At 60.1% G+C, this 54002-nt stretch carries 60 protein-coding genes and 2 tRNA genes (2 of these 62 running past the window's edge); 28 read left to right on the forward strand and 34 right to left on the reverse strand.

The window, feature by feature from the left end; translation table 11 throughout:
* Positions 1–364 carry the 3' portion of an ABC transporter ATP-binding protein gene (locus tag I6E56_RS04930; protein WP_197136430.1) on the forward strand. 335 nt of this gene lie to the left of the window's left edge, so 364 of the gene's 699 nt are visible here — the last part of the coding sequence; its start codon lies beyond the left edge, outside the window; the stop codon is at positions 362–364.
* Positions 361–1668 (forward strand): ABC transporter permease, encoded by a 1308-nt coding sequence (locus tag I6E56_RS04935; RefSeq protein ID WP_197136431.1) that lies wholly within the window; start codon positions 361–363, stop codon positions 1666–1668. Before I6E56_RS04930 ends, I6E56_RS04935 begins: the two co-directional genes overlap by 4 nt.
* A gap of 124 nt (positions 1669–1792) precedes the next feature.
* Here the strand turns inward: I6E56_RS04935 and I6E56_RS04940 are convergent, their stop codons facing one another.
* Positions 1793–2956: a hypothetical protein gene (locus tag I6E56_RS04940; RefSeq protein WP_197136432.1), complete on the reverse strand. Its 1164-nt coding sequence runs from the start codon at positions 2954–2956 to the stop codon at positions 1793–1795.
* On the opposite strand from I6E56_RS04940, the gene I6E56_RS04945 reads away from it, so the two are divergent.
* Positions 2955–3116, forward strand: coding sequence for a hypothetical protein (locus I6E56_RS04945; protein ID WP_197136433.1), 162 nt, complete (start codon positions 2955–2957; stop codon positions 3114–3116). The two genes, I6E56_RS04940 and I6E56_RS04945, sit on opposite strands and share 2 nt — an antisense overlap.
* A gap of 13 nt (positions 3117–3129) precedes the next feature.
* Here the strand turns inward: I6E56_RS04945 and I6E56_RS04950 are convergent.
* The 5 genes from I6E56_RS04950 to I6E56_RS04970 form a co-directional block, all read right to left on the reverse strand.
* A tRNA-Arg gene (locus I6E56_RS04950) sits at positions 3130–3201 on the reverse strand.
* Between the two features lie 60 nt (positions 3202–3261).
* Positions 3262–3657, reverse strand: a complete 396-nt coding sequence (locus I6E56_RS04955) for a hypothetical protein (RefSeq protein WP_197136434.1) — start codon at positions 3655–3657, stop codon at positions 3262–3264.
* A gap of 67 nt (positions 3658–3724) precedes the next feature.
* Positions 3725–4735 (reverse strand): CHAP domain-containing protein, encoded by a 1011-nt coding sequence (locus I6E56_RS04960; RefSeq protein ID WP_197136435.1) that lies wholly within the window; start codon positions 4733–4735, stop codon positions 3725–3727.
* Between the two features lie 80 nt (positions 4736–4815).
* Positions 4816–5313, reverse strand: coding sequence for an HNH endonuclease (locus I6E56_RS04965; RefSeq protein ID WP_197136437.1), 498 nt, complete (start codon positions 5311–5313; stop codon positions 4816–4818).
* Positions 5314–5661: 348 nt separating this feature from the next.
* Positions 5662–6363, reverse strand: a complete 702-nt coding sequence (locus I6E56_RS04970) for a metal-dependent transcriptional regulator (protein WP_197136438.1) — start codon at positions 6361–6363, stop codon at positions 5662–5664.
* Positions 6364–6403: 40 nt separating this feature from the next.
* Here I6E56_RS04970 and serC point away from each other — a divergent pair, with 40 nt between their 5' ends.
* Positions 6404–7516 (forward strand): phosphoserine transaminase, encoded by a 1113-nt coding sequence (gene serC / locus I6E56_RS04975; RefSeq protein WP_197136439.1) that lies wholly within the window; start codon positions 6404–6406, stop codon positions 7514–7516.
* A 9-nt stretch (positions 7517–7525) separates the two neighbouring features.
* Entirely contained in the window at positions 7526–7771 is a 246-nt protein-coding gene (locus tag I6E56_RS04980) for a DUF2530 domain-containing protein (protein ID WP_197136440.1), read from the forward strand.
* Here I6E56_RS04980 and I6E56_RS04985 read toward each other — a convergent pair.
* Together I6E56_RS04985 and I6E56_RS04990 are read right to left on the reverse strand one after the other, a co-directional pair.
* Positions 7768–8433, reverse strand: coding sequence for a DUF3027 domain-containing protein (locus I6E56_RS04985; protein ID WP_197136441.1), 666 nt, complete (start codon positions 8431–8433; stop codon positions 7768–7770). The genes I6E56_RS04980 and I6E56_RS04985 overlap by 4 nt on opposite strands.
* Positions 8426–8809 carry a cold-shock protein gene (locus I6E56_RS04990; RefSeq protein ID WP_197123460.1) on the reverse strand — a complete coding sequence of 128 codons (384 nt, stop codon included), beginning with the start codon at positions 8807–8809 and terminating at the stop codon, positions 8426–8428. Before I6E56_RS04990 ends, I6E56_RS04985 begins: the two co-directional genes overlap by 8 nt.
* A gap of 64 nt (positions 8810–8873) precedes the next feature.
* Here I6E56_RS04990 and I6E56_RS04995 point away from each other — a divergent pair, with 64 nt between their 5' ends.
* From I6E56_RS04995 to I6E56_RS05005, 3 genes are read left to right on the forward strand one after another with little or no spacing between them, the layout of a single operon-like run.
* On the forward strand, positions 8874–9140 hold the full coding sequence (locus I6E56_RS04995) for a hypothetical protein (protein WP_307842775.1): 267 nt from the start codon (positions 8874–8876) through the stop codon (positions 9138–9140).
* Positions 9127–10983, forward strand: a complete 1857-nt coding sequence (locus I6E56_RS05000; protein WP_197136442.1) for a helicase-associated domain-containing protein — start codon at positions 9127–9129, stop codon at positions 10981–10983. Before I6E56_RS04995 ends, I6E56_RS05000 begins: the two co-directional genes overlap by 14 nt.
* A gap of 24 nt (positions 10984–11007) precedes the next feature.
* On the forward strand, positions 11008–12657 hold the full coding sequence (locus I6E56_RS05005; RefSeq protein WP_197136444.1) for a DNA repair helicase XPB: 1650 nt from the start codon (positions 11008–11010) through the stop codon (positions 12655–12657).
* On the opposite strand, the gene I6E56_RS05010 is transcribed toward I6E56_RS05005, so the two are convergent.
* Positions 12654–12806 carry a hypothetical protein gene (locus tag I6E56_RS05010; RefSeq protein ID WP_197136445.1) on the reverse strand — a complete coding sequence of 51 codons (153 nt, stop codon included), beginning with the start codon at positions 12804–12806 and terminating at the stop codon, positions 12654–12656. The genes I6E56_RS05005 and I6E56_RS05010 overlap by 4 nt on opposite strands.
* 223 nt (positions 12807–13029) lie before the next feature.
* On the opposite strand from I6E56_RS05010, the gene I6E56_RS05015 reads away from it, so the two are divergent.
* Complete coding sequence (locus tag I6E56_RS05015; RefSeq protein WP_197136446.1) at positions 13030–13593, forward strand: hypothetical protein; 564 nt, start codon at positions 13030–13032, stop codon at positions 13591–13593.
* A gap of 10 nt (positions 13594–13603) precedes the next feature.
* Here I6E56_RS05015 and I6E56_RS05020 read toward each other — a convergent pair whose 3' ends face one another.
* Complete coding sequence (locus I6E56_RS05020) at positions 13604–13876, reverse strand: hypothetical protein (protein WP_197136447.1); 273 nt, start codon at positions 13874–13876, stop codon at positions 13604–13606.
* 143 nt (positions 13877–14019) lie between these two features.
* Here I6E56_RS05020 and I6E56_RS05025 point away from each other — a divergent pair, with 143 nt between their 5' ends.
* The 3 genes from I6E56_RS05025 (at position 14020) to I6E56_RS05035 (ending at position 16858) form a co-directional block, all read left to right on the forward strand.
* Complete coding sequence (locus I6E56_RS05025) at positions 14020–14712, forward strand: response regulator transcription factor (protein ID WP_197109572.1); 693 nt, start codon at positions 14020–14022, stop codon at positions 14710–14712.
* A gap of 94 nt (positions 14713–14806) precedes the next feature.
* Positions 14807–16528 carry a HAMP domain-containing sensor histidine kinase gene (locus I6E56_RS05030; RefSeq protein ID WP_197136448.1) on the forward strand — a complete coding sequence of 574 codons (1722 nt, stop codon included), beginning with the start codon at positions 14807–14809 and terminating at the stop codon, positions 16526–16528.
* Between the two features lie 39 nt (positions 16529–16567).
* Positions 16568–16858 carry a WXG100 family type VII secretion target gene (locus I6E56_RS05035; RefSeq protein ID WP_197136449.1) on the forward strand — a complete coding sequence of 97 codons (291 nt, stop codon included), beginning with the start codon at positions 16568–16570 and terminating at the stop codon, positions 16856–16858.
* Between the two features lie 206 nt (positions 16859–17064).
* Here I6E56_RS05035 and groL read toward each other — a convergent pair whose 3' ends face one another.
* The 3 genes from groL to I6E56_RS05050 all read right to left on the reverse strand — a co-directional run bounded on the left by groL (position 17065) and on the right by I6E56_RS05050 (position 19786).
* Positions 17065–18693, reverse strand: coding sequence for a chaperonin GroEL (groL, locus tag I6E56_RS05040; RefSeq protein ID WP_197123442.1), 1629 nt, complete (start codon positions 18691–18693; stop codon positions 17065–17067).
* Positions 18694–18889: 196 nt separating this feature from the next.
* Positions 18890–19486 (reverse strand): LytR C-terminal domain-containing protein, encoded by a 597-nt coding sequence (locus I6E56_RS05045; RefSeq protein WP_197136450.1) that lies wholly within the window; start codon positions 19484–19486, stop codon positions 18890–18892.
* A gap of 3 nt (positions 19487–19489) precedes the next feature.
* Positions 19490–19786, reverse strand: coding sequence for a DUF3263 domain-containing protein (locus tag I6E56_RS05050; RefSeq protein ID WP_197136451.1), 297 nt, complete (start codon positions 19784–19786; stop codon positions 19490–19492).
* Between the two features lie 134 nt (positions 19787–19920).
* On the opposite strand from I6E56_RS05050, the gene I6E56_RS05055 reads away from it, so the two are divergent.
* A complete protein-coding gene (locus tag I6E56_RS05055) occupies positions 19921–21027 on the forward strand; it encodes a hemin ABC transporter substrate-binding protein (protein WP_197136453.1) in 1107 nt (368 codons plus the stop codon).
* Between the two features lie 9 nt (positions 21028–21036).
* On the opposite strand, the gene I6E56_RS05060 is transcribed toward I6E56_RS05055, so the two are convergent.
* Entirely contained in the window at positions 21037–21879 is an 843-nt protein-coding gene (locus tag I6E56_RS05060) for an HtaA domain-containing protein (RefSeq protein ID WP_197136455.1), read from the reverse strand.
* Complete coding sequence (locus tag I6E56_RS05065; RefSeq protein ID WP_307842776.1) at positions 21879–22337, reverse strand: GNAT family N-acetyltransferase; 459 nt, start codon at positions 22335–22337, stop codon at positions 21879–21881. The genes I6E56_RS05060 and I6E56_RS05065 overlap by 1 nt, the downstream gene beginning before the upstream one ends.
* Before the next feature lie 53 nt (positions 22338–22390).
* Between I6E56_RS05065 and msrB the strand changes: the two genes are divergently transcribed.
* Positions 22391–22789: a peptide-methionine (R)-S-oxide reductase MsrB gene (gene msrB / locus I6E56_RS05070; protein WP_197136457.1), complete on the forward strand. Its 399-nt coding sequence runs from the start codon at positions 22391–22393 to the stop codon at positions 22787–22789.
* Here the strand turns inward: msrB and I6E56_RS05075 are convergent.
* Positions 22786–23757 (reverse strand): DMT family transporter, encoded by a 972-nt coding sequence (locus tag I6E56_RS05075; protein ID WP_197136459.1) that lies wholly within the window; start codon positions 23755–23757, stop codon positions 22786–22788. The genes msrB and I6E56_RS05075 overlap by 4 nt on opposite strands.
* 36 nt (positions 23758–23793) lie before the next feature.
* Between I6E56_RS05075 and I6E56_RS05080 the strand changes: the two genes are divergently transcribed.
* Together I6E56_RS05080 and dapC are read left to right on the forward strand one after the other, a co-directional pair.
* Positions 23794–23867 (forward strand) — tRNA-Thr (locus I6E56_RS05080).
* Between the two features lie 313 nt (positions 23868–24180).
* Positions 24181–25296: a succinyldiaminopimelate transaminase gene (gene dapC, locus I6E56_RS05085; protein ID WP_307842777.1), complete on the forward strand. Its 1116-nt coding sequence runs from the start codon at positions 24181–24183 to the stop codon at positions 25294–25296.
* A 73-nt stretch (positions 25297–25369) separates the two neighbouring features.
* On the opposite strand, the gene I6E56_RS05090 is transcribed toward dapC, so the two are convergent.
* Positions 25370–26410, reverse strand: a complete 1041-nt coding sequence (locus tag I6E56_RS05090; protein ID WP_197136461.1) for a zinc-binding dehydrogenase — start codon at positions 26408–26410, stop codon at positions 25370–25372.
* A 118-nt stretch (positions 26411–26528) separates the two neighbouring features.
* Complete coding sequence (locus I6E56_RS05095) at positions 26529–27569, reverse strand: alcohol dehydrogenase catalytic domain-containing protein (RefSeq protein ID WP_197136463.1); 1041 nt, start codon at positions 27567–27569, stop codon at positions 26529–26531.
* Between the two features lie 102 nt (positions 27570–27671).
* Between I6E56_RS05095 and I6E56_RS05100 the strand changes: the two genes are divergently transcribed.
* Positions 27672–28271 carry a YdeI family protein gene (locus tag I6E56_RS05100; protein ID WP_197136465.1) on the forward strand — a complete coding sequence of 200 codons (600 nt, stop codon included), beginning with the start codon at positions 27672–27674 and terminating at the stop codon, positions 28269–28271.
* A 28-nt stretch (positions 28272–28299) separates the two neighbouring features.
* On the opposite strand, the gene I6E56_RS05105 is transcribed toward I6E56_RS05100, so the two are convergent.
* The 4 genes from I6E56_RS05105 to I6E56_RS05120 all read right to left on the reverse strand — a co-directional run bounded on the left by I6E56_RS05105 (position 28300) and on the right by I6E56_RS05120 (position 31145).
* The gene (locus I6E56_RS05105) at positions 28300–29505 is read right to left on the reverse strand and encodes a DUF6596 domain-containing protein (RefSeq protein ID WP_307842778.1); all 1206 of its coding nucleotides are present in this window, start codon (positions 29503–29505) and stop codon (positions 28300–28302) included.
* A 55-nt stretch (positions 29506–29560) separates the two neighbouring features.
* A complete protein-coding gene (locus tag I6E56_RS05110) occupies positions 29561–29908 on the reverse strand; it encodes a YciI family protein (protein ID WP_197136468.1) in 348 nt (115 codons plus the stop codon).
* A 10-nt stretch (positions 29909–29918) separates the two neighbouring features.
* Positions 29919–30338, reverse strand: coding sequence for a DUF1761 domain-containing protein (locus tag I6E56_RS05115; RefSeq protein ID WP_197136470.1), 420 nt, complete (start codon positions 30336–30338; stop codon positions 29919–29921).
* 159 nt (positions 30339–30497) lie between these two features.
* Entirely contained in the window at positions 30498–31145 is a 648-nt protein-coding gene (locus I6E56_RS05120; RefSeq protein ID WP_197136471.1) for a fasciclin domain-containing protein, read from the reverse strand.
* A 205-nt stretch (positions 31146–31350) separates the two neighbouring features.
* Between I6E56_RS05120 and I6E56_RS05125 the strand changes: the two genes are divergently transcribed.
* Entirely contained in the window at positions 31351–31632 is a 282-nt protein-coding gene (locus I6E56_RS05125) for a hypothetical protein (protein ID WP_197136473.1), read from the forward strand.
* Between the two features lie 99 nt (positions 31633–31731).
* Positions 31732–33537 (forward strand): cytochrome c biogenesis protein DipZ, encoded by a 1806-nt coding sequence (locus I6E56_RS05130; protein WP_197136474.1) that lies wholly within the window; start codon positions 31732–31734, stop codon positions 33535–33537.
* 75 nt (positions 33538–33612) lie between these two features.
* Here the strand turns inward: I6E56_RS05130 and I6E56_RS05135 are convergent, their stop codons facing one another.
* Positions 33613–34596, reverse strand: coding sequence for a thioredoxin domain-containing protein (locus I6E56_RS05135; RefSeq protein ID WP_307842780.1), 984 nt, complete (start codon positions 34594–34596; stop codon positions 33613–33615).
* A gap of 189 nt (positions 34597–34785) precedes the next feature.
* Here I6E56_RS05135 and I6E56_RS05140 point away from each other — a divergent pair, with 189 nt between their 5' ends.
* Together I6E56_RS05140 and I6E56_RS05145 are read left to right on the forward strand one after the other, a co-directional pair.
* On the forward strand, positions 34786–35886 hold the full coding sequence (locus I6E56_RS05140; protein ID WP_197136475.1) for an ABC transporter ATP-binding protein: 1101 nt from the start codon (positions 34786–34788) through the stop codon (positions 35884–35886).
* An 82-nt stretch (positions 35887–35968) separates the two neighbouring features.
* Positions 35969–37279: a DUF4032 domain-containing protein gene (locus tag I6E56_RS05145; RefSeq protein ID WP_197136476.1), complete on the forward strand. Its 1311-nt coding sequence runs from the start codon at positions 35969–35971 to the stop codon at positions 37277–37279.
* A 17-nt stretch (positions 37280–37296) separates the two neighbouring features.
* Here the strand turns inward: I6E56_RS05145 and I6E56_RS05150 are convergent, their stop codons facing one another.
* Positions 37297–37779 carry an Lrp/AsnC family transcriptional regulator gene (locus I6E56_RS05150; protein WP_197136477.1) on the reverse strand — a complete coding sequence of 161 codons (483 nt, stop codon included), beginning with the start codon at positions 37777–37779 and terminating at the stop codon, positions 37297–37299.
* Between the two features lie 99 nt (positions 37780–37878).
* Here I6E56_RS05150 and I6E56_RS05155 point away from each other — a divergent pair, with 99 nt between their 5' ends.
* Entirely contained in the window at positions 37879–39063 is a 1185-nt protein-coding gene (locus I6E56_RS05155) for a PLP-dependent aspartate aminotransferase family protein (protein ID WP_197136478.1), read from the forward strand.
* 87 nt (positions 39064–39150) lie between these two features.
* Here the strand turns inward: I6E56_RS05155 and rlmB are convergent, their stop codons facing one another.
* The 3 genes from rlmB to I6E56_RS05170 form a co-directional block, all read right to left on the reverse strand.
* Positions 39151–40185, reverse strand: coding sequence for a 23S rRNA (guanosine(2251)-2'-O)-methyltransferase RlmB (gene rlmB, locus I6E56_RS05160; protein ID WP_197136479.1), 1035 nt, complete (start codon positions 40183–40185; stop codon positions 39151–39153).
* 31 nt (positions 40186–40216) lie between these two features.
* A complete protein-coding gene (gene cysS / locus I6E56_RS05165) occupies positions 40217–41647 on the reverse strand; it encodes a cysteine--tRNA ligase (RefSeq protein WP_197136481.1) in 1431 nt (476 codons plus the stop codon).
* A gap of 83 nt (positions 41648–41730) precedes the next feature.
* Positions 41731–42591 (reverse strand): 3-hydroxyacyl-CoA dehydrogenase, encoded by an 861-nt coding sequence (locus I6E56_RS05170; RefSeq protein ID WP_197136482.1) that lies wholly within the window; start codon positions 42589–42591, stop codon positions 41731–41733.
* Positions 42592–42884: 293 nt separating this feature from the next.
* On the opposite strand from I6E56_RS05170, the gene I6E56_RS05175 reads away from it, so the two are divergent.
* Positions 42885–43805 carry a sugar-binding transcriptional regulator gene (locus I6E56_RS05175; RefSeq protein WP_197136484.1) on the forward strand — a complete coding sequence of 307 codons (921 nt, stop codon included), beginning with the start codon at positions 42885–42887 and terminating at the stop codon, positions 43803–43805.
* Positions 43806–43812: 7 nt separating this feature from the next.
* Here the strand turns inward: I6E56_RS05175 and I6E56_RS05180 are convergent, their stop codons facing one another.
* Genes I6E56_RS05180 through I6E56_RS05190 form a run of 3 tightly spaced genes read right to left on the reverse strand, consistent with a single transcriptional unit; the run spans position 43813 to position 45834 of the window.
* Positions 43813–44583: an IclR family transcriptional regulator gene (locus I6E56_RS05180; protein ID WP_197136485.1), complete on the reverse strand. Its 771-nt coding sequence runs from the start codon at positions 44581–44583 to the stop codon at positions 43813–43815.
* Positions 44584–44637: 54 nt separating this feature from the next.
* Complete coding sequence (locus I6E56_RS05185) at positions 44638–45069, reverse strand: RbsD/FucU domain-containing protein (protein ID WP_197136486.1); 432 nt, start codon at positions 45067–45069, stop codon at positions 44638–44640.
* Between the two features lie 3 nt (positions 45070–45072).
* Positions 45073–45834, reverse strand: a complete 762-nt coding sequence (locus I6E56_RS05190) for an SDR family NAD(P)-dependent oxidoreductase (protein WP_197136487.1) — start codon at positions 45832–45834, stop codon at positions 45073–45075.
* 225 nt (positions 45835–46059) lie between these two features.
* Between I6E56_RS05190 and I6E56_RS05195 the strand changes: the two genes are divergently transcribed.
* The 3 genes from I6E56_RS05195 to I6E56_RS05205 are packed head-to-tail and all read left to right on the forward strand — an operon-like array spanning position 46060 to position 49200.
* Complete coding sequence (locus tag I6E56_RS05195) at positions 46060–47346, forward strand: ABC transporter substrate-binding protein (RefSeq protein WP_197136488.1); 1287 nt, start codon at positions 46060–46062, stop codon at positions 47344–47346.
* Positions 47347–47377: 31 nt separating this feature from the next.
* A complete protein-coding gene (locus I6E56_RS05200) occupies positions 47378–48283 on the forward strand; it encodes a carbohydrate ABC transporter permease (RefSeq protein WP_197136489.1) in 906 nt (301 codons plus the stop codon).
* A complete protein-coding gene (locus tag I6E56_RS05205) occupies positions 48280–49200 on the forward strand; it encodes a carbohydrate ABC transporter permease (RefSeq protein ID WP_197136490.1) in 921 nt (306 codons plus the stop codon). The genes I6E56_RS05200 and I6E56_RS05205 overlap by 4 nt, the downstream gene beginning before the upstream one ends.
* Before the next feature lie 54 nt (positions 49201–49254).
* Here the strand turns inward: I6E56_RS05205 and ispD are convergent, their stop codons facing one another.
* Positions 49255–50439 (reverse strand): 2-C-methyl-D-erythritol 4-phosphate cytidylyltransferase, encoded by a 1185-nt coding sequence (ispD, locus tag I6E56_RS05210; RefSeq protein WP_197136493.1) that lies wholly within the window; start codon positions 50437–50439, stop codon positions 49255–49257.
* A 79-nt stretch (positions 50440–50518) separates the two neighbouring features.
* Positions 50519–51001 carry a CarD family transcriptional regulator gene (locus tag I6E56_RS05215; RefSeq protein ID WP_129072070.1) on the reverse strand — a complete coding sequence of 161 codons (483 nt, stop codon included), beginning with the start codon at positions 50999–51001 and terminating at the stop codon, positions 50519–50521.
* Positions 51002–51102: 101 nt separating this feature from the next.
* Here I6E56_RS05215 and I6E56_RS05220 point away from each other — a divergent pair, with 101 nt between their 5' ends.
* Entirely contained in the window at positions 51103–51612 is a 510-nt protein-coding gene (locus tag I6E56_RS05220; RefSeq protein ID WP_197136495.1) for a hypothetical protein, read from the forward strand.
* A 119-nt stretch (positions 51613–51731) separates the two neighbouring features.
* Here the strand turns inward: I6E56_RS05220 and I6E56_RS05225 are convergent, their stop codons facing one another.
* Both I6E56_RS05225 and I6E56_RS05230 read right to left on the reverse strand, forming a co-directional pair.
* A complete protein-coding gene (locus I6E56_RS05225; RefSeq protein WP_197136497.1) occupies positions 51732–52412 on the reverse strand; it encodes a response regulator transcription factor in 681 nt (226 codons plus the stop codon).
* A complete protein-coding gene (locus I6E56_RS05230) occupies positions 52409–53563 on the reverse strand; it encodes a cell wall metabolism sensor histidine kinase WalK (RefSeq protein ID WP_197136499.1) in 1155 nt (384 codons plus the stop codon). The genes I6E56_RS05225 and I6E56_RS05230 overlap by 4 nt, the downstream gene beginning before the upstream one ends.
* A 167-nt stretch (positions 53564–53730) precedes the next feature.
* Here I6E56_RS05230 and phoU point away from each other — a divergent pair, with 167 nt between their 5' ends.
* A protein-coding gene (gene phoU / locus I6E56_RS05235) for a phosphate signaling complex protein PhoU (protein ID WP_197123348.1) crosses the window boundary here: on the forward strand, positions 53731–54002 show its start. It continues 382 nt past the right edge of the window; 272 of the gene's 654 nt are visible here — the first part of the coding sequence; its start codon is at positions 53731–53733; its stop codon lies off the right edge, out of view.

A 54002-nucleotide genomic window follows, 5' to 3' on the forward strand; every position in this document is an offset into this window, starting at 1 on the left:
GAAGATTGCCGGGGTGCGCCGCAGCGAGCGGAAGGCACGCGCGCACGCCGCTCTTGAGCAATTGGAAATGGATGACAAAGCGTCGAACAAGGCCGTCAACCTGTCGGGCGGTCAGAAGCAGCGTTCGGTGATCGCCCGCGCGCTCGTCAACAACCCGCGCATCATTTTCGCGGATGAACCCACCGGAAACTTGGACACCGCGACGGGAGGCAATGTCGAAGACATTCTCTTCGCACTCAACCGCGACAAGGGCATCACCCTGATTGTCGTCACCCATGATGACGAGTTGGCTGCCCGCTGTGACCGCCGCATTTATATTCGCGACGGACTCCTCGTCAACGACACCACGGAGGTGGCCGCATGAACGTTCTCGACCTGATCGGCACCGCCGCATCCAATACCTTCCGCTCGAAGACTCGCACCGTTCTGACGATCCTCGCGATCTTCGTGGGTGCTTTCACTCTCACCATCACCAACGGGCTCGGCACAGGCATCAACCGCTATATCGATGACACGGTGACCGCAATCGGCGCAGAAGACGTTATGACCGTGTCAGTAAGCCAAGACGCCAACGCCGGCTTCGCCGATAGCACTGGGCCCGCCGAATACGACCCCGATGCGATTGCCAGCGATGGCTTTAACCGTCCTGGCTCCACCGTGGTGGCTCTCACCCCCGACGATCTAGAGACGCTCGCTAGCATTGACGGCGTCCTCGATGTTGAGGCGACCAAGTCGATTTCTCCTGACTGGATCCAGTCGGACGACGGCCCCCAATACCTGACCTCCGTGGGCGGACTCGTTGATGGCCAGACAGTGCAGCTCGCTGCTGGTGCGGCCCCGTCTGCCGATTCGGATGCCTTCGAACTGAACGTGCCCATCTCCTATGTGGAATCGCTCGGCTTCGCTGACGCTGACGCCGCTGTGGGCGAGACCCTCACGATTGCAATTACGGATGCGGAGCGCACTCAGCACCTCGTCGACGCCACCATCGTGGGCGTAGCCGAAGAGAGCATCGCCGCCACTGGTGCCGGTGGACTGGTCGTGAACGATGCGCTGACTGACGAGCTGTACTCGACGCAGAACATCGGGATCTCGCTCGACGAGCAGGAGCGTTACGCCCAGGCGAGCATCCGCTTCGATGCTGCCGCAACGGATGCCGATGTCACGGCGCTCAAGGACCGCCTTACCGATGCGGGCTTCACGGGAACGACCGTCGCTGACCAACTCGGTACCATCAAGACCGTCATCGACGCGATCGTGCTCGTATTGAACGCCTTCGCCATCATCGCCTTGTTGGCAGCGAGCTTCGGCATCGTGAACACCCTCTTCATGTCGGTGCAGGAACGCACCCGCGAAATCGGTCTCATGAAAGCCATGGGAATGGGCGGCGGCAAGATCTTCGGGCTCTTCAGCCTCGAAGCTGTCATCATCGGCTTCCTCGGGAGCGCGATCGGTGTCGGCATCGGGATGCTCGTCGGCACAGGCATCAGTTCGGTGCTTGCCGGGGCACTCCTCGCCGACCTCCCGGGTCTCACGCTCATCGCCTTCGACCCGCTCTCGGTCACCGTCATCATCCTGGTCGTCATGGCGATCGCGTTCCTCGCGGGCACCCTGCCCGCCGCTCGCGCTGCCAAGGCTGATCCCGTGGAGTCGCTGCGGTACGAATAGCCACTCAGCTCGTCGCTAGATAGAGGGATGGGACTGCTGCTCACGCGGCAGTCCCATTGTCAGGTGGATCAGCACGCAGCTCAGTTCCCCGGGCCACCGTCGGCGATGCTGAATTGAGAGCGCGTCACACGCTCCGTGACCGGTGGGGTGTCGCGCGCCGTGCTCGCGCTCGGCTCAGAAGTAACACACTACCGACGAGCACCAGAATGCCGGAGACAAGCGCAGCACCGCTGACGTCAGCGCCTGTTGCTGCTAATTGTGCCGCCGGAGGGGTAATCGCGGATGCGGCGTTAACGTCCGTTTCGCCCGGTTGCGACACCGGAGGAGTTGTCGAAGGGGTAGACGGCGACTCGGGTTCGACAGTCAATTCAAATTCGAACACCTGAGTGTTGGGCACGGAGCCTGCGAAACTCAGCGAGTACGTGCCCGCTGCGGCTGTCGCATCAGGATGTTGGTAGGTGAACGAGATCTGGCCGGCGGCATCGGCATCCACCGTACCCACAACCGATGGCGCCCCCTCAGAAGTAAGTGTCACCACGATGCCTGCCTCATCGGGCAGAAACCCGCTTGAGGTGATCGTGATGCCCGAGCTAATGAAAACGCTGCGAGTGATCGTTGTCTGGGCGACGAATACCGGCTCCGGCGTAAAAACGAACTGCACTCCATTGGCCGTGAAACTGCTGAGCTGTTCGGCGCCAGGTGCCGCGTTGTAGGCACTGACCGCGTCGATGAACCCGCCCACGAAAGTGGGATCCAGCGCCAGTTGCGCGTCGAAGTCTGCGAGAGAGCGCTGGGGATCACCCAGCACCCACGGGGTGATGCTGCCGATGGCGCTCGTTGCGATCCACTTCACTGACGGGTCGCTGAAGTCTTCGCTTGGCGACTGCGAGTAGAGGATGATCGGTGTTCCCGCGCCATTCTGGATGAAAATGCTCGCGTAAAACTGTGTGGGGGCAGTCGTCGTGAACGACGTTGTCGCAGCCAGCGCTACCAGGGAACTGCCCGTGTTCAGGGGCAGAGTCGGCGCAAAACCGTAGCTAGGCTGACCTCCCGAGGGTATTTCGAGGCCTGCGGTTGTGCTCACCAGAGCCCCCGCCGAAAAGTTTTGATTGCTCCACCCGTCGGTGCCGAAGGGGGTACCTTCCGCGATAGCGGAATCGACGACGTAGGTGGCTCCGGGCGTCGCTGCTGCCGCCGACGACGCAATCGCTAGCAACACGACGAACGCGATGCCAAGAGCAACGACTGCCATTCCGCCGCGCCGAACACTCGCCACAAAGGCCACCATGAGCCTTCCTTCCGATTCGGGTCACGCTGCACGCTCGCAACATTTTACGTCATCCGCGTTCTATCCGCCCCTGTGGGAACGTCACGGCACGACGCCCCAACTCGAACGCCACGCGCGGGCGTCCGACAAGGCCATGGTGACCCTGCGCTCGGGATTTTAGAGAGATGTGAAGGTGCCCCTGGAGGGATTCGAACCCCCAACCTGCTCCTTAGGACGGAGTTGCTCTTCCGTTGAGCTACAGAGGCTGGCGTTTCGAGTGTAGCGGAGAGCAGCACGAAGAACCCTCAGCCAGAGGGCCAGCGTTACTAGGTGGGCGCTGCCGCACCATCGACCGCGGCGGGCAGCGGATACTTCAGCGGCTGAAGGTCCGGCTCTAACCGCCGCGTGCGCCCCTCGGCGATGCGTTCGGACGAGTAGAAACGTTTGATGATGGACTTGTCGAGCAACTCCGGTGCGTCATCCACGTCATCTACCAGCGCAATGAGGTCGAACCAGGCACGAGTGAGCGTGACATGAAAAGCATCCGGCTTGCCCGCCCGCCCGGCCATGCTCGTGATGCCGACCACGAGACGTTCGAAGCCGTCGACAGCGCCATACGTACGCGCCAGCAACCACGCCACGCGAACGTGACGTTCGTGCGAAAACGCAGCAGGCGCGATGGTGTTGTTTTCGAACGTTGTCATGAGTTCGTCGTCAGTCATGATCGATTGCTCCACGGAGTCGTTCTTGCTGGTTTCAGGCTCACCAGCGCGCAGTCAAGCCAAACAGCTACTGGCCTGGCGGGTAAAGGAACGACTCGACCTCGCTGGCCGGGATCGTGCGCTGGCCATAAGAAAGGGCCACATAGTTGTATTCCTCAAGCAAAACTGAGCCATCGGCATTGACCTGCTTCACGTAGGCAACGTGGTTCTCCCAGCCGAACCACGCAACAGAACCGGCAACGGGAGTCGCACTCACGGTCCAACCGTGGGCCTGCCATGCAGACTGCCACTGGTAGGCATCGCCACCGCTTGGAGTGAGATCAGCCCAAGCCCAGCGGAATGGCGCAGCGAATGATCCGACGTCGCGGTTGAGCCGCCACGCAACGAAGTCTGTGCACTGGCGGTAGTAATAGTTCAACGGCGAAAGGCTTGTTCCCGCTGTCGGCCAAGGATAGTCATCGCCCAGCGCCTGAGCGCCTGATGCGGCGTAGAGCGCATTCGCGGATGCGATCGCGTCTTGCTGCTGAATCACTACCAAATCTTCGGGCGATGTCGCTTCGAACTGATCGCGTTCAAGCTCAGGGAAATCGAGCTCCGCGCTGACGGTAATCGACTGCACGCTCGCGGGCAAAGCATCAGCTACTGCTGCAACGGAAGCGAGGGTGCCTTCATCAGACACCAAGTCGCTCTGGCCATATGCCGGCAGACCTGTGACAACGAAAAGGCCACCGATGACTGCCATTGAGGCGACGGCGTGAAACGGGCTTTTGCGCACGCGCTTGAGTTTCGCCTTGACGGTGTGACTACTCGGCGGGGCAACAGGCGTGTAACGCACTGGGGCTGCTTCGTGTGCGACCGCCGCCGGCGCCACAGGAATCTGCGGAACCGCAATCTCCGAGGTGACAACAACTTCAGGCGAAATCGTCTCGTGCACAGCCGCTGCGACAACAGGTTTTCCTTGTGCCGCCTCACGTGCGGCGCGTGCCTCGCGCCGAGACATGAAGACCGGAGCATCGCTCGCGGAATCCGCCGGATTCACGCCGGAAACGTCCGGGCCATCAGTTGAGATACGGGACAATCGGGAACCTTTAAGTGGAGCGCATTCAAGAAGGACTAGGGAAATCCTTGAACGCAGGAATAATCACAACAGCATAACAGTTATGCCGCTGGAGCCAAATATTCTTCCCAATCTGGGAGTGCCCTTTCAATCCCCCGCACAAGCCATGCGCTGGTGTGGGGCGGGCGTGGCTTGATGAGCAGTCGCCAGTTCATCTCCGCGGGAGTGCGATCGCTCTTCTTGTTGTTGCACCGCAAGCAGCACGCCACCAAGTTCTCCCACGAATCTTCGCCACCGCGAGAGCGGGGCATGATGTGGTCGATGGTGTTCGCTGAAGCCCCGCAATAGCCACAACGGTGGCCGTCACGTCGCAACACTCCGCGGCGAGAGACAGGCAATCTTCGCGTGGAAGGAATGCGCACATAATTTCGCAGGATGATGACCGACGGTCGCTCCCACGATTCACTCGCGCTCCACACCGGATGATCCGGGTCGGCAGCGATAACCGTCGCTTTCTGATTCATCACGAGCACAACGGCTCGTTTGAAGGACACGACCGCGAGCGGCTCATAGCCGGCGTTCAGTACCAAAGTGCGCATTGTCATCCTCTCGAAAGAGCCTGCACGGCTTGCAGGCAATCGACTTCCCTGAAATTCAGCGAAAAGGAGGCAGAAACACAAAAAGGCACCGTCGAAAGACGATGCCTAGTGATTTAGCGCGCAAAAACTACTGCGCGCAATACTGCTGTGTCGTATGTAAAAGTGGGCACGCGCATCCACGGTTTGGATGCTGCACCTACTCAACATGCGATTCTCCGGTTCATTCGTGAACTCCAAGGGCTATAGGCTAACCCAGTTTTTCGGGCTCCTCGCACGCGGGCGCGCCGAATTGAATGACGAGATGGTTACGTCTCGGTTAACGCCGGATTCGAAAAATGAACCAGGATGCTATGCGCTTGGCTTCTCCACAAAGATGTGCACGGCAACCTCGTTCGGCAGCTCGAGACCTTCTCCGAAGCCTTCCACTGTTACCGCAACATACGAATCTGCGGCCGCGAACGTGGCTGTCTTGCCTGGCATAACACCAGCAGTAAACAGCTGCTGTAGAAGTTCAGGTTCGAACTGCACAGGTTCGCCCAGTCGACGGATAAGCCCGGTCACGGGGGCCGTTGTCTCCGCGACGAGGTCAACAATGTTCACCATTCCGTCACTGAAGGATGCCGAAGCAACTCCGCCGAGCTCTTCCAAGCCAGGAATCGGGTTGCCATAGGGCGACTCGGTGGGGTGATCAAGAATTTCGATGAGCTTGCGCTCAACTTGTTCGCTCATCACGTGCTCCCACCGGCATGCTTCGTCGTGGACGAGCGCCCAATCGAGACCAATGACATCGGCGAGCAGTCGCTCAGCGAGGCGGTGCTTACGCATCACATGCGTAGCGCGGCGCCGACCCTCCACTGTGAATTCGAGGTGGCGGTCGCCTTCGACGACGACGAGGCCGTCACGTTCCATGCGGCCGATGGTTTGTGAGACGGTCGGGCCAGAGTGGCCGAGCCGCTCAGAGATGCGGGCCCGCAACGGGACAATGTTCTCTTCTTCGAGATCAAGAATCGTGCGCAGGTACATCTCGGTGGTGTCAACGAGATCGGTCATGAAACCAGACTAGCCCGAACTGGCCAATAGAATTGGACGCATGCCGAGCCTGACGATTCCCACTGACCTCCTTCCCTCCGACGGACGATTCGGAGCTGGCCCTTCCAAAGTGCGCTCCGAACAGATCGAACATCTCGTTTCTGGCGCGCGAAACATTCTCGGCACGTCTCACCGCCAAGCGCCGGTTCGCGACCTCGTTGGCCGCGTACGTGCGGGCCTCGGAGAGCTTTTTCAGATTCCAGAGGGCTATGAAGTAGTACTCGGCAACGGAGGATCCACCGCGTTCTGGGATGCCGCAGCTTTCGCTCTCATTGAGCGCCGCAGCGCCCACCTCTCCTTTGGCGAGTTCGGTTCCAAGTTCGCCAAAGCGGCCGCAGCACCCCACATCGAATCGCCTCATGTCGTCACCGCCCCGGGCGGGTCGCTTGCTGAACTCGACGATATCGATGGCGCTGACGTCTTCGCGTACCCGCAAAACGAAACATCCACCGGTGTGATGGCGCCCGTGCGTCGATTCGATGACGCAAACGTGCTCACTGTTGTCGATGCCACCAGCGCTGCGGGTGGCGTGCAGTTCGATACCAACCAGGCTGACGTCTACTACTTTGCACCGCAGAAGAACTTTGCATCAGATGGCGGCCTGTGGATCGCCCTCTTCTCCCCCGCGGCAATCGAGCGCGTCGAGCGCATCGCCGCGTCGGGTCGCTACATCCCCGAGTTCTTGTCGCTCAAGAACGCGATCGACAACTCGCGTCTCAACCAGACGCTCAACACTCCCGCACTCAGCACCCTGCTGCTGCTCGAGAACCAGATCGACTGGATCAATGGCAACGGCGGGCTTGCGTGGGCGGATGCTCGCACCCGCGAATCTTCGTCAGTGCTCTACGACTGGGCTGCCGCCAGCGATGTCGCCACCCCGTTCGTCACCAACCCGGAGCACCGCTCGCAAGTCATCGCCACCATCGACTTCGACGATGCGATTGATGCCGCCGCGATCTCGAAGACGCTCCGCGCCAACGGAATCGTCGACACCGATCCGTACCGCAAACTGGGCCGCAACCAACTGCGCGTTGCTACCTTCGTTGCAATCGAGCCGGATGACATCCGCAAATTGGTTTCATCGATCGAGTATGTGATCGCCAACAGCCGCTAATCTGAGACCGTGCGTATCTGGTTGAAAGACTCGGAACGCCGGCCAGATCCTGAGCCGGTGCAGACCGACGACCGCAAAGCGATGCTCGTGGGCATGGTGTTGTGGATCATCGGTCTTGCACTGCTGCTGCTTTTTATCGAGCCGCTCAACGCGTCCGGCAACCTGTGGTGGCTTTGGACTGCCGTTGCCGGGCTCGTGCTTGGCCTTATTGGCCTTATCTACACGCACATGAGGCGCGCAAAGCGAACTCGCTAGTCTTCTTCGTCCGAATCGTCGTCATCATCGTCGTCTGACTCGTCGAGATCATCGTCGTCATCGAGTTCAGCGTCGTCTGAATCGTCGTCGTCTTCGTCCTCGTCATCGTCCGAATCGTCGAGGTCATCAACACTTACACCCTCGTGGTCGCCGCCACGAAACGCGCCAGTGTCGAAGTCATCATCGACATCGTCGTCATCTTCATCGTCATCCGATGCGTCGATGTCGACACCGTCGAGGTCTCCCCCATGCAATACGGAAGAGCCGAACTCATCGTCGCCCTCATCGTCGTCGTCGTCGTCGAGGTCATCGTCGTCGGAGGCTTCTTCTGCTGCAGCCTTTTCGGCATCCGCAGCTTCAGTAGCGGCTTGCGCAGCCTTGTACTCAGCGAGACGTTCCGACCACGGCACCCAGTCAGGCGAGAGCAGTGCACCCTCGGCCGGCATTAGTTCTGCTTCAAGCACCGTAGGTTCTTGGCCGTCAACGTGTGCCACGCTGACGGTCCAGTTCCAGCCAGGGTAGCCAGGCAGAGCCGAAGCGAAGAGAACCGAAACGGTTCCATCGCTTTCGATCTGCTCACCGACGAGCGCACCAATCGACGCATCAGTGGTGATCTCGAGGAGTGCACCTCGAGCAAGCTTCTCGTACTGGCTATTAGGCATCTAGTTCGTCCGCAACTTTACGTAGCATGGAGGCGATCTTGGCGCCGTGGGCTTTATCAGGGTAACGACCGCGCTTGAGACCAGAACCGATGCCGTCCATAAGCTTGACGAGATCTTCAATGATCACGGCCATATCGTCGGCAGGCTTGCGGTTTATCTTGGCCATGCTTGCAGGAGCATCCATGACGCGCACGGAGAGCGCCTGAGCACCCTTCTTGCCATCTGCAATGCCGAACTCGAGGCGTGTACCTGCCTTTATTCCAGTCGTGCCCGCAGGCAGCGCTGAGGCGTGCAAGAAGACCTCTTGGCCTTCATCACTCATGATGAAGCCAAAACCCTTCTCGTCGTCGTAAAACTTAACCTTGCCGGTAGGCATGGGCATGCTCCTTTGTAATCGTGACTCAAGCTTAGAACGTAAACGGGCGCGTATCCTTGTCAGCGTGACAAATCATTCAACTGAACGTGACCTTCGCATCGAGCGTGTGCTCGCCTACCTGGTCGCCATCTCGATCGCACTCGCTGTGCTTAGCTTTGTCGCCGTAGTCGTTGCGACCGCAGTGGGCCAAACCGTCTTCGATAACGGTGCGTGGCCCGTAGTGATCACTATGCCCTACTTTGCTTTGCCTTTGGGCGTGGTTTTCATCATCATTCTTCTTGTGTTGAATGGCCGTCGTCGGCAACGTGAATATCGGAATGGCCACAATTAGCGATGCGGCTCTTCTGCTCGCCGCTCAACTGCGGGCACTAGACGACGATCAACTTCTTGAGTTGCTGCGATCACGCACCGTGCGCGGCAACTCCGTCAGCGACTTCTTTGACCTTGCGGATGCCCTTCAGCAGTCCACGTCGGTGGAACGCGTGCTGCGCGATCTCGACCGCCCAACGCTCGCCACTCTCGCTGTGGTCGCCGACACTGCTTCTCTCACCGCGCAGGAAGTCGCCTCTGCCGTCGGGCCCTTCGGTGACGACGAGGTTGCCGTTCAGCGCCGGCTCGATCGACTCGTGAGCCTAGCGCTGCTCATTCACCGCGGCGGTCGCTACAGCGCCCCAGACGGCGTGACAGACCAGTTGGCAGGCTGGCCGTTCGATGGTCTGCCATCTACGGGCGAACTGCTCGACACTCCAGCACCATCCACTCTCACGTCGGTTGAACCTTCCGAGCGCGACAGTATCGACAGCATCGCCGCCGAAAACGCGTTCGCTACAACCAACGAAGTCACCGAGCTCATCAATCAGCTGCGCTCGAGCCCCGTGCGCGATTTGGCGCGCGGTGGAGTCTCGCTCCCCGACTCGAAGCGGTTGGCGGCAGCGATGTCGGTGCCGCTCGACAAAATTGCTGGACTCGTCGACATCGCCGAACGCGCTGGGCTCATCGCAACGACCAATGCCCAATGGATGTCAACCGCCGATGCCACCGAATGGATGGCGCGCGGCGCGGCTGAACGCTGGGTGCACTTAGCCGAGGCGTGGCATCAGGGAGTTCCCGATGACATCCGCACCATCTTGGCCGACAGAACTCAGAGCTTTTGGGGCAACGGCGTCGAAGATTATGTGCGCTGGTTGTTTCCCGCCGGGATCGATTCGATGCTCGAAAAAGTGCGCCGGTACGCTCGCGATGCCGGCCTATTGGGTGTCACCGCCAATCGTCTGCCGAGCAGCGCAGGCGTTGCGCTACTCACTCGCACTACGGCTGAAGCGACAGCAGCCATGGCCGCGGTGTTTCCGAATGAAGTACATCAGGTTTACGTGCAGCCCGACCTCAGCGTCATTTCGCCCGGACCGCTGGCACCGCAATTGGATGCCCGACTGCGCATAATCGCCGATGTAGAAACCCGCGCCTTGGCATCGACCTATCGGATCTCGCGGTCGAGCCTGCACCATGCCATGACCCTCGGTGAGACACTCGATGGTATTCGCAGCTTCCTGACCGAAATTTCGCTGACCGGTGTGCCCCAGCCCGTTCAGTATCTGTTGACCGAAGCTGCGGCTCGTCACGGGCTCGTGCGGGTTGGCCACGCTGGCGCCGCCGGTAGCTACGTGATTTCTCCCGACTCCGTTTTGTTGCAGTCGATCGCTGTTGATCCCAATTTTGGTGCCTTCGGCTTGCGCCTCGAGGGCGACCGGTTGGTCTCTCGCTTCGGAGTCGAACAGCTCTTTTGGGCGCTCAGCGATGCCCGTTACCCGGTTGCCGCCGAAGATGCCGCTGGCACAATCTTGTCGCTGCGGCGCGACCAAATCAGTGCTTCACACGTCGAAGAACCCCACGACGATGGCCCAGAGAAACTGCTGGCGAAACTTCGCAGTGGTCAGGGCGGCGCTACCGGCGACGAAGATCAGGCGTGGTTATCGCGACAGATTGAGGTCGCGATTCGCAACAAACTGCTGCTGTTCGTCACGGTAAAAATGCCGGATGGCCATCTCGTGCAGTACACACTCGAACCTTCCAGCGTGGCCGCTGGTCGTATGCGCGGCCTCGACCGTGCGGCAGATATTGAGCGAACGCTGCCGCTGAAGAGCATCGTTGGGGTGGAAGCCACCAACGAACGCTAAGCATCCGGGCGTAGTCTAGGTCGGATGAACACAGCACCCGACGGACCTCTTATCGTGCAGTCTGACCGCACGGTTCTACTTGAGGTCGCGCACCCTTTGGCAGAAGACGCGCGCCATGATCTGGCCGTCTTTGCCGAGTTGGAACGCGCCCCCGAGCACATTCATACCTACCGCATTACGCGATTGGGGCTGTGGAATGCGCGGGCCGCTGGTCATGATGCGCCGGCAATGCTGGAGACGCTCGAGAAGTATTCGAAGTTTCCCATCCCGCAGAGCGTCAGCGTTGATATTGCGGAGACGGTTGGCCGCTATGGCCGTCTAGTGATCAACCGTGACGATGACGGCGCGCTGACCCTCACTGCCACCGACCCGGCAGTGTTGCGCGAGATTACCCGCGCTAAGAAGGTAGCGAGTCTCTTGTTCGAGCGTCGCGGCGATCACACTTTTGTGGTTCAGCCGTGGGCGCGAGGGCAGCTCAAGCAAGAGTTGTTGAAGCTTGGCTGGCCAGCTGAAGATAATGCTGGCTACACGCCAGGCACGCCTCACGAGATCGCTCTGGATGCCGCGGGCTGGGGTTTGCGCGAGTACCAGCAGCACGCCATCGACAATTTCTTCGACCACGGTTCAGGCGTCGTCGTGCTGCCTTGTGGCGCCGGCAAGACCCTCGTGGGTCTCGGCGCGATGGCGCAAAGCAAGACCACAACCTTGATTTTGGTTACCAACACGGTTTCTGCCCGTCAGTGGCGAGCCGAAATCTTGAAGCGAACCACCCTCACTGAAGAAGAAGTGGGTGAGTATTCGGGCCAGGTGAAAGAGATTTTGCCGGTCACAATCGCCACCTACCAAATCCTGACGGCGAAGCGGAAGGGTGAGTATGCCCATCTTGCGTTGCTGGATGCGCTCGACTGGGGTCTTGTCATTTATGACGAGGTGCACTTGTTGCCTGCGCCCGTGTTCAAGCTCACCGCTGATCTTCAGGCACGCCGTCGCCTCGGCCTCACCGCGACTCTCGTGCGCGAAGATGGGCGCGAGGGCGACGTGTTCTCCCTCATCGGCCCCAAACGTTTCGACGCACCTTGGAAGGAGATTGAAGCTCAGGGCTTCATCTCCCCCGCCAGTTGCTTCGAGGTGCGCGTTGACCTGCCCGAGAGCGAGCGACTTGAGTACGCGGCATCCGCTGACGACGAACGCTACCGACTCGCAGCAACGGCGCCAGCCAAAACTGAAGTGGTGCGCGCACTAGCCAACAAGCACGCCGGCGAGCGCATTCTCGTCATCGGGCAATACCTCGACCAGATCGATGATCTCTCGGAACAGCTGGATGCTCCCAAGCTGACGGGTGCCACCTCCGTGCCGGAACGCGAGCGTTTGTATCAAGAGTTCCGCGACGGCGTCACGAAGGTGCTGATCGTGTCGAAGGTTGCGAACTTCTCAGTCGACCTGCCCGAAGCAACCGTTGCCATCCAAGTCAGTGGCTCGTTCGGCTCACGCCAAGAGGAAGCTCAGCGTCTTGGTCGCCTATTGCGCCCCAAGGAGAGCGGGCTGCCCGCCAACTTCTACACGCTCGTGGCACGCGACACTGTCGACCAAGACTTCGCCCAAAACCGTCAGCGCTTCTTGGCTGAGCAGGGCTACAGCTACACGATTTTGGATGCAGCAGACCTCACCGCTTAGGACAGTTCGGGTTGCTCGCCGCCCACCTGCGCACCGCAACGCCAGCACAGCGCCGGGAGCTCGCCCTCGACGAGAGCACCGCATTCCTCGCACACGCGGGGCAACCAACACGCGGCATCCCCCGCGACGGTGTCGGCTGTGTCATCCATCTCTCCAGTGTGCTCCCGGGCAACCCTGAAGTCGAGGCGCCAGGATGCCGCGTCGTACAGACCATTGAGTGCTACAACAGCGCCGATCGCACTGACTACGCTGGAACTCCGCCACGGAACCGGGCAAGGAGTTCTTTCGATGCCACAGTCGCCATCGTCGCCGTCACCAAAGTCGAGCCCATCCTGGCGGAGCTACTGCGAATCGATCGGCGACCGGTCAGGCATGTACCGTGCGCTGCTCGAGCACTGGACACCGACCTCCGCCCTCAATGTGGGCAGCTATCTCGATCTCTCCCCGTCGACGAGCATCCCCGCCGTCACCTATGTCGACACCGACCGCCGAGCCGCCGCGTTCTTCGCCGACACCGAGAGAGTTCGGGCCGAGTTAGACGGCGCCACTCTGCCGGGAGCCGCGGCTGAGATCACTTTCCTCACCGCCAATTTCCTGAAGCCGCTTGCGCTGGCCGACGCATCCTTCGACCTGATCATCGCCCTGTTCACCGGCCCCGCGTGGGATTCCTGCGCGCGGTATCTGGCGCCGAACGGGCTCTTCCTTGCTAACAGCAGCCATGGGGATGCGAGCCTTGCTGCGCTCGATCCCCGGCTGACTCTGGTGGGTGCCGTCCACCACCGCGAGGGGCGCTACAGAATCGACAGTAGCGATCTCGATCGCTATCTGATTCCCAAGAAACCAGAGCAGGCCGGCGCCGAGCTCATTCGTGCCAGCGGCCGAAGCATCGCGTACACCAAGCCCGCGTTCGCGTACCTCTTTCAGCTCACGGTGTAGGCGCGTTTTCTCAGACCGGTTCGCCCTCGAGGCGAGCACGACGTTTGATCATGAAGTCTTTCACCAGGCCGACCATCGAAAGGAGAACGAGAAAGGCGAAGCTCAAGGCCATCAGCCAGAGAGCGCCGAATCCGACGCTCAGTGGCCACATTGGGGTGACCCCATTGACGCTCCACCACGCAATATCGTGCGACCGTGCGAGGCTCGAGAGAATCGTGATGGCGGCGAGCACGAGGGCTCCAACGCCAAACGCGATGAGTGTTCCTACGATCAATCTCTTCATCAGTTGATTCCCCTTCGCCTGATCCCGATACGGCCACCCTATGCTTAAAATTAACAAATACTCAATGAACCAATTGGTGAACAACTTGCCGACACGCCCTGACCTATCAGGTCACGTTCAGGAAACACGCAGATACTAGGCACATGGCTGACGGACCGAAAATTCTCATTGTTGACGACGAACCGAACATTCGCGATCTGCTCACGACGAGCTTGCGCTTCGCGGGATTTGCGGTGCGCGCGGTAGGGAGCGGCGCCCAAACGATCTCGGCTGTTCTTGAAGAAGAGCCCGACTTGATCATCCTTGACGTGATGCTCCCCGACATGAACGGCTTCGGAGTAACCAAGCGTTTGCGCGCATCCGGCTACACCTCCCCCATCCTTTTCCTTACGGCGAAAGATGACACCGAAGACAAGATCACCGGCCTCACCGTCGGTGGAGACGACTACGTCACTAAGCCGTTTAGCCTCGACGAGATCGTCGCCCGCATCAAGGCGATTCTTCGCCGCACGATGCAGGATGACGAAGAAACGATCATCCGCGCTGGCGACCTCACCATGGACCAAGACACCCACGAGGTATCGATCGGCAGCGAGCAGATCGAGCTCAGCCCGACCGAGTTCAAGCTGCTGCGTTATCTGATGCTCAACCCCAACCGCGTGCTATCGAAGGCTCAAATCCTCGATCACGTCTGGGAATACGACTTCAACGGCGACGCCGGCATCGTGGAAAGCTACATTTCCTACCTGCGCCGCAAGCTCGATCAGCACACCGAAGAGCCGATCATTCAGACCAAGCGTGGATTCGGCTACATGCTGAAGGCAGCAAAGCCGTAACCACCCGTGATGGCCAGCCCGACATGTAATTTCTCATGTTCGGCTGGCCATACTCGTTCCCGATTCCCAGCCACGCAAGGTACCGTTCACTATCATGCAGGAGAACATCCCAGACGCTTGGAGCCGCATTTCTTTGCGCACCAAGGTCACCGGAGTCACGGTGCTTCTGCTCACCATGGGCCTCCTCGTCGCTGGTGTCGGCACCGCCGCAGTGCTGCGCGATTACCTGATCGAGCAAACTGACGACAAGATCACAGCCGCCGCTGACGGGCTCGATGGCCGCATCCAATACACGGGCACAACCAGCGACCCTCAGTGCAGCGTTTCTCGCCTGCCCAATGACCTCTATTTCGCGGTTCTCAACTACGACGGCAGCATGCGCTGCAATAGCCGGGAAGAGGATGCCTCGCGGCCTGTTCTCGACGGCCTCACCATCGCCGTAGCTAACTCCCAGACGGAGCCATTTACCCTCCCGAGCACCGCCATCGGAGGGCAATGGAGGGTCATCTCCTACCCTGCGATCAGCACCATCGGCCCCGACTTTGTGACGATCGTTATCGCTCGCGACCTGAGCGATTCCAATGCCATCGTTGCTCGTTACGCCGCCATCTTCTTGTTCTTTGGTCTCACTGTCGTCATTGTCGGTGGAGCGCTCACCCGCCTTTTGGTCACCTCGACGTTTGCGCCGCTGCGCGAAGTGGAAGCCACCGCAGCCCGCTTTGCCGACGGAGACTTCGACCAACGGCTGTCTGTTGCCACTCCCAACACGGAAGTGGGGCGCCTCAATCGTTCCCTCAACTCCATGCTGGGTCGAATCGACCGCGCCTTCGCCGACCGTGCTCGCACCATCGACCAAATGCGCCGCTTCGTGGGCGACGCCAGCCACGAACTTCGCACCCCGCTCGTCACCGTGCGCGGCTACGCCGAGCTATATCGCATGGGCGCCATCACCAAACCGGATGATGTCGCTCAAGCCATGGAGCGCATCGAAAAAGAAGCTATCCGCATGGGTGGTCTCGTGGAAGACCTACTCGAGTTGGCGCGTATCGACGGCAGCAAGCCGGTTCAGTTCACCGAAGTCGATCTCTTGCCACTGGCTAATGATGCGGCGATGGATGCCCGTGCCTCCACCGGCCGCGTCGTCACTGTGATCAACACCAACCCTCGCATCGACTCCGACGCGATCGTCAAGCCTGATCTCACAGCGAATGCCGACACGGACACAAAGGCAATCCCCCTTCCCGATAGTTCCCCCTCCGATACCAGCACGCCCTCTCGCGGTGTAGCTGCGCTCGCGACGGGCCCCATAGCGGCCGCAGGGGCCCGCCTCTCACGCCTTGCCTCTCGCAAGAAGTCTGCTGCTGTCGCCAAGGCAACCGCTCGCCTCACCCAAGCCATTGCTCCCGTGCCGAAGGATCTCAACGCCGTCGTCATGGCCGAAGAGAACAAGATTCGCCAGGTGCTCACCAACCTCGTCACGAACGCGCTGCGCTTCACGACCGATACTCCCGTCGAGATTGGCGTTGGCGTAGACCACGAGCGTCAACTTGCAGTGCTCTCGGTTATCGACCATGGCGAGGGCATCCCCGAACAGATTCGCGCGAAGGTCTTCGAACGCTTCTGGCGCGCCGACAGCTCACGCAACCGCGACACCGGTGGCAGCGGTCTGGGACTCGCTATCGTTGCGGCCATCGTCGCAGCCCACCACGGCACCGTACAGGCGCTTGAGACACCCGGCGGCGGCGCAACCTTCCGCGTTGAGCTTCCTCTCCTCCCCAGCACTCCCAGCCCCGCAGAGGGCACCGAAGAGGACTAGCCGCGGCAGCGACCGGATGCCAGAATCTACCGTCGAAGTATGACTCGATACCAAGTAGATAGCGAAGCCGTTCTCAGCGCCACCGGAGCGGTCCAGAATTCCATCAGCCGCATCCAAGCCGAAGTTGCTGGCCTCCACGGTCAGCTCACGAACCTGCAGGGCTCGTGGACAGGGCAGGCGGCGACGGCCTTTTCAACTGTCGTCACCGACTGGAAGGCCACGCAGCAGCGGGTAGAAGAGAACCTCGCTGCCATCAATTCAGCGCTCAGCCAAGCCGGACAACAGTATGCGGAGATTGAAGCCGCGAACGCTCGTCTCTTCTCCCGCTAGCAGCACGCCTCCGCACGCTGACAGCAAGCTCCGGCTCGTTCCGGGCACACCTCGGCACACCTCGGCTCACTGCGGCACCCCTCGGCACGCTGCGGGCGTTAGAGACTCCCCCACCCACAGAAACTCTCATTAACGACAGAATGGGCGCCTCCCGAAGGAGACGCCCATTCTGTCTAGTGCGGTGAAGCTGTGTAGAGCGGTGGGACTTAGAAGTCCATGCCGCCCGACGGGTCACCCATGGGTGCCGGGTTCTTCTCAGGCTTGTCAGCAACGACGGCTTCGGTCGTCAGGAAGAGTCCTGCGATCGACGATGCGTTGAGCAGAGCCGAGCGAGTCACCTTTACCGGGTCATTGATGCCTGCAGCGAGCATGTCGACGTATTCGCCGGTAGCTGCGTTGAGGCCGTGACCGATGGGGAGGTGACGAACCTTGTCAGCAACAACACCAGGCTCCATGCCTGCGTTGAGTGCGATCTGCTTGAGCGGTGCGTCGATAGCAACACGAACGATGTTCGCTCCGGTTGCTTCGTCGCCGACCAAGTCAGCCATTGCCTGGCTGTCGAAAGCGATCTTGCCAGCCTGAATCAGGGCTACGCCACCACCGGCGACGATTCCCTCTTCAACAGCTGCCTTGGCGTTGCGGACTGCGTCCTCAATGCGGTGCTTGCGCTCCTTGAGTTCAACCTCAGTTGCGGCACCAGCCTTGATAACTGCAACACCACCGGCGAGCTTGGCGAGACGCTCTTGGAGCTTCTCACGGTCGTAGTCGCTGTCAGTGTTGTCGATCTCGGCGCGGATCTGCTTGACGCGACCTGCGATCGCCTCTTCTTCACCAGCACCTTCGATGATCGTGGTCTCGTCCTTGGTGATAACGACCTTGCGGGCGCGACCGAGGAGTTCGAGAGTTGCGTTCTCGAGCTTGAGTCCAACTTCTTCGGAGATGACCTGACCACCGGTGAGGATGGCGATGTCAGCGAGCTGAGCCTTGCGACGGTCTCCGAAGCCAGGAGCCTTGACGGCAACCGACTTGAAGATGCCACGGATCTTGTTCACAACGAGAGTTGCGAGCGCTTCTCCGTCAACGTCTTCAGCAATGATGAGAAGCTGCTTGCCACTCTGGATTACCTTGTCGACGATGGGGAGCAGATCCTTGATGTTTGAGATCTTGCCGTTGACGATAAGAACGTAAGGGTCTTCGAAGACCGCTTCCTGGCGCTCTTGGTCAGTGACGAAGTATGCCGACAGGAATCCCTTGTCGAAGCGCATACCTTCGGTGAGCTCAAGCTCGGTGCCGAACGTGTTCGACTCCTCAACGGTGACAACACCTTCCTTGCCGACCTTGTCGATCGCCTCAGCGATAAGTGCACCGATCTCAGGGTCTCCAGCAGAAATGGATGCGGTAGCCGCGATCTCTTCCTTGGTTTCGATCTCCTTGGCGCTCGCAATGAGTGCCTCGATGACCGAGTTGGTTGCCTTTTCGATTCCGCGCTTGAGGCTGATGGGGTCTGCACCCGCAGCAACGTTACGGAGGCCTTCGCGAACGAGTGCCTGAGCAAGAACAACGGAAGTGGTCGTACCGTCTCCGGCAACGTCATCCGTCTTCTTTGCTACCTCTTTGACGAGTTCAGCACCGATCTTTTCGAAAGGATCGTCGAGCTCGATTTCTTTGGCGATGGATACACCGTCGTTCGTGATGGTGGGAGCGCCCCACTTCTTCTCAAGAACTACGTTGCGGCCACGTGGGCCGAGCGTGACCTTTACGGCGTCAGCGAGAATGTTCAGGCCGCGCTCAAGGCCGCGACGGGCCTCTTCGTTGAAAGCAATGATCTTTGCCATGTGTGTTTCTCGTCCCTCCCGGACGTCGTACAAGCGAATAAGTTGGCACTCGAACTACGCGAGTGCCAAGGTCAAAATTAGCACTCGACAGGGGCGAGTGCAAGATGGCCCAGCGCACTCGACAGGGGCGAGTGCAAGATGGCCCAGCGCACTCGACAGGGGCGAGTGCAAGTCGGCCCAGCGTGCGGGCTTCCGTTTATTCTGTGGACTCTTCTGTGGCTTCCGCTGCGGGGGCGAGGTAGTCGGTTCCGAGAACGATGGTGAGTTCTGCTGCGGGGAAGACGTCGGCTTCGACGAGGCGGATTTCACCGTGTTCGATGGCGGCGACGAGGCCGGAGGCTACGTCTTCGTCGTCGGGGTTGCTGTAGTAGATGTAAGTTTCTTCGATGTCGCGGGCGGAGGCGGGGGCTGCGCTTCCGGTTGGCCAGCCTTCTTCGGTGAGTGCGTCGAAAACGGTGGTTTGGAGTCCGCTTTCGGGGGTGCCGTTGAGAACGTCGATGGTGAGTTCTCGTTCGGGGTCGATTGTGGAGGGGTCTGTTAGTGGTGCGACAGTTTCGGTGGGTTCGGGGGTGGCGATCGATTCTTCTGGGGAAGCGAAGAAGGGGATGCCGAGGTCGTCTTCGAGGTATTGGCTGAGCGCGAAGAGTCCGACGAGCACGAGTATGCCGGTGGCGAGGAGTGCCCAAGCGAGACTGATCCAGCCGCGTCCGCGTCGTCGAGGGCCGCGGTGGGCTCCTACGCGGTCGATGTCGTCGGGTAGTTCGTCGAATCGGTCTTTCGGGTAACTCGCCATTGCTTAGTCTGTCGATTCTTCGTCGTGGTGGGGGCTGCGCACTGATCGGGTGTGCATCCGGTTGTCTCTGCTGCGGCGCAGTCGCGAGACCAACATGGGGTCATAGCGCACGGCTGCCGGAGAGTCGATTACCGCATTGAGCATTTGATAATAGCGCGCACTTGAGACCTGAAACTGGGAGCTGATGGCCTCTTCTTTGGCGCCGACGTGGCGTGTCCATTCGCGCTCGAAGTCGAGGATGGCGCTGTCGCGTTCGGACAGGCCGGTAGCGGGGCGCGTTGCGGCTTCGTTTTCTGACACGGCTATTCCCTCCACTGTGGTGGTAAGCCTAGGGTGTGAGGGCTGTGGCTCCCCCGAACGACTCGGCTTCGTGGACCAATTGGAGACAGTCGAGGTTAGGATTGCCTTAGTACCCGATATTCTGATTGGTTGTCATGCGCACTCGACTGTTCACTGCTGCGGCGGTGTTGTCTGGCGTTGTGCTTGCAGCGAGCGGATGTTCGGCCGCCACCATTGCCGAAACGCCGGCTGTGACGGTCACAGCTGATGTGGCTTCTCCGCTGTCGGCGCTGACGGTGTTGGACGATGCGAAGGATTACAGCGGGCTGGTGCGGGCGGCTCTTCCGTCATCCGGAATTCTGGCTACCGATGAGGCACCGGTTCAGTCGTTGCCAGTGACGGTGCTTTCGCATGATTTGGCCGGAGACGTGCCGGTCACGATGTTGTCGACTGATCGTGTGATTTCGATGGATATTTCGGGGTCGATTGCGGCGACGATTGCAGGGTTGGGAATGTTGGATTCGTTGGTTGCGCGCGACATTTCGACGACGTTTGATGAGGCATCCGATTTGCCGGTGATCACGTCGAATGCGCACACCGTGAACAGTGAGGCCATTTTGGCGTTGCGCCCTGACCTGGTGTTGACGGATGGCTCGATTGGTCCGATCGATGTGGTGTTGCAGTTGCGCGATGCGGGCATTCCGGTGGTGTTTGTGGACACGGATCCTTCTATCGAGGGCATTGCCGAGTTGGCGCGTCAGACGGCGGCCGCGCTGGGTGTTGCCGCCGCCGGTGATGCCTTGGCTGCAGAGCTGAGCGCCACAATTGAGGCGAAGATCGCTGAGATCGCTGAGATCGTGCCCTCGGGTGACCGACTGCGCATGATGTTTCTCTACCTGCGGGGCACCTCGGGCATTTATTATTTGTTCGGCCAAGAGTCGGGCTCTGATGTGCTGATCGATGCGCTCGGCGGAGTGGATGTCGCAGCCGAGATCGGCCTCGAAGGTATGCGCCCGATGACCGATGAGGCCATGGTCGCGGCGAATCCTGATCTCATCCTGGTGATGACTGGGGGTCTCGACAGTGTTGGCGGCGTGAGTGGATTGCTCGAAGCTCGCCCCGCGGTTGCCCTCACGGAGGCTGGCAAGAACCAGCGTTTTGTCGAGATGGATGACGGCGAGATTTTGAGTTTCGGCCCGCGTACGGTCACGGTGCTTGATGCACTCGCTCGGGCGATTTACGCGCCTACGTCAGGTTCGTAGAGCGGGCAGCTACATTGCTTCGACGCGGTTGCGCCGGCGGCGGCGTCCGAGAACCAACACGATGGCAATCGCTACGAGAATGGCGATGATGGCTCCGATGATGATCAGAGCGCTCAGAAGTGCTTGATTGACATCCTGCGGTTGCGGCATGCAGTCAGGGGTCGCGCTAAAGGTCACGGTGATGGGGTCGAACTCTTCGCCGGCGGGATAGGTGCCGAAGGCGTCGGAACCCGCTTCGGTGAGAACGACGGGCGCACTCTCGAGGGTTGCTGTGCCGTTGACGACTGTGATGCCCGACACGTCGATTGTGGCGAAATCGACGTCGCTCTCGTCTACCGGGAGACCCTCTTGCGTTGTGCCGAAGACGTCGAAGACGAGATTCGCTGTGGTGCTGCCGTCGAACACAATTTCTAGGCCGGTGAGGGTGGTGTCGAGGATGCCATCGTGGCCGGTAAGCCGAAGGCTTCCGTCGAATGAGAGAGTGCCACTGCCCGCGTCGAGCTGGCCGGATCCTGCCGTCCAGCCGAAGGCGGGCGTTTCGTAGGTGGCGCCGTCGCTCACCGTCCACTCGCCGTTGGCGATGGTGCCGCTGATGTACGACCGCAGCGACTCTTTGAGGCCCCACATGATGGCAGCATCCGTTACGTCGCACACAGTTCCGTCGGCGGCGATTGTCGTCTCCGAAGTGTCGGTCGCGGCCGGCGAATCGGTCGCAGCTGCCGTCTGGTCGCCACCGACAGTCAGCGTCTGTCCTGGCTCCGCGGCTCCACTCGTCATCGGCGTGAGCGCTATGAGAACCGCGGTGACAATGAGCGCGGCGGGGCCGAGTACGCAAACGTCGAGGCCGCGCACTAGCGACCTGCGCGGTACATCGACTGGTGCATGATGGTGGCTTCGTCGTAGAGCTCGCCGAAGGCTTCGAAGCCGAATTTTGTGTAGAGCGGCACGATGTATTCCTGCGCGTGCAGCAGCATCCCTTCGCCACCAAAGTCGGCGACGATGCGCTTCATGATGATTTGGGCGAGCCCTTCTCCGCGGTGGTCGTCGCGCACGACAACTCGGCCAATGACGCGGTGGCCATCGAGGTGTTCGGCGGTTTCGTTTAACAACACGCGGATGTACGCGACGACGTCATCACCGTCTGCGAGCCAATAGTGACGGGTGGCATCCTCTTGATCACGGTCATCAAGTTCGGTCTCGTCGACTTTTTGCTCAACAAAAAATACGTCAGTGCGCAGTTTCATGATCGAGTAGAGCTCGGATGTTGTTAATTCGCCCCAAGACTTGGCGATCACGGAATCAATAGGCACATCCCCGAGTTTAATGTACTGAGCAGAGAAAGCTCACGAACAGAGGAGACCACATGACGTACAAGGTGACTAAGACTGACGAGCAATGGCGCGAAGAGCTCGGAATCAAGTTCTCAGTGCTGCGTGAAGCCGGCACCGACCGTCCGTGGTCTGGCGCCCTTCTCGATGAGAAGCGTGCGGGAACCTACCGCTGTGGCGCCTGCAGCGCCGAGCTATTCAAGAGCGACACCAAGTTCGACTCCGGTTCGGGGTGGCCGAGCTTCTACGAAGCAATCAACCCGGATGCCGTTGAGCTGCGTGAAGACCGCTCGCTGGGAATGGTGCGCACCGAGGTTGTCTGTGCAACCTGTGGCTCACACCTCGGACACCTGTTTGACGACGCCCACCAGACGCCGACCGGTGACCGTTTCTGCTTGAACTCGAGCTCGCTGGAGTTTGACGAGCAGGACTAGTTCGACAGCAGCGTTTTCGGTGGTCGCTTGCCCGCGAGGGAAGCGATCGCCACCGCGATGAGGGTGAGTACCACGCCGATTATGGTGGTTGGTGCCACCCCATCGCTGTCTGTAGGCAAAAGAAGTTCAAGAGCGAGCGCTCCGAGCAGCTGCCCCGCGATCGAACCGAGTGCGAAGAACAGCACCCCGGTGATGGGCACGAGCACAGCGGCAACGATGATGAAGATCACGCCGATCGCTCCCCCGAGATACAGCGTCAGGTCGGTAGGGAACTCGTGCTGCCAGCCGCCGATGAAGCCAAACACGATTGCCGCGATGGCCAGCACCGAGGTGCCCGCAATGAAGTTGACGTAGGTCGCGGTGAGCGGCGAACGCGTCACATGCCGCACGTGACCGTTGATGGCTTGCTGCCATCCGATCCCGAAGCCGGCAATGAGCGGCAAGAAGACCAGCAGGAATGGTCCATCGAGGCGCAGGTCTGACAACCCCGAGAAAATGACCGCGCCCACAGCGAGGGCGGATGCCGCCACCCGCAGCGGAGTAACGGGGCGCTTCTGCAGACTGCCTATTCCCACCCGGTCGATGACCGCGGAACTGATCGTTTGACTCGCCACCACGGCGACCGTGAACAGCGCTACGCCGAGGGCTGTTGCTGCGAGCCCCTGAGTGAGCACGAAGAATGCGCCAAAGGTTCCGCCGGTGAGATACCACCAGGGCAAGCGCTTGCTTCTGACTTCGGTGCCCAGAGTGCGGAATCCAGCACGTGCGCTCGGCACAAAAGGAACGATCAGAGTAAGGATGACGAGCCCTGATCCGAACGAAATGAGCGCCGCGAGAGTCGAATCGTGAAGTTCTACCGCGAGCTCTCCATTGATGCGACTTTGGCCTGCAACAAGGGCTCCAGCGACGATTGCGGCGACAATTCCGGCGAGCGCGCGGCGGCGACTGCGTGGGTTGGTTGGGAGCATAGGTGAAGTCATGTCTAAAATAGGGCGTTGGCCCAAGCCTCCTTAGCTCAGCTGGCTAGAGCACCGCTCTTGTAAAGCGGGGGTCGTCGGTTCGAATCCGACAGGAGGCCCAGCAAAGATGTCGAGGGCAGTCGGGGTTGTTTTAACCCTAGCTGTCCTCGACATCGCTGTTTAACCAGCGACCGTCGGCGGGATGCCGCGCGTCGGCTACGTCGGATCGATCTTCCTCATGCTGAGGAGGACCCACACGGCTGATCGCTCCGCCGGTACGAATAACGCCGATAGCGCGTCTACGCCTATGTGTTTCATAGGAAGCTCTGGTTGGATAGGTGACATGGATGCCTTCTTCAGTTTCGCCGGAGCCCGCTCGCCCCTTTCCCGGGCAGTATCGACACTTTCGATTCGCCGCTCCGGAGTTGTCGCGTGACCGCCGCTGTGGGGTCTTCGGCTCCTGTGACTCCGTCACCGATGGAGGTATCGGCTGAGCTTCGTCGTCGTGCAGTTGCCCACCCGGGCGGGTTTGCCGACCTCGCGACCGCTTCCCCTGTTGACCCGACGCCGCAAGTTTTTGTTGATGCGCTGGCTTCAGCGGGCGGCGCACCTGGCTATCCCTTGACCATTGGTGTCGTCGAGCTGCGTGACGCGATGGTGAACTGGTTCGATCGCATCCGCGGTGTCACTCTCAATCGAGAGGGTGTGCTGCCCACGATCGGCTCTAAAGAGCTGTTGGGTTTACTGCCATTCTTGCTCGGCCTCGGCGCGGATGACGTCGTGGTACGCCCGGCGCTGGCCTATCCAGCCTATGAAGCGGGGGCGCTCGCCGTGGGCGCCAGCGTCGTCGCTGAGGACGATCCGGCCAAGTGGCCTGAAGCGACCAAGCTCATTTGGCTGAACTCCCCTCGCAACCCCGACGGCCAGACCCTGACCGTTGAGGAGTTGCGTCGTGCTGTCGCCCGAGCTCGTGAACTCGGTGCTGTAATCGTCGGCGACGAGTGCTACGCCGTTCTGAACGAACGCAACGGGGAGCGAATCCCTTCGATCCTCGACCCGAGAGTGGTCGGCGACGACATGAGCCAGGTTCTCGCCTGCTATTCGGTCAGCAAGCAGTCGAACATGGCTGGATACCGCGGTGGCATGGTGGCCGGAGACGAACAGCTCATCGGAAAAATCGCTTCGAAGCGCCGCAGCTTGGGGCTCATGGTTCCTGCGCCGGTGCAGCAGGTGCTCAGCGCAGTTCTCTCCGATGACGAACACGTTGTCGAGCAGCGCGACCTCTACACCTCCCGCCTTGAGCGTCTCCGCACTGCCGTCGAGGCAGCCGGGCTCGAGATTCACGGCTCGGAAAGCGGCCTGTACCTTTGGGCCACGCGAGGCGAAAGCGGAATTGATACCGCAATGGCGCTCGCCGACATCGGTGTGCTTGTCTCGCCCGGCGAGTTCTACGGTCCGAGCGGCACGCAATTCGTGCGCTTTGCCGTGACGGTTCGCGATGAGTACCTCGACCGGGCAATCAGCGCGCTCGAGTCATGGTCCCGCTGACGAGACCACAACTCCTGGGCCCGTTAGCGAAACCACAACCCGTGGTCCCGCTAACGGGAAACCAGCTCAGGGTCTAAAAGGCGACCATTACCTTGAGGCTCTCGCGGGAGTCCATGGCGGCGTATCCCAGCGCTACGTCGTCGATACCCACGACGCGATCGAAGACACGACCAGGAACGATCGAGCCGTCGAGCACGTCCTGGAGCGCGGATTCGATGTAGGCGCGCACTGGGGCAGGTCCACCCGTGAGCGTAATGTTGCGGCTGAAGAGTGAGCCCCAGCCAATCGGAGCCTCGGAATACTGGGGAACGCCGACCCGCGAGATGGTGCCGCCCACACGGACAGAGCCCAGAGCTTGCTGGTACGCCGGGAAGTGGCCAACCGCCTCGATGACGACGTGACTACCCTCGCCGCTGGTGAATTCGCGCACGCGGGCGACTCCTTCTTCTCCGCGCTCGGCCACGATCTCGTCCGCCCCGAACTCGACACCGAGGTCGGTGCGCGCCTGATGCCGCCCCATGAGGATGACCCGCTCGGCCCCGAGCTTCTTTGACGCCAATACGGCCGACAGCCCGACCGCTCCGTCGCCAATCACTGTCACTGTCTGCCCCGCACCAACGCGCCCCATGTGAGCGGCGTGGTATCCGGTGAGGTAAACATCGGACAGGGCGAGAAGTGACGGGATCAGTTCGCTGTTTTCATCGACGCCCGGTACCGCCACCAGACTGCCGTCTGCCTGCGGCACTCGTGCGTACTCCGCTTGGAAGCCACCAACCTCGGGCTTGTTGTAGAAGCCACCGTGGCGGCAGGAGGTGTGGAATCCTTCTTGGCAAAAGACGCATGTGTTGTCCTGGTAGGTGAACGTAGCGACGACAAGGTCGCCACGCTTCACCGAGGAGACCTCAGAGCCGATTTCCTCGACTACTCCGACCATCTCGTGGCCCATCGGAGCACCAATCGGGCCCGGCTTGCGCGTGTGATATGGGTGCAAGTCTGAGCCGCAGACACAGGCACGAACCACCCGAACAACGGCGTCTGTCGGAAGCTGGATCACCGGGTCCGCTACTGTCTCCACTCGGACATCGCCCGCGCCGTAAAGAAATGTTGCCTTCATAGGTTTTCCTCGCAATATAAGTCTGCGGCTGAAGTCGTTCTCCACGTGGATCCGTGAACGCGCGACCAGATGACGAAACAACCCTACACGGCACGATTTAGCCTTCGAGGCAGGGCGATTACGTCGGGTCGACCATCACCTTAAGAGCGGTGCGCTCATCCATCGCGGTGTAGCCATCGGGGGTCTGCTCGAGCTTCACGGTCTGGTCGAAAACGAGGCCGGGGTTGACTGTTCCGTCGAGCACGGCGGGCAACAGCTGCTCGATGTACGCGCGAGCGGGGGCCACTCCACCGACAAGGCCGACGTTCTTACCAAAGAGGCTGCCGCGGCCGACCGGGGCATCCTCGTACTGCGGAACGCCCACACGACTGATCACTCCGCCGGCACGGACAACGCCAAGGGCCTGCTCGTAGGCGGGCATGAAGCCGACAGCTTCGAGAACCGCGTGGCTTCCCGTGCCGCCGGTGAGTTCGCGCACCCGGGCGATGCCCTCTTCGCCTCGGTCGGCGACGACATCCGTGGCTCCGAAGTGGATGCCGAGGTCAGTACGCGCCTTGTGGCGGCCCATGAGGATGATGCGCTCGGCACCCATCTGCTTGGCGGAGAGCACAGCGAGGAGACCGACAGCGCCATCACCGATGACGGTAACGGTCTGGCCGGGAGCAATGCGAGCCTTGTAAGCCGCGTGCCAACCGGTGGCGTAGACATCAGAAAGCGTGAGGAGGCCTGCGTACTGTGACTCGTCGACGGTGCCGGGAACCTTCACGAGGGTGCCGTCGGCGAAGGGCACGCGCACAGCTTCGGCCTGGCCGCCGGTGATTCCACCGTTGCCCCAGTAGCCACCATGGATGCACGAGGTCTGAAGTCCTTCGAGGCAGAACTCGCAGGTTCCGTCAGAGTAGGCGAACGGCGCGATCACGAAGTCGCCGACCTTGAGCGTCGCAACGTCTTTGCCGAGCTCCTCAACAACGCCGATGAACTCGTGGCCGATGGGGCGAGCATCCGCATCCGCCGGCATCGAATGGAAGGGGTGCAGGTCGCTGCCGCAGACGCACGCGCGGGTGATGCGAACGACCGCGTCAGTGCTCTCGATGAGCTGAGGGTCAGGGGCAGTGATGACGCGGACATCGCCGGCGCCGTAAATGTAAGTAGCTCGCATGGGTCTATTCAACGCCCGATTCGTGCCCAGCAACGAATCAGCGTTTGCTCAGGCGGCGGGGGCTACCGGCCGACCGTCGGTGGCCTTGACTAACATCAGGTCATGGCCAGCTTTGCCGACAAACCCATCCTCGACGTCACCATCGCCGAGTGGACGGCCTTCCTCGAGAACGAGCCCTCGCCCGACGGCGTGCGCCTCAAGCTCCGAAAAAAGCTGTCGAAGGCACCGGGCATCACCTGGAGCGAAGCGCTCGACGTTGCCCTGTGCTTCGGATGGATCGACGGCCAGATGGCACGCCTCGACGACGACTACACGCTGCAGGCCTTCACTCCGCGCCGCAAGAACAGCCCCTGGTCACAAGTAAACCGCGACCATGTTGCCCGGCTCATCGAGGAGGGCCAGATGCGGCCAGGCGGTCTCGCCGAAGTTGAGCGCGCCAAAGCCGACGGCCGCTGGGATGCTGCGTACAGCCAGAAAAACATGACCACTCCCCCAGATTTGCTGGCCGCTCTCGACGCCAACCCTGCCTCTGCGGAGTTTCACGCCGGCCTCGCCAAGAGCGTGCGCTTTCAGATCTATGCGCGCCTCACCGGCATCAAGACTCCGGCGGTGCGCGCAGCCCGCATCCGGGATGTCGTGGAGAAGGGCGCGATCGGCGAGCACCACTACGCGCAGCCGACGCCTCCGGCGAAACGGCCGTAGCTGCGAGATGCGCGGGACTCCGCCGGCATTACCCGGGCAGCTGCGCGATACGCCGATCGAGATGCTGCTGCTCGGCGGCATTCGTGGCCAGTTCGCGCGCCCGGGCGAAGGCCGGAGCCGCGGCATCCGAATCGCCCGCACGCAACAGCAGCTCGGCTTTAGTTGCCCAATACAGGTAGTAGTTCTCTAGGCCGCTGATCTCGCTCAGTAAGCGCAACCCAGCATCAGGCCCATCCGCCATCGACACGGCGACGGCGCGATTGAGAGCGACGACGGGCGATCCACTTGTCATGGCCAGCAGTACGGCGTAGGCGGATGCGATAGCCGGCCAGTCAGTGTCAGCGGCAGTGCGCGCGGTGGCATGGTGGCGCGCAATGACCGCTTGCGTTTGGAACGGCCCCGGCTGCCGTCGTGCGAGGGCACTGTGCAAGAGCCCGTTGGCTTGCTCGATGAGTTCGCCATCCCAGCGGGTGCGATCCTGCTGCTCAAGAAGAATCAGTTCGTCGCCGCGAAAACGGGTGTCGTGGCGGGCCCGAGCGTAGAGTTCGAGCGCCAGAAGGCCTTCGACTTCGGGGTTGCCCGGCAGCAGATCGCGGGTGGTGATCGTGAGGCGAATCGCTTCTTCCACGAGGTCGACGCGACCACCGGTGGCGCTCCCCCGTGAGAGATAGCCTTCGTTGAAAATGAGGTAGAGAACCGTAAGCAGGGCATCCACTCGCAGTGTGAGGTCCTCCGGAATGCTGAGCGGGATACCCGCGTCACGAATCTTGCGCTTCGCCCGCACGATTCTTTGGGCGAGGGTCTGTTCGGGTAGTAAGAAAGCCGCGGCGATCTCGGCTGTGGTGAGGCCGCCGACGAGCCGAAGAGTCAAGGCCACTTGGGTGTCTCGCCCCAGCGCGGGGTGACAACAGAGCAGAAGCAACCGAACGTGTTCATCGCCCGAATAGTGGCCATCGTCAATCATGTCGGGCACCTCCTCGTCGTTGCTACTGGGACCACGATCACCGTTGTTGCGCTCGGCGGCCGCCACGAGATCCGGTGCCGCTCGTGCTAACCGGCGAGCTTCTGCAGCGTCTCGGCGTACGTGGTCGATGGCACGATTGCGCGCGACCGTATAGAGCCACGCAGCAGGGTTGTCAGGAACGCTGCCCCAGTTCAGCGCTTCGACAAGCGCATCCTGCACCGCATTATCGGCCACATCGAGGCCAAAACGGTGCGTAAGAAGAGCGAGCACGTGCCCACTCTCCTCACGCGCCAGGCGGGTGACCGCCGCTGAAATAGCGGTCACGCTACTGCGGAACCGCCGGACGAACCTCGATCGAGCCGGCCGGAATCGGAATGGCAGCCGCGAGCGCGAGCGCCTCATCCAAGTCCTTTGCTTCTACGAGATAAAAACCACCGAACTGCTCCTTCGTCTCGGCAAAGGGACCATCGGTGATCGTGTCGCCGGCACCGTAGGCCCGACGAATCGTGGTCGCCGTCTCGACGCCCTGAAGTTGGGCTGCGGTGACGAGGTGTCCGCCCGTGGCCAGCATTTCGTTGTACGCCATCCATGGGGCCATGTATTCCTCGAATCCGTCGCTACCGGGTTCTGGACCGTCGAAAGGTTCTGAGTTGATCAGGATCATGTACTGCATGTTTTTCTCCCTAAGCGATCTGTGACGTGTGGCCGAAAAGGCCGATAACAACGGACATGACGATGAGAACTGCAAGTTGATGACCCATATCGATCGCAAACAGCGTCGGGGACTTCTTCTCAAAAAGATACTCGACAGCGTTCCGCGACGCGGTAAAACCGAGCCAGCCAATGGATGCCACAGCCAGCGTCACGGTCAGAAACGAGCCACCAAACTGGTCGTGCGCGATCGCTGCCGCAAGCGCCAGCACTGTTGCCGTCATGGCCGTGGCCACGAGCGCCAGCAGATACGCCCACCCGGGAGTCTTCGCGCTCAGATCTATCCCGGCTCGCGCCGCCCACGGCTTGCCGAGAAGCGCTGGTGAAAACCAGGCCCACCCGACGAGCATCCCCGCAACGGTGGCGATTGCGATCGCCAGCACATTCAGCATCATCTTGTCCTTTCGGGGCCGGAATTTCCTGCCCTTCACTGACATGACGCAGGGCACGTGCCGAATCGACACGTGCCCTGAAAAAACTTTTGAAGAGTCTGGGGAACGCAAAAACGGGGACCCGCGCTATGCGCGGATCCCCGTGAGTTTTACTACAAATTATGCACCGGGGGTGAGGACACCATCGATGAGGTAAACGGTTGCGTTGGCCGTGTGAACGCCACCGCAGATGACGTTGGCACCGTTGACGGTGATGTTGTCGCCGCTACCAGCAACGGTGATGGTCTCGCCGTTGACAGTGGTGAGCTCGCCAGCAATGTCATCCGGAAGGATCTGGCCGGGGACAACGTGGTACGTGAGGATGCTCGTGAGCAGGTCAGCGTTCTCGGTCTGCATGAGAGCTTCTACGGTCTCAGCAGGAAGTGCTGCGAAAGCGTCGTCGACGGGAGCGAAGACGGTGAATTCTGAACCGTTGAGCGTGTCAACCAAGTTGACGTCAGCGTTGAGGCCACCCGATACGGCTGCGGTGAGCGTGGTGAGCAGCGGGTTGTTCGACGCGGCTACTGCTACCGGGTCCTGAGCCATTCCGACGATCGAGCCGCTTCCGTCTGGAACGGTCTCGGCGTAGGCGGCACAGCCGGCGCCGACGAGGTCTGTGGTGTAGTCCATCTCCATTGCCGACGAGCTCTCCTCGGGAGCGGGTGCTGCTGTGTCTTCCGTTGCGGCACTGGAACAACCGGCGAGGCCGACCATTGCTACTGCAGCGAAGGTGAGGGCGGCGAAGGTGTTGCGCTTAATGGATCGCATGTGAATCTCCTTGGTGAAAGTTGGTGGCCCCCGAATGGACCCGGCTTGCCGACTCTCTGCCGGCTTACACAGGACTATTCGGATCACCCCCGAAAACGGTTTGGAAGATTCTCAAAAGTTTTTTGAACCGCTTTCGCGCATAGGAAGGTACTGATTCTTCGCACGTAAGCTCAGAACGACTCCAGCAATCCGAAAGCAGTGCGATATGACCCGACGTTCCGCCGAGAAGAGTCGGCATCGAGCAACGCCCGCATCCGTTCTGGCAACTCTCGGCGGCGTGATCGTAAGTTGGATGCTGGGGGCGGTTGCCGTGCGGCTCGGGCTCGACTGGTCAGATACCTTCCCCTACTCCCCCGCCTCCGAGTGGCGCTACCTCGGCGTTGCTGTGCTCGCGCTCGCTATTGCGATCGGCGGGAGCATTGCTACGTGGCGCTTCTCTCGCCGCTTCCACCGGCATCCGCTTGCTGATCCCGAGCAGCGCCCCTAGAGGCGACGCAACCTCAGACCAACCAATTCGGGCAACGGTTCCGAACTGAGTGCAGCCGTCCGGGCTCCCGGGCGTCACACAGTTCTGTGGAGGAACCTCATGCTCAGTCTCGCCCTTATCGGCTTCCTAGGAGGCATCATCACGGGCATATCCCCGTGTATCTTGCCGGTTCTGCCGGTCATCTTCTTATCCGGTGGCGCCATGAGTGCCCGCGGCGAAGGGGAAACCAAGAAGCGTCGCTTTGCCCGCCGAACGATGCCCCTGGCATCCGACGCTGCGGCCATCAGCGCTACCGCGACCGCCGAGAAGGATGCCGCCCCCACAGTGTCGAAGTGGCGCCCCTACTTCGTGATTGCCGGCCTCGTCGTCGCGTTCAGTGTCTTCACGCTGATTGGCTCGCTCATCTTGGCGCTACTGAACTTGCCGCAGGACTTCCTGCGTTGGGCCGGAATCGTCGTTCTCATCCTGATCGGCCTTGGCTTGATCATCCCCGCTTTCCAGCACATTTTGGAGAAGCCCTTCTCGTGGATTCCGCAGAAGAACGTCGGAACTGACCGTGGCGGTTTCGTGCTCGGCCTGGCTCTCGGTGCCGTCTACGTGCCCTGCGCTGGACCAGTTCTTGCGGCCATCACGGTTGCCGGCTCGACTGGACGCATTGGGCCCGAGACCATCGTGCTCACCATCACTTTCGCTCTCGGAGCGGCTCTTCCGCTGCTCATCTTCGCTCTTGCTGGCCGCCGTGTCGCCGAGCGCGTCAAGACGTTCCGTAAGCACCAGCAGAAGATTCGCGTCACGGGTGGCGTACTGATGATCGCTCTCGCGATCGGCCTCGTTTTCAACCTTCCTCAGGCACTTCAGCGCCTCGTTCCCGACTACACGAGCGCCCTGCAGGACCAGTTCAGCAACTCTGAACAGATCGCAGAACAGCTCAACCTGGGTGGCCTCGTCAACGAACAGAACAAGGATCTCGACCAGTGCAGCAACGGAGGCACCGAGCTCGAGAGCTGCGGCATCGCTCCCGACATCCAGGGAATCCAAGAGTGGTTCAACACCGAGAACAACGAGGAAATCACTCTGGATGAGCTGCGCGGCGAGGTCGTTTTGATCGACTTCTGGGCGTACTCCTGCATCAACTGCCAGCGTGCGGTTCCGCACATCAACAGCTGGTACGACGCCTACAAGGATCTCGGTTTGAACGTCATCGGCGTCCACTCCCCCGAGTACGCCTTTGAGAAGGTTCCGGCCAACGTCAAGGCTGGCGCCGAGAACTACGCAATCGAATACCCGGTTGCTCTCGACAACAACCTCAGCACGTGGACCAACTACCGCAACCGTTTCTGGCCGGCGCACTACCTGATCGACGCGGAGGGCGTTGTTCGTCACATCAAGTTCGGTGAAGGTAGCTACCAGACCACCGAGAAGCTCATTCGTGAACTACTCGTGGATGCCAACCCTGACGTTCAGTTGCCGCCGGCAACCGAGGTCAGCGATGACACTCCCGAGGCGGGAACCACGACGCCTGAGACGTACCTCAGCCTCGGCAAGGTCGTGAACTACGGCGGCGACGAGAAGTACTCGTCGGGCACCAACACCTACAGCTTCCCGTCAGAGCTCGCCGACAACAGCTTCGCCCTTGAGGGCGACTGGGAGCTGACCTTCCAGAACGCGACACCACGCAACGGAGAGGGCAGCATCAAGCTGAACTACACCGCGAGTGAAGTTCGCATGGTGCTGGGTGGCGAAGGCACGATCACGGTCACTCTCGATGGCAAGACTCAAGTGATTGACGTCTCCGGAACACCGAACTCGTATTCGATCATCCCCAAGGGAGACTCGATCGAGACCGGCACACTGGAGGTCACGGTGAGTGAAGGCGTCGAAGCGTACTCGTATACCTTCGGCTAACCGCTCCTCCTCTGCATAACGAAATAGGCCCCCGATCCATCTGGATCGGGGGCCTATTTCGTGCGCTGAGGCTAGTTACGACTCGGGAGTCGCAGTGGGCGTTGGCGTTGAGGTCGAGCTCTCGTTGAAGGTTTCTCCCGTGAGCTGAACAACGAAAGCTTGGAAGGCAGCGAGGTCATCTACAGCGCCCTCGTACTTGACTCCGTTGACAAGCACGGTCGGAGTTCCGGTGACCGTTACGTCATCTGTGTTGGGGATGGGGTCAGAAAGAGCGCGAGCGCTCGAGTTGCTTACCCACGACTTGAAGCTCTCGTCGTTGATGCACTCCGCGATAACGTCCGTGTTTTCGACTCCCGCAACGTCAAGCAAATCGATGAGGTCGTCATCGGTGAGACCCGATGAACTTTCAGCAGGTTGCACTCCGTCAGAGAGCAAGAGCGAGTGGTAGCTGTAGAAGTCGTTCGGCGAAGTGTCGGCAACGCACGCAACGGCGTTTGCTGCACGCGACGAATAGCGTGACCCAAGCGACAGACGGTCAAGAATTGTGATGGGGTGGATTTCGAGCGTCGATGCTCCGTTGTCGACCAGACTCTCGATGTACGCACCATTGGTTTCTTCGAAAAGGCTGCAATAAGGGCACAGGTAGTCGACGTACATCTGGATGTCGAGAACGCCGGATTCCTCGTCACGATCATTCGCGATGGGGTCAGCGTCTGCTGCTTGAGCGTCGGATGTCGTCGCGATAAAGCCCTGATTGAGCTGGATGCCGTCGCTAGCAAAGTTCTGCGGGCCTGGGCCTGCTGGCTGGTTCGAGTTCACGAGAACGAGCGCAATTACCGCAACGATCGCGACGAGGGCGAGGCCAACGCCACCCTGAAGAAATAGCTTGGTGCGGCGATCTTTCTTCTTCTGTTCTTCACGCTGGATTCGGGACTTTTCCCGTGCCGCTTCGCGACGCTCATTCTTCGTGAGTCGGCTGTCGCCGGAATTGCCGTTGCTCAATCGAACCTCATCTGCCATGTGTTTCGCTGTGGAGGGCACCCAAAAATTACGGCGCACCGGTCGAATTCTAGGAGAAATCTCTGGGAATTGCCCAACTGAACCCTAAGACTGCGCCTATTTTGCGATCGGCCACGCGGTAACCTGACCCCCAAAAGAGTGCAATAATGACCCAACGCGGTTTCGACCGCCGTCCATCACAACGGATCGTCCGGCACGTACCTGCCGGTGAAGGAGAAAACTAGAACAATGGCGTCTGTAACCTTTGACAATGCAACACGTCTCTACCCGGGATCAACGATCCCCGCAGTAGACAAGCTGAATCTTCACGTAGAAGACGGCGAATTCCTCGTACTGGTCGGCCCTTCGGGTTGCGGTAAGTCCACCAGCCTTCGCATGCTCGCCGGCCTTGAAGAGGTCAACGATGGCAGCATCCTCATCGGCGACCGCGACGTCACCGATGTTCCCCCGAAAGACCGCGACATCGCCATGGTCTTCCAGAACTACGCTCTCTACCCGCACATGACGGTTGCCGAAAACATGGGCTTCGCGCTCAAGATCGCCGGCGTCAACAAAGAGGAGCGTGCAGCTCGCGTACTCGAAGCAGCGAAGCTTCTTGACCTTGAGCCTTACTTGAGCCGCAAGCCCAAGGCACTCTCGGGTGGTCAACGTCAGCGTGTTGCCATGGGTCGCGCTATCGTTCGCCAGCCTCAGGTCTTCCTCATGGATGAGCCGCTCTCGAACTTGGACGCCAAGCTTCGCGTGCAGACTCGTACGCAGATCGCTAGCCTGCAGCGTCGCCTCGGAGTCACCACGGTTTACGTGACTCACGACCAGACAGAAGCGCTCACCATGGGTGACCGCATCGCTGTGCTCAAGGATGGCATCCTCCAGCAGGTTGGTACTCCTCGCGACCTGTACGAAGCACCGCAGAACATCTTCGTTGCTGGCTTCATCGGCAGCCCCGCCATGAACCTCTTCAGCGTCGACATTGTCGATGGTGGCTTGCAGTTCGGCGATGCTGTTGTGCACGTTGACAGCGAAACGCTTGGCGAAACTACTGCGAAGACCGTCACCATTGGCATCCGTCCAGAAGACGTCATTGTTTCGACGACCGGCAGCGGTCTTCCTGTTGATGTCGACCTGGTCGAAGAGCTCGGTGCTGACGGTTACCTCTACGGTCACGCAGAAATCAAGGGCGAGCGTGTTGACATCGTTGCTCGCGTTGATGGCCGCTCGCACCCGAACGCTGGCGAGAAGGTCTTCTTGACCCCTGAGCCTCACCACGTGCACGTGTTCGACACCGAGTCGGGCCTGCGCCTCACCAAGAAGCCTGTAGTCGCAAGCTAACTTCCGCTTTACGATCGAGCCCGTCGACGTCGAACCCAGTTCGGATGTTTGGCGGGCTCGTTCTATTTTCAAGGACACGTGAATGACTGGTTCTGTCAACATCACCGCCGCCATCGTTGATCCTGCTTTGCTGGATCTGCCGTGGGAGCTGCCGCTCGAGCTGTGGCCCGATGATTCCATCGCAATCCTGCCCAAGGGCATTTCGCGACACCTTGTGCGCTTTGCCAATCTCAGCGGCTACATCGTGGCGATCAAGGAGACCTCAAGCGAGCTCGCCAAGCGTGAGTACGAAATGCTGCGCACCCTGCAAAAGCTCGACGTGCCGTGTGTTGACCCGCTCGCGATCATCACGAACCGCACGGCCGCCGATGGCGAAGAGCTGAAGTCAGTGCTGGTCACTCGGCACTTGCGCTTCTCGCTCCCCTATCGTGCCGTGTACTCGCAGAGCCTGCGCCCCGAGACTGCTCGTCGCCTCGTCGACGCTCTTGCCGTATTGCTCGTGCGTTTGCACATCGTTGGCTTCTTCTGGGGAGATGTGTCACTCTCCAACACACTGTTCCGTCGCGATGCCGGCGCTTTCGCTGCCTACCTTGTGGATGCCGAAACCGGCCAGCTCTACGACAAGCTCTCCAACGGTCAACGCGAGAACGATCTCGAGATCGGTCGCGTCAATATTGCGGGCGAACTGCTCGACCTGCAAGCTGGTGGACGCCTCGAAGAAGACATCGACCCTGTTGAGATCAGCAACGGCATCGTGGCCCAGTACCGCACGCTGTGGCAAGAGCTCACGGGCTCGGAGCGCTTTGACCATTCCGAACGGTGGCGCATCAACCAGCGCGTTGAGCGCCTCAACGCGCTCGGTTTCGACATCGAAGAACTCGCCATCAAAACTGAAGATTCGGGCACCCGCGTGCGCATCCAGCCCAAAGTGGTGGATGCCGGTCACCACTCACGACGCCTGCTGCGTTTGACCGGCCTCGACGCCCAAGAGAATCAAGCTCGCCGCCTGCTCAACGACATGGACTCGTACCGCGCAGCGTTCGACAAACAAGACATGGATGAAGAAATGCTCGCCCACGAGTGGGCTGCTCGCGTCTTCGAACCCGTCATCCGAGCGATTCCCAAAGAGATGCGCGGCAAGCTCGAGCCGGCGGAAGCGTTCCACCAGCTGCTCGATCACCGTCGCCAGCTCGCTCAAGATTCTGGCCACGACATCCCCCTCGCTGAGGCCGTGAGCAGCTATGTCGAGAACGTTCTGCAGTTCCGCCGCGACGAGGCGACGATGATCAACCCGCCAACGGGGGCTTTCACGATGCCCGTCACTATTCAGGGCGAACTCGCCGCTGCCGATCACGATGGAGAAGACGAAGAGGACTGGCGCCTCAAGGTCTAGCTACCCTGTGCGCTTCGCTACGACAGCAGTTGCTCGAGTCCCCGCCCGGTTACATGCTCGAAGACCAGGTTGGTTTCGGAGTGCGCAACGGCCGGATGACTTGCCAAGTAGGTGAGTACAAAGTCTCTGAGTTCTGCCGCACTGTGCGCCGCGACATGCAGCAGGTAGTCATCTCCGCCGCCGGTGTGGAAGAAAGCCAATACGCCTGGCCAGTTGGGTGCGGCACTGCGGAAGGCATCCACGTCTTCGCGCACGTGTTTGACGAGCTTGATCGAGATCAGAGCTTGCACGCTAATGCCCAGTTGAGCGACATCGATGTCGGCATGGAAGCCACGCAAATAGCCGTCATCGTGGAGTCGGCGAAGTCGCTGGGAAACAGTGGATTCGGAGACACCGGCCGCGCCGGCAAGTGCAGATCCTGACATGCGGGCGTTGGCGGCCAAACTGGCTAAAATCTTTTGATCTACTGCGTCAATCGGCAGACTGTACTTTTCGCTCACGGGGGCCTCCTGTGTCGCAGCTTATGCGGAAAACGTCACATTTTGTGAAGATTCTGCAGGAGAGTTGATTAGCGTCGAAGTTTCTGCTGTTATCTAGTAATGCTGCCTCACGACATCCATCTCGAAACTCTTGCTGTTCACGCGGGAATGGAGGGCGTGCAGGAATCTGGTCAACACGTCCCTTCCATTGACCTGTCTACCACCAATCCGCTGCCCAGCGTCGAAGTGGGAGGCGACTCCTACGAGAACCTCGCCACCGGAAACCCCATCATTGACGGCCACTCCGCGGTCTACCAACGACTCTGGCAGCCGGGTGTCGCTCGCTTCGAAGACAGCCTCGCCGCCCTCGAAGGTGCAGAAGCAGCGGTAGCCTACGCCAGCGGCATGGCAGCGCTCTCCGCCGTGCTGATTGCCATCGCCTCTGCGGGCCGTCCGCACGTCGTCGGCGTTCGTCCGCTCTACGGCGGAACAGACCACGTGCTCGATAACGGGCTCCTCGGCACAACAGTGACGTGGGCGGATGCGGACTCGATCGTCAACGCTATTCAGCCAAACACCGGCCTCATCATCATTGAGTCCCCCGCGAACCCCACCCTCGAACTTGTCGACATCAAAAAGGTCGTTGAAGCCGCTGGCACGGTTCCCGTTCTCGTGGACAACACCTTCGCGACTCCCGTTCTGCAGCGCCCCATTGAACTCGGCGCCGCAATGGTGCTTCACAGTGCCACCAAGTACTTGGGCGGCCACGGGGATGTCATGGGCGGTGTTATCGCAACGAGCGAAGAACATGCCAAGGCGCTGCGCAACGTCCGCGCTCTCACCGGTGGCGTTCTGCACCCGTTTGCGGCCTACCTGCTTCACCGTGGACTTCGCACCCTTCCGCTGCGCGTACGCGCCCAGCAGGAGACCGCTGGAGAGCTTGCCCGCCGACTCGACGGCCACCCCGCACTCGCTCGCGTGCTCTACCCCGGCCTTCCCGGCCAGGACCCGGCTGGACTCATCGGAACCCAGTCAGCCGGCGCCGGCTCGCTCATCGCACTCGACCTCGCTGGCGGCTATGACGCTGCAGCAAAGTTCACCGAGTCGGTGAAGCTCATCACTCACGCTGTGTCGCTCGGCGGTATCGACACTCTCGTGCAGCATCCAGCATCGCTCACCCACCGCCCGGTGGCGTCAGAAGCGAAGCCGGGCGCCGGCATTGTGCGCGTGTCGATCGGACTCGAGCATGTCGATGACCTCATGAATGACATCACGGCTGCGCTCGATGCAGTGAGCGCTAGCTAGCTGCTCGAGCAGCGCACGAAAAGAGCCGCTGGCCCCGAGGGGACAGCGGCTCTTTCGTGTGCGGTGCAGGAACGATCCTGCGGCGCACTACTTCTTTTTGCGGGCTGCGGAACGCAGCTTCGAGATTTCGTAGAGCGTGACGCTCGCGGCGATACCAGCGTTGAGCGACTCGGTCGAGGCACTGATCGGGATCGAGACGATGGCGTCACAGTTTTCGGTGACGAGTCGAGAGAGACCCTTGCCTTCGCTGCCGACAACGATCAGCACGGGCTCTTTCGCCAACGGCAAGGAGGGAAGCGACACGTCGCCATCCCCATCAAGACCGAGCACGAAGACGCCGCGCTTCTTGTATTCCTTGATCATCTGCGTGAGGTTGTTAGCCATGGCAACGGGCGTGCGGGCGGCAGCACCGGCCGAGGTCTTCCACGCGGATGCCGTCATCCCGACTGAACGACGCTGCGGCACGATTACTCCCTGGCCACCAAACGCGGCAACGGAGCGCACGATGGCGCCGAGGTTGCGCGGGTCAGTGATGCCGTCAAGAGCCACGAGCAGCGGAACCTGGCCACGCGCCTCTACCTTGTCGAGCAACTCCATGGGGTGCGCGTACTCGTACGGCGGCACCTTGAGCGCGAAGCCCTGGTGCACGGAGTCGAAACCGGCAAGGCGGTCGAGTTCTGGGCGCATCACTTCGAGCACGGCAATGCCACGCGCGGTTGCGAGCTTGAGGATCTCCTTGACGCGGTCATCGTATTCAATGCGCGCGGCCATGTAGAGAGTGTGGGCGGGGATCTTGGCGCGAAGCGCCTCGAGCACCGAGTTGCGGCCCGTGACCATCTCGGACTCATCGGCAGACTTAGCTACTCGTGACCGGCTGGGCTGGCTCGGACGCTGGCCACCCTCTGAAGGCTTGCCACCGTTGCGGCGAGTTCCACCGGCTGCTTCATAGCGTTCGGCCGCAGCCTTGCGCTTGCCTGCGGGGTGATACGGGCGGTCTTCTGCCTTCGGGGTGGGCTTGCGACCTTCGAGAGCCTGACGTCCCTGGCCTCCCGAGCCGACCTGGGGGCCCTTGCGGCCCTTGCGTACCGCTCCTGCGCGGGGTGTGTTACCTGGGTTTTTCACGAGTGTTGCTCCTGTCGGAAGCGCCGATCAGTCACGGCAAGCTCCAATGCGATCCGGTCGAGTCATCTTCTAGTGCGATGCCCGCCGCTGATAGTTCATCACGGATTCGGTCTGCAGCAGCAAAATCCTTTGCTGCGCGGGCCGTATTGCGATCCTCAATGAGCTGTTCAACCAGTACTGACAAAGCAGCAACGGCTGGCTCTGAACGCTCAGAACCCCATCGTGGATCAAGTGGGTTGATACCCAAAACCTGTGCCATAGCGATTACGTGAGACCGCGCGGTGGCAACCGCCGCAAGATCCCCGTCGTCGAGGGCAGCGTTGCCCGAACGAATCGTCTCGTGCACGACCGCGAGCGCCTGGGGCACTGCAAGGTCGTCATCCATGGCCTCGCCGAATGCCTCGGGCACCTCTATGGTGTTCGCGACGTCGAAGCGAGTATCTCGCAGTCGACGCGAGGCACGCTCAATGAACACCTCAAGGCGTTCAAAGGCTGCTTCCGCTTCAGCAAGTGACGTGTCAGTGTAGTCGATTGTGGAGCGGTAATGGGCCGCTCCCAACAAATAGCGCACCACAATGGGCCGAGCGGCATCCAAAAGGTCACGAGCAAACACCGAATTGCCGAGTGATTTCGACATCTTTTGGCCGTTGACGTTGACCATACCGTTATGCACCCAGTGACGAGCGAACTCATCGCCAGCAGCGGTCGACTGGGCAAGTTCGTTCTCGTGGTGCGGGAAGCGCAAATCAAGGCCACCACCATGGATGTCGAACGCACCACCCAAATACCGGCGAGACATGGCAGAGCACTCGATGTGCCAGCCCGGACGCCCGTTGCCCCACGGCGACGACCACGATGCTGACTCAGGTTCGGTTGGCTTGCTGCCCTTCCAGAGCGCGAAGTCGCGGGGGTCGCGCTTGGAGCGCGGGTCAGCGTCTACCGCGGCAACCATGTCGTCGAGCTTCTGCCGGGTGAGTTCACCGTAGGAGGGCCACGACTGCGTGTCGAAGTAGACATCGCCGGAGTCGTCGCTCGCGGCATACGCATGGCCGCGCTCGATGAGTTTCGCGATCAACTCGCGCATCTCACCGATGTTGCCCGTGGCGCGGGGTTCATAGGTAGGCGGCAAAATGCCGAGCTCGTTGTAGCCCGCGGTGAACTCGAGTTCGACACGGTAGGCCAAGGCCCACCACTGTTCGGTCGAGCCTTCAGCTGCGGCATCCGCTGCTCGGGTCAAAATCTTGTCGTCGATGTCGGTGACGTTGCGCACGAGCGTGACATCGAGCCCACGGTAGGTGAGCCAGCGGCGCCAGATGTCGTAGACGAGGGCCGAACGCAAGTGGCCGATGTGCGGAGACGACTGCACGGTAGGACCGCAGACGTAGATGCCCACCTTGCCCGGCTCACGGGGATCGAGGTCGAGGAGGCTGGCACTGCGAGTGTCATAGAGGCGAATAGTCACTAAGCAAGTTTAGCGACCCCCGCTGGGTGTTACGCGGTCAGGCTGAGGCACGGGGGAAGGTGACCGCCCCGTGCCTCTCGCCACTACTTCGTGTAGGTGTAGAAGCCGCGACCCGTCGCGATGCCCAGGTAGCCCTTGTCGATGTATTCGGTCTTCATCCACTCAGCGAACCGCTTGGTATTTTCGTCACCGTTGGACATGATGTTGTACGGCGTCGTGAGCCCAATAACGTCAAGGATCTGGAACGGTCCCATCGGCGCACCGGTGGCGATCCGCCACGTGTTGTCAACGTCGGCGGGTGCTGCATAACCATCGGCCGCGAGCTCTGCCGCAGCATTAAGGAACGGAACGAGCAGCGAGTTGAGTACGTAGCCGGCCTTCTCCTTGTGAATCGGAATCGGGACCATGCCGATTTCAGACGCGAAGTCGACAACCACATCGAACACGGCAGGATCGGTGTCAGCCGTGGCCATGATCTCCGCAGTGTTGAACTTCCAAATCTGGTTAGCGAAGTGAAGTGCCAAGAACTTGTCAGCACGACCAGTGGAGTCCTTCATGTCGCTGGGCAACAGAGTGGACGAGTTAGTCGCAAAAATCGTGTGCGCGGGAGCGAGCTTTCCGAGCTCCGCGTAGGTGGTCTTCTTGAGGTCGAGAATTTCGGGAATGGCCTCGATAACGAGGTCGGCGTCCTTCACGGCATCCGCAAGATCGGAGGAGAACCGCACGCGCCCAAGGGCTTCTTGTGCCTTGCCGTCTGCCGCACCAGCAACGCTGTCGGCAACGTAGGTGCTCGCCAGTCCATCGAACCGGGTGCGAGCCTTCTCCAGAACTTCATCGTTGATGTCGTACGCCACGACCTCGAAGCCACTGAATGCTGTTTGGTATGCAATCTGGGATCCAAGCACTCCAGTGCCCAGAACCGTTACACGCTGAATGTTTGTCATTGTGTTCTCTTCTCTTCGGTTTGTAACCTGATCCGATACCTTAAATTTACTCCCAATTGGCTGAGCCTTGGCTGTGTCTCAGGCGTGTGCTGATTGTGCTTGAGCAGTGTGATAACGGTACATTTACCGAGGATTTTTCGGGCCCGCCGAGGTGCTGATCAGCACTCCCAGCTAGAAGAACCCTGCAAATCACGCGCACGAGTGTGAAGACGGAAATAGAATCAGTGCAGATCTGCAACGAAGCATGAGAGAGGAATGGACCAATACCCAGTCCACGCAACCAAGCCATGCTTGTGAGGGCCGCCACTCTCTACTATCTCGACGGCAAATCACAAGCCGAGGTCGCCCAAGAGATTGGCGTCTCGCGATCGAACGTCTCGCGCGTTCTTGCCGACGCCCGCAAGAACGGCATTGTTGACATCCGCATCAACGACCCCTTTGGGCGCGCCCAGAACCTCGAAGCCCAACTCGTGGCCCGTTATGGGTTGCGCGAATGTCGCGTAGCGCCGAGCACTGGCGCCGATAACCAACTCTCTCGCGTCGGAGCACTCGGGGCGCAATGGCTCATCGACAACCTGCCTCGCAACGGCGGCGTTGCCCTCTCCTGGGGTTCAAGCGTGCAAGCTGTCGTCAATGAGATTCCGGATGACGCCTCCCACGAGAACATCGAAGTACTTCCCCTCGTCGGCGGGCTTTCTATCGTGGATTCCGCTCGCGACGGCAACGTTCTCGTGCGCTTGCTCGCCACCAAACTAGGAGCGCAACACCGCCGCCTTTACGCCCCTGCTGTCGTCGAGTCCCGCGAATCGCGCGAAGCATTCCTTCGTGAGCCGTCCATTACAGGCGTCCTCAACGCATCACGCCGCGCCAAGATCGCCATCGTCGGTGTCGGCAACGTGGGCATCGGCGCTTCTGGGGCCATCATCGAGTCGATGAACTTGAGCAAAACAGAGCGCAGTCAGTTCGCGGCATCCGGAGCCGTTGGTGACTGCTGCACGCGCTTCTTCGACCGCGACGGAAAGCTTGTGGACTCAGTCGTGAACGATCGTGTAATCGCGATTGACCTTGAGGAGCTCGGCAACATTCCCACCGTCGTCGGCGTTGCTGCCGGAGCGCAGAAGCTCGAGGGCACTCAAGCGGCGCTCACGGGCGGGCTCTTCGATGTGCTGGTGGTCGACTCCGAATTGGCTCTTGCACTGCTCGGCCAGAGCTGAGCGCGCACTAGGCCTCAGCGGTGGCGTCTTCGTTTCGTGGGCGCCACCCGAGTTCACGCGAGATCGCGGTGGTCGTGTCCAAGAGGTCGTCAATGTTCTTGACGAGTTCAGTGATGTCGGCCTTCTCTCGGAACGATGTGATCGAGATAGCACCAGTGACGCGCTCGTTGTGATCCCACACCGGCGCCGCGATGCAATTCGAAACGACATCGAATTCTCCCTCATCGGTCGCCCAACCGCGCTCTTTGACGGTGGTTAGTCGTTCGAGAAACTCGCGCTTAGTCGTGATGGTGTTCGGCGTGTAGCTCGTGAAGGTTGCATTAGCCAAGATGTGATCGCGGGCCGGGATATCAAGGTTTGCAAGAATCGCCTTGCTGACGCCGGCGGTGTGCAGCACCACGAATCCCCCGATTGTGGTGTTAAGACTGATGCTTTGAACCGGCTCGATCTTGTCGACGTAAACAATATGTCCCTCTTGGGGAACTGCGAACTGGATCGTGTGATTCGTTGCTTCAGAGAGTCGAACAATGTAGGGATGAACCACGGTGCGCAAATCGAACTGATTGATGGCGGACTGAGCAAGCCCAGCGAGGCGAAATCCCACTCCGTAGCGGCCAAAGTCATCTTTGCGAACGAACCCTGCCGCCGACATCGTTTGCAGAATCCTGAGCGCTGTCGTTCGATGCACGCCAAGCTCTGCGGCGATCTCCCGAAGTTCACGAGGGTGCTCGCTGCAGTACTCGAGGATGTCGATCGCCCTGCTCACAGTCTGTGACATGGTTCACTCCGTTGCATCATCCGCACACCCTGTGCAGTGGTTTGACTAGTTCTGTCACGATACCGTCGTTTGAGTATTCACCCCAACGGTGACGAGGATGTTGGCGAATCGCCGAGTATCACCGGTCACGATGCACAAGATGAGATTGTCGCTGCGAATGAGATCGTAGAAAGCTTCTCGCTCCAACACGTCATGGGGCACGTCGGCATCCAGAATCTGTTTGACCTCGTCGCAGACCGGGCTCTCGATCGCCTCTGGCGTCAGCATGCTCGTGTAGCGCTCGAACGGAACCATTTGTGCCAGAGTGGCGAGCACATCAGTGGTGAGCGGGGCGCCCGCCGTGAAGTTCAAATAAGCCACCGTTGCCCGACTGCCCGACGTCGTCGCTGCAGCGAAGTGCGCATCCGCAATCATGATGGTGGACTTATGCCCCGCAGCAGCGAGCGCGCCCAGAATAGGTGGATGAATGATCGGTGCGGTAATCACGCGCTAGCCGAAGTACTGCGCGCCGTTGACATCGAGAACAATGCCGCTGACGAAGCTGGCTGAGGGGCTGGCCAACCACGTCGCCGCCGAGGCGACGTCTTCTGGGGTGCCGGCGCGACCAACCGGAATGGTCTCGATGGTTGCTGCTTTGGAAGCGGCCGAGGTAAAGCGGTCGTGAAATGGTGTTGCTTCGATGAATCCTGGGGCAATTGCATTCACCGTCGTTCCGGTCGGCCCCAGCTCTTTCGCCAGCCCGCGTGTGAACCCAAAGATGCCAGCTTTTGTCGTGGCGTAGGCGGTCGCGCCCGCATGGCCACCATTGCGACCGGCCAGTGACGCGATGTTAATGATTCTGCCGCCATCCGCCGCTAGGAGTGGCAGTGCGTATCTGGTGGCCAAAAACAGGCTGTCGAGATTCACCGCGACAACGTGGTCCCAGAGGCTGGCACTCATCCCTGCGATCGGTGACCGCTCAACGAGCCCACCAACGTTGTTGACAAGAATATTGATCGCACCGAACTCTGCAGCGACCTGCGCGGTCGCGGATTCGACCTCAGCCTCGTTCGTGGCGTCGAGCTGAATAGCCAGCGGCCTGTGCCCTGACACTCTCTCGAGCTCATCCAAGAAGCTGTCCTCCGGCGCGTGCGAACGATAGGTCAGGGCAACGCGCGCGCCCTCTGCCACCAATCCGGCAGCAATTGCTCGCCCGATTCCTACGCCGCCTCCCGTGACCAGCGCGGATGCACCCTGCAAAGTGTTTCCCATTTCGTGCCCTCTTCCTTCTCATTAGAGTGCTGCGCAGCACGGCATCACCCGGAGATGAATGTCACACACAGCGCACACACTGTGCATTCTACGCACAGATATTGGTATATCAGAGAACTTGTTTTTTGCTTGACAGCCTTCGAGGGACGCCCATAAGATGCACAATGCGTGCGTATGTTGCACAAGCAAACGGCGCGGAAATGCTCATCAGTCAAGGAGGACCGAATGAAACACAGCATTAGACGAACGCTGGCACTCGCAGTAGTGGCCGCGGTCAGTTTGTCGTCATGTTCGACGGCATCGACCGATCCCGACAGGGAGGCGACGTTGACGATTTGGAATCCCCAGGACAACTGGCGCCAAACAACAGACTTTTACAAAGACAAGATCGCAGACTTCGAAAAAGAACACCCCAACGTCACCGTCAAGTACGTCGACATTCCTTACGGCCAGTACGAAGCCCGCTACACCGCAGGGTTCGCGAGCAAGAGCGACGCTCCCGATATCTTCATGGGTCAAGTCTCCTACTACGGCGGCGCGCTTGGCGTCGCCGACCAGGCTCCGGATGACCTGCAGGAATTGTGGGCAGAGAACCTGACTCCTCTCACTGCCGGCAACTTCAAGGTCGATGGCGAATGGAGCGGCTACCCGGTCAGCTCTGACCTGGGCATGGAACTCTTCTACAACATCGACCAGTTCGTCGAGGTTGGCCTTGACCCCGACAGCCCGCCCGAGACCTTCGAAGAACTTCGCGAATACGCCGACCTTCTCGCGACACAGGATTCATCGGGCACCGTCACCCGCAACGGAATGGCCCTTCGCTACTCGGGCAACCCCACTGGCATCGTCGACAAGGCGCTTCCCTACATCCACGCTTTCGGCGGCCGCCTCTATGCAGAAGACAACTCAACCGCCGATGGCTACCTCAACAGCGACGAAACGGTCGCGGGGATTCAGTACATGCAAGACATGGTGACCGACGGCGTTTCAAGCTTGCAGCTTGGCACCCCCGATGACACCTTTGCGCAGGGACTCTCCTCGATGACCTTCCGTGAGGGCTGGTACGAGGGCTGGCTCAAGCAGAACGCCCCCGACGTCAACTTCGGAGTCGTTCCTTATCCGACCGGTGACGCCGGCTACCCCAAAGTGAGCCTGCTATTCAACTGGGCTTGGATGGTCAATGCCAACAGCGAAAACAGTGACCTCGCCTGGGATTGGATGCGGGCGATTTCTGACCCCGAACTCGATCTCGAACTCGCCCAACTCGAGGGCTACATGCCGGTATGGAGCGAGAACTTCGAAGATCCCTATGTTCTCGACCGCACCGACTACGTCGCTGTTGAGAAGCAACTCAATGAAGGTGCAGGCCCGGTTTACAACGCGCCGTACACCAATCAGATCGCAACTGCCGTTGGTGCCGCAATCGAAAGCGCGCTCCAAGGCGCCGACGTCCGCGAGTCACTCGACGGCGCGGTAACCGAAGTCAACGAATTGCTCGAACGAGGCAAGTAACCACCGCAGCTAGTTCGAAAGGCTTCACACCATGACAGTCCCCACTCTCGGGCCCCAGAAGACGTTCTCTCGGCGCACCACCATTCGAGCGTTCCTCTTCCTTGCCCCCGCGCTGTTCTTCGTCGTTCTGTTGTTCCTCATTCCCCTGGGTTACAACATCGTCATCAGTTTCTTTGACTGGTCCGTTATCGGACGACGCGAGTTCATCGGTATTGACAACTACGTGTCTGTAGTAACGAGCGAACGTTTCATCAACGCCGCAGGCAACACCCTGTACTTCACACTCCTCGGAGTGCCAATCGGTGTGGTCCTCTCGTTGATCGTCGCGCTCGGATTCAATGCCCTGCTGTGGAAACGTGGATCTGGACTGATACGGGCGCTGTATTTTGCGCCCGTCGTCGCCTCGCTCACCGCGGTGGCATTTGTATGGCTGTGGATCTTCAATCCGGCCTATGGGCTTGCCAATAGCATCCTCGGATTCTTTGGCATCCCTGGGCAGGACTGGCTCACGAGCGATGGGCAAGTGATTCCCTCGCTCGCGATCATGTACATCTGGGCACGTCTCGGATTCAATGTGATCATCCTGGTGGCAGGGCTCAATGGAATTGATCGTTCCTACTACGAAGCGGCCCGTCTCGATGGTGCCGGGCCGCTTCGCATGCTGTGGTCGATCACTCTGCCGCTGCTCAACAAGCAACTAGTACTCGTCATCAGCGTCGAAGTCATGAATGCGTTCAAGCTCTTCGAGCTCCCCTTCGTCGCCACCAAGGGCGGGCCGGTGGGATCAAGCCGCTCGATGGTAATGGAAATTTACGAGCTGGCATTCCGCCTTGACCGCTGGGGCGAAGCGGCTGTCTACGTCGTGATCTTCTTCGTGTTCTTAGTAGCGATCACCGCCGTTATCCGCAAAATCTTTACAAAGGACATCTCAGAATGAGTACGTCATCGATCAAGGACCGCCCGTCGACCGCTGCCGACTCATCCCCGGCTGTGCGCCCCGCACCAGTTCGCGCTCGCAAGAAGTCGTGGCGCTCGCTTCATAATCTGAAGCAAGCAGGAATCTTTACTGCTCTGGCTCTTGGCGGCATCCTCATGACGCTGCCACTGGTCTGGGTAGCGCTGTCGTCACTCAAGAAACCGTCAGAAATTCTCGAAGTTCCTGTGCGCTGGCTGCCAGACAACTTCTTCAATTTTGACAACTATGTGCAGCTCTTTGCTCAGTACAACTTCGGGCAATACATCGCGAACTCTTTTATCGTGACCGGCATCGGTATCGTCACGAGCTTGGTCATCGCCCTGCTGGCGGCGTATGCCTTCGCGTACTACCAGTTCCCGTTCAAAGAGCCCATCTTTCTCTTAGTGCTCGCACTGTTCATGGTGCCCCAAGAGGCCCTCGTCATCCCGATGTTCCTGATGGTCTCTGAAGCGGGACTCACCAACACCTACATCGGCATGGCGCTACCAGACCTCTTCACTGTTCTCGGCGTCTACTTGCTCCGGCAGTTCATGGAGGGGATCCCCTTCAGCTACGTCGAAGCTGCCAGAGTGGATGGCGCAAGCGAGCTTCGCATTCTCACTCGCGTCATCACGCCCATGGTCGCTCCCGCGATCGTAGTTTTTGTGATCATCAAGTTCATGTTCACGTGGAACACGTTCCTGTGGCCATTGCTCGTCGCACAAGACGAAGCGATGTATACGGTCACTGTCGGCTTGGTGAACTTTGCCGGGTCGGAATTCAACCAGTGGAACCTCATCAATGCGGCCACCATGATCTCGATGCTGCCGACAATCATCCTCTTTGTCACTTTGCAGCGCTTCCTCGTGAAGGGCGTCGCCCTGAGCGGGATGAAATAGCCGAGCCACGAGAAAGGGCCGCACCTCACCGGTGCGGCCCTTTCTCGTTAACGACTAGTTTCGTGCCCGGATGAGTGCGGTAGCGATCGCCGCTACTCCCTCGCCGCGTCCCGTGAAGCCGAGGGCATCGGTCGTTGTTCCTGCGACGCTCACAGTCGCGCCAAGGATGCCGCTCAGGAATGATTCCGCCTCGGCCCGACGGCGCGAAACGATGGGGTGATTTCCCACGATCTGAACGGTGACGTTTCCTACCTCGAATCCTGCCTCCCGCACCAGTCGAAGTGCCTCACGCAAGAACACGTCCCCGTGGGCGGCCGCGAATGTGGGATCACTTGTGCCGAATACGCTGCCAAGATCGCCGAGATTCGCAGCCGAAAGCAGAGCGTCACAGATCGCATGCGAAACGACATCACCGTCGCTGTGTCCGCGCAGTCCGACTTCATCTGGCCAGTGCAAACCAGCAAGCCACAGTGGTTTGGTCGCGTCGTAGGCGTGCACATCAGTGCCACTACCAACTCGGATGTCGAAATCAGCTGGTGTCATCATCAATTGCTCCGCTCGGCGCAGGTCCCACTCGGTCGTAATTTTGAAGCTAAGAGGGTCGCCGGCGATGACGGTGACCGGATGCCCGGCTGCCGCAACGGCCGCTGCGTCGTCAGTGAACTCATCAGAAGCGCCCTCGTGGGCGGCTACAAGTTGTGCCCGGGGAAAACCTTGGGGCGTTTGCACCGCGGTCAGCTCGGAACGATCGACCGTTTCCAGAATCTGACCGCCAGGATCGGTGCGCTTGATGGTGTCGGTCACGGCAAGTCCTGGCAGGGCTCCCGCTCCGGATACACGCACCTGCGCTACTACAGAGTCGAAGATGGCGGTGGGAGTAAAGGGGCGCGCTGCATCGTGCACGAGCACAACATCCACGGAGGGTTTGAGTAGCGCAAGCGCTGCGGCAACCGACTCTTGACGCGTTGCGCCACCAACGATGACGTCGATGTCGACGTCGCTCGTGCCTGTGCCCGCCATGTGAGCGACCAGCTGCTCCGCAGCGTCGACAAAACCCGCTGGCACGGTAACGATCACCTGAACCGATTCCGCCATCGCGAAAACTGGTTCGAGGGCTCGACTCAAAATCGGTCGCCCTGCGACGGGCACGAACGCTTTTGGCTCGCTGCGGCCGAGTCGAGTTCCGCTGCCAGCCCCCACAACGATGACAGCAACGCGGGGTCCAAAAGTGGTACTCATGTGCGGCGAGTAGCTCCTAATTGAGGGGCGAAGAGAAAACGCTCCGCCAAACAAGCTCAGCCGACAAACGGCTCAGCGATTAAGAAGCAAGAACCTCGTCAAGAACAAGAGATGCCTTATCTTCGTCAGTCTTCTCTGCCAGAGCGAGCTCTGAGATCAGAATCTGACGCGCCTTGGCAAGCATGCGCTTTTCTCCAGCGGAGAGACCGCGGTCTTGGTCGCGACGCCAGAGGTCGCGAACAACTTCAGAAACCTTGATGACGTCGCCAGAAGCGAGTTTTTCAAGGTTGGCCTTGTACCGGCGTGACCAGTTGGTGGGCTCTTCAGTAAACGGTGCACGAAGCACCTCGAATACAGCGTCAAGACCCTCGCGACCAATAACGTCGCGAACACCCACGAGATCAACATTCTCTGCGGGCACTTCGATGGTGAGATCACCCTGGGTTACATTGAGCTTGAGATAAACTTTCTCTTCACCCTTGATGGTGCGCTTCTTCACCTCGGTGATGGTTGCAGCACCGTGATGGGGATAAACGACTGTCTCGCCGACCTCAAACAACATGAATAGTGGTCCTCTCGAAGAAAACCCAGTTTATCACAGTAAACACGTGGTAAGGCTTGCCTAAGTAAACCGCTCGGCTCAGCTATCTATAGTATGGATACGTGACAGTACGCACTCGCGCAGCACGCGCTGCAGCCTCCGCCCTTATTGCCGGCGCTCTCCTCGTGGGCACCGCCGGTTGTTCGTTCATCACGCCCACGGCGACGCTGAACCAGTACGACCCCAGCGACGGCATTGGTGCCGACGTCGGCGACGTCAAGGTGCGCAACGTTCTTGCCATCAGCAACGACGATGACTCTGCCGTAAGCCTCATGATTACGGTCGTCAACACGACCTCCACGAGCGGCAGCCTACGACTGCAGTACGAATCCGCCGACGGCGAGCGCATCGACATCTCGAAGCCGATCACTTCTAACACGGTCAAGACCTATGGCACCGAGGTAGACGGCGACACGATCGTCATCACCGATGCGGGCATCAAGGCTGGCCAGTTGTTCCCCATCTACCTGCAGTTCGGCGACGAGAGCGGTCAAGAACTGCTCATTCCGGTGATCTCCGGAAGCGACCCGATCTACAGCGACCTTGCTCCCGCGAGCGCACTCGGCGAATAGCCTCGAACCAGCGTTCGCTCGAACTCAAAAAGGCGCCGAAGCACCCTGATCACTCGGTTGCTCAGGCACAGAGCAGCGCATACCGGCTTTGGCGAGCCGGTATGCACCTCGCCCGGCATCTAGTCTTCGAAGCGGTAACCGAGCCCGCGAACCGTCACGAGCATCGTCGGCTGTGAAGGAGTCTTCTCGATCTTCGAACGGATGCGCTTGATATGAACGTCGAGCGTCTTGGTGTCTCCGAAGTAATCGGCGCCCCACACTCGATCGATCAGCTGGCCACGCGTGAGCACACGACCACCGTTGCGAAGCAAGAGCTCGAGTAGTTCGAATTCCTTCAGCGGCATAGTGACGTCCTCACCGTCCACCGAGACAGTGTGGCGCTCAACGTCCATCCGCACTCCCCCGGCTTCAAGAACCGAGTCTGTCTCGTCGATGTCCTCTGTGCGACGGCGCATTACGGCACGGATGCGGGCCAAGAGTTCACGAGTGGAATATGGCTTGGTCACATAGTCGTCCGCTCCCAGCTCGAGACCTACCACGATGTCCACTTCGCTGTCCTTAGCCGTGAGCATGATGATGGGAACGCTCGAGCGTGTACGGATCTCACGACACACTTCCGTGCCGGCCAGGCCGGGCAGCATGAGATCGAGCAGGATGAGGTCCGCGCCATTGCGGTCAAACTCGGCAAGCCCAGCGAGCCCGTCATCGGCGATCGTCGTCTCGTAGCCTTCGCGCTCCAAAAGGAACGCGAGTGGCTCACTCAATGACGACTCGTCTTCGACGATCAGAATGCGGGTCATTTTCTATCTCCAGTTGCGTTGATTACGTCGGGATCAATCTCGGGAAGTCGAATGGTGAAGGTCGAGCCGTGGCCGAGTTGCGACCATACTCGGATGTCGCCGCCGTGGTTTTGCACGACGTGCTTAGCGATGCTGAGGCCAAGTCCACTGCCGCCCGTGTGCCTGCTGCGTGCAGGGTCACTGCGGTAAAAACGTTCGAAGACGCGGTCGAGCTCATCTTCGGGAATTCCCACGCCCTGATCGGTTACCGAGATCTCTACGGCACCGTCGCGGTGACGAACCCCGATGCCCACTCGAGTGTTCTCTGGCGAGTATTGCACGGCATTCGAGATGAGGTTATCAAGGGCGAGCACAAGCAGCGTTTCATCACCGAAGGTCTCGAAACCGGTGAGTCCGCCGCTGGCGAGCGTCACTTTATTGAACTCGGCCACCGCACGGTTCTGGTCGATCGCAATCGAGACGACGGTGTCGATATCGACCAGTTCCGCCTCGGCAAGGCCATCAGCAGACTGGAGTCGCGAGAGTTCGATGATCTCTTGCGTGATGCGAGCAAGGCGGTGGGATTCCTTGGTGAGACGCTTTGCGAATCGCTTCACTTGATCTGGTTCATCCGAAGCACTGACGAGCGCTTCAGCAAGCAAACCGACAGCGCCAATCGGAGTCTTCAGCTCGTGACTGATGTTGGCCACGAAGTCCCGACGTACCTCATCGAGGCGGTACGACTCGGTGCGATCCTCGGCCAACAGCAAAACGTATCGTGTGCCCAAGCGGGCAACACGAACAAAAAGATAAATGTTGGCATCACCGAAAGGACCGCGAGACAAGTGCACTTCTTGAGCGATTGGCTCGCCGGTGCGACGAACTTGGTCGACATACTCCACAAGTTCCGGATGCACGAGAGCGTGGTTCCACACCAGACCGTACGTCAGCGCAGCGTGGGAGGCCTTCATGATGTTGTTGGAAGGATCGAGCACGATACCCGCGGATTCCAGCGCATCAATGACCTGATCGACACCATCCGGCACGGCAGAAGACACCACATGGGCGGCCCGTTGACCACGCTTAGCCGCTGCGTAAATAATGAAAGACATACCTCCGCCAAGAAATACCCCGAAAGCGAGGGCGGCCGGCACGAGCCACGCAGAGTCCATAACCACTAGATTAGTTACATCTGAGGCGTTCACTTGCCGCGAGTTCGCGACCGGTGCTCACTTCAGATAAAGTTCAGGCCGCCAACACCTGCTGTTAACCTGACGCGGGCAGGGTGGCCTAAGCCGTGCGGGCTTCGTCATGCCCGTATCGAAGGGACGTAGATAGCGTGCGCGAAGTATTTCAACAAGAACTACGCGAGGTACAAGATCGCCTCGTGGAAATTGCCAGCCTTGTGGCGGTGTCGATAGACAACGCCACAAAAGCATTCAATGAATCCGATGTATCACTAGCTGAAACAGTGATCGCAGACGATGACCAGATTGATGCGGCGGCAGCCGAACTCGACGAGCTCGCGATTAACATCCTCGCTCGCCAACAACCAGTCGCCCGCGACTTGAGGATTGTAGTGAGTGCCCTGCGCATCAGCGCTTCACTCGA

The organism is Salinibacterium sp. NK8237, assembly GCF_015864955.1.
Taxonomy (GTDB): Bacteria; Actinomycetota; Actinomycetes; order Actinomycetales; family Microbacteriaceae; genus Rhodoglobus.

What these genes read in the sequence shown, in the direction of transcription:
- I6E56_RS05075 (WP_197136459.1), bottom strand. Translation starts at nt 23,757, where the DNA reads ATGCTCCCAACCAACCCACGCAGTCGCCGCCGCGCGCTCGCCGGAATT.
- I6E56_RS05130 (WP_197136474.1), top strand. Translation starts at nt 31,732, where the DNA reads ATGCTCAGTCTCGCCCTTATCGGCTTCCTAGGAGGCATCATCACGGGC.
- I6E56_RS05095 (WP_197136463.1), bottom strand. Translation starts at nt 27,569, where the DNA reads ATGCGAGCTACTTACATTTACGGCGCCGGCGATGTCCGCGTCATCACT.
- I6E56_RS05190 (WP_197136487.1), bottom strand. Translation starts at nt 45,834, where the DNA reads ATGGGAAACACTTTGCAGGGTGCATCCGCGCTGGTCACGGGAGGCGGC.
- I6E56_RS05045 (WP_197136450.1), bottom strand. Translation starts at nt 19,486, where the DNA reads ATGGCGAGTTACCCGAAAGACCGATTCGACGAACTACCCGACGACATC.
- I6E56_RS04955 (WP_197136434.1), bottom strand. Translation starts at nt 3,657, where the DNA reads ATGACTGACGACGAACTCATGACAACGTTCGAAAACAACACCATCGCG.
- I6E56_RS05115 (WP_197136470.1), bottom strand. Translation starts at nt 30,338, where the DNA reads ATGCTGAATGTGCTGGCGATCGCAATCGCCACCGTTGCGGGGATGCTC.
- I6E56_RS04945 (WP_197136433.1), top strand. Translation starts at nt 2,955, where the DNA reads ATGAGCCTTCCTTCCGATTCGGGTCACGCTGCACGCTCGCAACATTTT.
- I6E56_RS05140 (WP_197136475.1), top strand. Translation starts at nt 34,786, where the DNA reads ATGGCGTCTGTAACCTTTGACAATGCAACACGTCTCTACCCGGGATCA.
- I6E56_RS05020 (WP_197136447.1), bottom strand. Translation starts at nt 13,876, where the DNA reads ATGAAGAGATTGATCGTAGGAACACTCATCGCGTTTGGCGTTGGAGCC.
- I6E56_RS05000 (WP_197136442.1), top strand. Translation starts at nt 9,127, where the DNA reads ATGGCCACAATTAGCGATGCGGCTCTTCTGCTCGCCGCTCAACTGCGG.
- I6E56_RS05225 (WP_197136497.1), bottom strand. Translation starts at nt 52,412, where the DNA reads ATGACCCGCATTCTGATCGTCGAAGACGAGTCGTCATTGAGTGAGCCA.
- I6E56_RS05230 (WP_197136499.1), bottom strand. Translation starts at nt 53,563, where the DNA reads ATGGACTCTGCGTGGCTCGTGCCGGCCGCCCTCGCTTTCGGGGTATTT.
- I6E56_RS05005 (WP_197136444.1), top strand. Translation starts at nt 11,008, where the DNA reads ATGAACACAGCACCCGACGGACCTCTTATCGTGCAGTCTGACCGCACG.
- I6E56_RS05025 (WP_197109572.1), top strand. Translation starts at nt 14,020, where the DNA reads ATGGCTGACGGACCGAAAATTCTCATTGTTGACGACGAACCGAACATT.
- I6E56_RS04985 (WP_197136441.1), bottom strand. Translation starts at nt 8,433, where the DNA reads ATGCCTAATAGCCAGTACGAGAAGCTTGCTCGAGGTGCACTCCTCGAG.
- I6E56_RS04940 (WP_197136432.1), bottom strand. Translation starts at nt 2,956, where the DNA reads ATGGTGGCCTTTGTGGCGAGTGTTCGGCGCGGCGGAATGGCAGTCGTT.
- I6E56_RS04990 (WP_197123460.1), bottom strand. Translation starts at nt 8,809, where the DNA reads ATGCCTACCGGCAAGGTTAAGTTTTACGACGACGAGAAGGGTTTTGGC.
- I6E56_RS04965 (WP_197136437.1), bottom strand. Translation starts at nt 5,313, where the DNA reads ATGCGCACTTTGGTACTGAACGCCGGCTATGAGCCGCTCGCGGTCGTG.
- I6E56_RS05055 (WP_197136453.1), top strand. Translation starts at nt 19,921, where the DNA reads ATGCGCACTCGACTGTTCACTGCTGCGGCGGTGTTGTCTGGCGTTGTG.
- msrB (WP_197136457.1), top strand. Translation starts at nt 22,391, where the DNA reads ATGACGTACAAGGTGACTAAGACTGACGAGCAATGGCGCGAAGAGCTC.
- I6E56_RS05125 (WP_197136473.1), top strand. Translation starts at nt 31,351, where the DNA reads ATGACCCGACGTTCCGCCGAGAAGAGTCGGCATCGAGCAACGCCCGCA.
- I6E56_RS04935 (WP_197136431.1), top strand. Translation starts at nt 361, where the DNA reads ATGAACGTTCTCGACCTGATCGGCACCGCCGCATCCAATACCTTCCGC.
- I6E56_RS05195 (WP_197136488.1), top strand. Translation starts at nt 46,060, where the DNA reads ATGAAACACAGCATTAGACGAACGCTGGCACTCGCAGTAGTGGCCGCG.
- I6E56_RS05090 (WP_197136461.1), bottom strand. Translation starts at nt 26,410, where the DNA reads ATGAAGGCAACATTTCTTTACGGCGCGGGCGATGTCCGAGTGGAGACA.
- I6E56_RS05180 (WP_197136485.1), bottom strand. Translation starts at nt 44,583, where the DNA reads ATGTCACAGACTGTGAGCAGGGCGATCGACATCCTCGAGTACTGCAGC.
- I6E56_RS05030 (WP_197136448.1), top strand. Translation starts at nt 14,807, where the DNA reads ATGCAGGAGAACATCCCAGACGCTTGGAGCCGCATTTCTTTGCGCACC.
- I6E56_RS05120 (WP_197136471.1), bottom strand. Translation starts at nt 31,145, where the DNA reads ATGCGATCCATTAAGCGCAACACCTTCGCCGCCCTCACCTTCGCTGCA.
- I6E56_RS05035 (WP_197136449.1), top strand. Translation starts at nt 16,568, where the DNA reads ATGACTCGATACCAAGTAGATAGCGAAGCCGTTCTCAGCGCCACCGGA.
- I6E56_RS05145 (WP_197136476.1), top strand. Translation starts at nt 35,969, where the DNA reads ATGACTGGTTCTGTCAACATCACCGCCGCCATCGTTGATCCTGCTTTG.
- I6E56_RS05170 (WP_197136482.1), bottom strand. Translation starts at nt 42,591, where the DNA reads ATGACAAACATTCAGCGTGTAACGGTTCTGGGCACTGGAGTGCTTGGA.
- groL (WP_197123442.1), bottom strand. Translation starts at nt 18,693, where the DNA reads ATGGCAAAGATCATTGCTTTCAACGAAGAGGCCCGTCGCGGCCTTGAG.
- I6E56_RS05215 (WP_129072070.1), bottom strand. Translation starts at nt 51,001, where the DNA reads ATGTTGTTTGAGGTCGGCGAGACAGTCGTTTATCCCCATCACGGTGCT.
- I6E56_RS05155 (WP_197136478.1), top strand. Translation starts at nt 37,879, where the DNA reads ATGCTGCCTCACGACATCCATCTCGAAACTCTTGCTGTTCACGCGGGA.
- ispD (WP_197136493.1), bottom strand. Translation starts at nt 50,439, where the DNA reads ATGAGTACCACTTTTGGACCCCGCGTTGCTGTCATCGTTGTGGGGGCT.
- I6E56_RS04970 (WP_197136438.1), bottom strand. Translation starts at nt 6,363, where the DNA reads ATGACCGATCTCGTTGACACCACCGAGATGTACCTGCGCACGATTCTT.
- I6E56_RS05100 (WP_197136465.1), top strand. Translation starts at nt 27,672, where the DNA reads ATGGCCAGCTTTGCCGACAAACCCATCCTCGACGTCACCATCGCCGAG.
- serC (WP_197136439.1), top strand. Translation starts at nt 6,404, where the DNA reads ATGCCGAGCCTGACGATTCCCACTGACCTCCTTCCCTCCGACGGACGA.
- I6E56_RS05200 (WP_197136489.1), top strand. Translation starts at nt 47,378, where the DNA reads ATGACAGTCCCCACTCTCGGGCCCCAGAAGACGTTCTCTCGGCGCACC.
- I6E56_RS05015 (WP_197136446.1), top strand. Translation starts at nt 13,030, where the DNA reads ATGTACCGTGCGCTGCTCGAGCACTGGACACCGACCTCCGCCCTCAAT.
- I6E56_RS05110 (WP_197136468.1), bottom strand. Translation starts at nt 29,908, where the DNA reads ATGCAGTACATGATCCTGATCAACTCAGAACCTTTCGACGGTCCAGAA.
- I6E56_RS05205 (WP_197136490.1), top strand. Translation starts at nt 48,280, where the DNA reads ATGAGTACGTCATCGATCAAGGACCGCCCGTCGACCGCTGCCGACTCA.
- I6E56_RS05010 (WP_197136445.1), bottom strand. Translation starts at nt 12,806, where the DNA reads ATGGATGACACAGCCGACACCGTCGCGGGGGATGCCGCGTGTTGGTTG.